Origin of the sequence: Marinimicrobium sp. LS-A18 (assembly GCF_000463525.1) — a bacterium.
GTDB lineage: Bacteria > Pseudomonadota > Gammaproteobacteria > Pseudomonadales > Cellvibrionaceae > Marinimicrobium > Marinimicrobium koreense.
Window position 1 is genome coordinate 171917 of sequence record NZ_AWEP01000005.1, and the last position, 57068, is coordinate 228984.

The window sequence follows — 57068 nt, forward strand, 5'->3', positions numbered from 1 at the left end:
CCATCCCAAGGTCCGCAGAGGCGTGTTGATCGGTGCCGGGGCCAAGATCCTCGGCAATATCGAGATCGGCGAGTGCGCCACGGTCGGTGCGGGCAGCGTGGTGCTCAAGTCCGTTCCCTGTCGCAAAATCGCCGCCGGTGTGCCGGCCCAGATCATCGGTGACAGCCGCTGCCAGCAGCCGTCACGCACTATGGACCACCGACTGGATGACTGACATGTTCAAACACTTGGCCGGCGCCTTCGCCCTGACGCTCGCCCTGACCGGTTGCGGAGAGTCTCCGGAGACAGAATCGAGCGCCAGCTCCGACAGCACGTCGGTCGCGCAGAATTCCGCTGCAACGACTGGGCTGACGGTCTACAAGAGCCCGACCTGCGGCTGCTGTGAAGACTGGATCACCCACATGGAGGGTGGGGGCTTTGAGGCGGCCATTGAGCATCCGAGCCGGATGGCGACCATCAAGGCACAATTGGGCATCGCTCCCGAGTACGCCTCCTGCCATACCGGTGTCTCTGAGGAGGGCTATATTTTCGAGGGTCACGTTCCGGCCAAGCTGGTCCGCCAGTTTCTGAACAGCCCACCGGAAAACGCGCTGGGCCTGGCCGTACCGCGCATGCCGGTAGGCAGTCCGGGCATGGAGATGGGCGAGCGTTTTGACCCGTACGATGTGTTGTTGCTGAAGACCGACGGCAGCAGCGAGATTTATGCCCGGATTGAAACGCCCGAGCAGCAATACTGAACTGCCTGCACCATTTTAATGCACTGCACTGAATAATGATGCAAGGTGGTTCGTCGCGCCCGGCCCGGTGCGGGGTGAACCATTCCAAGACACGCCGTAAACCCATCCCTGGGGGCTCGGATCGCGGGTCCCCCGCTCTACGGTCTTGGAATGGTTTACCCCACACCGGACCGGACTTTCCGAAAAACACCAAAACCAAAGCAGTAAAAGCCCCACCATGGCCAGCTTTTTGCAGCATTCCTGATCGCCCCACACGTCACTACGACCGGAGACCGGAATGCAGTACACCAAACCCATGATTGAACTGGTGTTTGAGATTCGCCGGCGCGTGCCCGCCGATCTGAAACCTTCCGTCAAACTCGCCAACCCGGAACTCCTGGACGAACTGGTCAGCCACCATCGGCACAGCAAAGATGTCATCTGTCAGACGCTTATCAAAGAACTGCTCCAACTGGCCGGAGACCCCTGGGACCACGCCCTGAACGATGCTCAACAGGACGCCGAGGAAGCCGAGGCCGCCGCCCGGCCGCGCAAGGTCACCAAAGTGTACCGAGGCCAGGTCACCCTGGAAGAAGCGCCTCCCAAAGAGAATCCCGACGCCCCACGAGAGCGCACCAAGCGGATGTATCGCGGGCAGGAGATTATCGACTGAGCCTGAATAGGGCCTTTTTGATCTATCGCAATGCTCTGACTATCACCTTTTATTACCCCCTGCTAATATGGCGCTTTGCCCCATTTGAGTGAGCGCCTCACTTGCCGTTTGACCGCCTTTCTCCATTACTTCGACGCCACTGGCTGGCCGCTACCATCACCCTGCTCTGGCTGGGTGTGACCGCCTATGGGTTTTGGTATTTCGAGTGGCAGTGGCAACGGCGCTTTGAAAATCAGCACGCCAGCTTTGATCTGATGAGCCGACCTGCACCCTCGGGCCCCCTGTCGACGGGCGCTCCGCTGGTGGTGCATTTTGTGGATGCCGGTTGCCCCTGCACCCGCTTTGCGGAACCGCACATCGAAGCTGTCGACGCGGGCCTTGATCCAGGGGTGCGCACAATGCGTATTTATGCGACAGACCCACAGGCGGGGGCGTTTGACTGGATCCCCGCCAGCCCCGCCGTTGCCATCTGGGACGGGCACGGGGAGCTGGCCTATGTTGGCCCGCACAGTGAGGGCGCGTTCTGTGGCCAGGGGGACGATCTGGTCGCGCGGGTCATGGGGCAGTTGCAGACCGGCAATAACCCACGTTGGCTGAACCGCGAATCAATCGGGTGCTTCTGCACCTGGCAACCCTGACCTTTCAGGCCCTTTTTTCGAGCGTGACCATGTCCATCACCACGAGTCCTACCAACACCACAGCCATCACCTCAGACGACCTGTTGCACGAACATTACCAGCGGGCCGACCGGATCATGTTCCGCCTGGGTGCGATGCTGTTCGTCGCCAGTCTGATCATCGCCCTGTGGTATGACACCTGGGGTGCCGCGCTGGTCATCGGAGGCAGCACCCTTGTGGCGACCTTCCTGCTGGTCCGGCTCGCCGCCGGGCAGGTGGTGACCCGGATCGCCCTGGGGGCCAGCCTGATGGTCTATTCGGCGCTGCATATTCACCAGGCCCACGGGATGATCGAGTTCCATTTCGGCATCTTTGCCTTCATGGCGGCACTGCTCTACTACCGGGACTGGGTACCGATTGTGGCGGCGGCGCTCACGATCGCCGTGCACCACCTGGGCCTGTTTGCACTCCAGGACCGGGGCGCAACCGTCTGGGTCCTGCCCGATGCCGACGGACAGTGGTGGGTCATCTGGCTGCACGCGCTCTACGTGGTGCTGGAGGCGGCGGCCCTGATCTGGCTCTCGCTGCACGCCCGCCGCGATGCGGCCCAGGGGCTGGAACTTGTTCACTCGATCCGCCGCGCCACCCACGCCGGGCATATCGATCTGAGTGAGGCAACCTCGGGGGAAGGAGAAACCCTGGAGCGTTACAACGGTTTTATCGACACCCTGCGTCAACTGGTCGAGCAGAGCCGCACGGTCAGTGAGCAGCTGTACCACCACGGGCAGCAACTGAACGAGAGCACCATGGCCATCAGCGGTGAGCTGAACCAGCAGCGCGAACAGATCAACGATGTGGCCAGCGCCACCGAGGAGCTATCCCAGACCGCCGGCGCCCTGACCGCCAGCGCCGAAAACGGCCTGGATACCACCGCCCAGGTGGCCGACGACTCGGTTCAGGCGCTGCAGGCCAGCGAGCGCAATGCCCAGGCCTTTGCCGCCCTGAGCGATGAAATCCGCGAAGCGGTAACGGTGATCAACTCGCTCAATGACGAATCCCGGGATATCGGTCGGGTCCTCGATGTGATTCGGGCGGTGGCGGAACAGACTAACCTGCTTGCGCTCAATGCGGCCATTGAGGCCGCCCGCGCCGGCGAGCATGGTCGGGGCTTTGCCGTCGTCGCCGATGAAGTACGCACCCTGGCCCGACAGACCCAGGACTCAACCCGAGAAATCGGTCAAATCATTGAACAGCTGCAGCGCCGCAGTGAGCAGGCCGTGACAGCGATTGAAAGCAGCGAGGAGCAGTTGACCCAGTGCCTCGACAACAACTCGAATGTGCTGGCGGTGATTCGCCGGACCGAGGCGGCTACCGAGTCACTGCAGACCATCAACCGGGGGATAGTGACCGCCACCCAGGATCAGAGGCGGGCCGCTGAGCAGATCAATCGGGCCATTGAAGAAATACTGTCCGCGGCGGAACGCAGCACACAGCGCAGTCAGGACGCGGCCAACGCCGGTCAGTCTCTGGAGCTGTTGTCCGAGCGGTTGCGGGACTTGCTGACCCGCTTTCGCTGAACCCAAGGTTCAGTGGGGGCAGGGCTTCAGGAGTCCAGGCCAGCCCAGTCCCGGCGACGGGAAAACTGGGGGCGCAGAAACTCCATCTGGTCACCGCGAATCCGGTCGCTGTTGATCAGCGCCAGGTACTCGGCGGTGTTGGGGCAGAATGGCAGGGCAAGCAGCTCCATACCGATTTCAGACAGCAGGTGGTTGCCTTTATGCTGGTTGCAGCGCTTGCAGGCGGTGACCACGTTATTCCAGCGGTCCCGGCCACCGCGGCTGATCGGGTGCACGTGATCCCGGGAGAGGTGGTCCGCGGTAAACCAGCGGCCACAGTAAAGGCACTGGTGGTGGTCTCGAGCAAAGAGGGCGGCATTGGTGAGCGGCGGGACGAGGCGCATGCGGGCGAGGCGGTTGCCGCCACAGGCGATAATGGCCGGCAGGTCAATCTGGGTGCGCAACCCGGTCAGGCGGGAATGGCCACCGTAGACACGCCGGACGTGCCCGCCGAGGGTCCACTGCACCAGATCACGCGCATACAGGCAGACCGCGTCTTTCCAGTGCAGCCACTCGATAGGCTGGCCGGCAATATTCAGTCGCAAAATACGCGCTTCCATCGACACCTCCAGGGGTCGCTCGGTGCGCTCTGGGCGGCCGACTGACTGCGGCAAAGAAGCCGCCAGCGTCCGGGGCGTACCGGCGATTGACGTCGTACCGATACCGTATAGCCTTACTATGACGCCATTATGTCAAAACTTCCACACTTTTTATTGACGCCGGATCAGTCTGCCCGGTTTGTGTCGCCCACAAAAAGAAACCCCCGCGATAAGGGGGTTATCGCGGGGGTTGCCAGCTACTTACAGGATGGGGCCCGTCCCGGGCCTGGTGGCGCGCGTCCTTTCAGTTCCGTTGCCCTGCGTCCAGTGCCTGTATCCGTTAAAAGAGATTATGCGCCACCTGCCGGTCGGGCAATAGTGGCGAATGTCGGAAAGGTTTGTGCGAGATATCTCACAAACCGCAGGATCAGAAAATCTCTTCGGGCTCCAGATCAAACAGATAGTCAGGCGAAATATCCATATCCCGGGTGATGTTTTCCCCCTGATCCTGCAGCAGTTCCCGCTCCTCGTCGTCCAGCTCCTGCTCCAGTCCCTGGCGGATCACCACCTCGACCCGTCGGTTTCTGGCCCGGTTTTCCCGGGTGTCATTCGGCGCCAAAGGCCGGGTGTCAGCGAAGCCGGTCACCTCGAAGCGGTCCTGATCGATATAGTCGCCGCGCATCAGTTGATGCGCCACGGATACCGCCCGAGCCGACGAAAGCTCCCAATTGGAACGGAAGCGGGCCGAATTGATGGGAATATTGTCGGTGTGCCCCTGGACCTTGATTCGCCCCGGCTGGAGCATCAGTACCGCCTGAATTTCGTCCAGAACATCAAAGTAATCTTCCGCCAACTCCGCCGACCCGGAGCGAAAAGACCCCTGTTCCCGAATCCGGATGATGATCTGACGCCCACGGGTTTCAATTTCAATCTGTCCGGCCGTGATCTGCGGCTGCAGGCGCGCCGCCAGGGCCATGGCATCCTGCTCGGTTTCCCGGATCAGTTCCTCCAGCCGTTGCTTCAACTGCTCGCGCGCCGAGTCTTCGTATTCCGGCTCACCCTGCTGGATATCAAACTCCTCGGCACAGTAGACCTCCAGGCTCATCTGAGTCGTGTCATCGGTGCTCTGGAAAATTTCATTGATCGGGGTGGGTTCAGGCTTACCCGGGCTGAATTCTCGGGCAATGACACTGGTCCCCTTGGGCACCTCGTTGACCTGCAGTTCCGTCTGAACCCCAAACGCCTGGGCCAGCGACCCGGCCAAACGCTTGAACTTCATAGCGTCCATTTCGGAAAACGAGAGCAGTAGTACAAAGAAGCACAACAGCAGCGCCATCAGGTCCGCGAAGGTGGCCATCCAGGCCGGCAGCCCCGCAGGCTGCCGTTTTTTCCGGGGCGTATCGTCATCCATCACCGTTCCCCCCTCAGGCTGCGTCCGTATCCGCGACGTCCCGCTTCCGCTCGGGCAAGTAGGTGCGCAGCATGGAATCGATCACCCGCGGGTTCTGGCCGCTCTGAATGGCCAGCAGGGCATCGATGATCAGGCTCTGCACCAGTACCTCCTCATCCGCACGTAACTTGAGCTTATCGGAAATGGGCAGAAACACGGCGTTGGCGAGCAGAGAACCATACAGGGTGGTCAGCAGGGCAATGGCCATGGCCGGACCGATGGCTTTGGGGTCTTCCATATTCGACAGCATCGCCACCAGACCAATCAGGGTACCGATCATGCCCATGGCCGGCGCCACATCCCCGAGTGCGCTGAAAATGGACGCGCCCTTCAAATGGCGATCCTCCGCCAGGTAGCGATCCTTGGACATCATCGCCTTGACCACCTCCGGGTCGTGGCCGTCCACCAGCAACTGAATGCCTTTCTGCAGAAAGTCGCTGCTGACCTCCTTACCTTCCAGGGATAACAGACCGCCTTTGCGCGCCGCGTCGGCAAGCTCGACAATCTCCTCGATCAGTTCCGCCGGGTCCGTGCTGCGATAGACAAAGCTCTTGGCGGCCACTTTGGTGGCACCGAAGAACTGCCCCAGACTGAACTTGGCCATCACGGCGAATACCGTGCCCCCGACCACAATCAGCAGGGACGGCGCATTGACGAATATCATCAGATCGCCGGACAGCACCATGGAGGCGATGATCAGACCAATTGCGCCAATGATCCCTACGAGGGTTGCTAAATCCACTGGTGGCTCCTCACACTAAGCTGAAACGGCGGCTGCGCCGTGTTGAATCTGCGGTAAAACCTGCATCTTAGCAGCAGTCGGTTTATAATTGCGCCCTTTATCACCACAGACATCCCGCCAGGAGTCTATCGGCCAATGCCGGAAAATCTTCACCTCGACCCTGGCCCAAACGACAGGTGCCCCATGCCCACGAAAAAGAAGTCCGTGGACTTTGAACAGTCACTGAGCGACCTGGAAGCGCTGGTGAACCAAATGGAGCAAGGCGAGCTCTCTCTGGAAGAATCCCTGAAAGCCTTTGAGCGCGGGATTCAGTTGACCCGGGATTGCCAGGAGCGCCTGAGCGCGGCGGAACAGCAGGTCCAGGTGCTGATGGAACAGCAGGGTCAGATCAGCGTTCAGCCGATGACGCCCGGCGGCGAGGATGACGGTGAATGAGCACCGACTTCGACGCCTTCGCCGGCCCCTGGCGTGAACGCTTCAACCGGGGTTTGACCCAGTTTCTCCCGCAACCCGATGCTCAGCGCCCGCAACTGGCCGAAGCCATGGCCTACAGCCTGGCCAATGGCGGCAAGCGGGTCCGCCCCATGTTGGTCTACAGCACGGGCGCGGCGCTGCGCTACGAACCCGACCAGGCTCTGGATACGGTCGCGGTTGCCCTGGAATGCTTACACGCGTACAGCCTCATTCATGACGATTTGCCCGCCATGGACGATGATGACCTGCGACGCGGCCAGCCCAGTTGCCACATCGCCTTCGACGAGGCGACGGCCATTCTGGCCGGTGATGCCCTGCAGACGCTCGCCTTTGAGGTGCTCGCCCGGTGCGACCGCCTGTCGGCGGAGCAGCGCGTGGCGCTGATTGCCGACCTGGCTCAGGCCGCCGGTGCACAGGGGATGGTTCTGGGCCAGGCCATCGATCTCGGCGCCGTTCACCAGAGCCCGGACATCGCCCAACTGGAGCGCATGCACCAACACAAAACCGGCGCCCTGATTCGCGCCAGTGTCGCCATGGCGGCCCGCGCCTGCGGCGCCTCGGTCGGTGAACGCGAGGCCCTGAACAACTACGCCGGCGCCATCGGCCTGGCCTTTCAGGTGCAGGACGATATTCTGGATGTCATCGCCGATACCAGCACGCTGGGCAAACCCCAGGGAGCCGACACCGCGCGGGACAAGCCCACCTATGTGTCCCTGCTTGGACTCGATGGCGCGCAATCCAAAGCCCGGGAACTGCTCACTCAGGCCCTCGACAGCCTGAGCGGGTTCGACGACAGCGCCACAGCGCTGCGCAGCCTCGCGCATTACATTATTGAGCGCGGACACTGACGCCCCGCTAGGCAGACGGGCTTCTGGCCCCTACAATGGCCCCTTTCCAATAACGACGTGACTCATGTTTGACGAAATTCCCACAGACCGCCCGGACACGCCCCTGCTCGACCAGATTGACTCGCCAGAGCAACTGCGGGCGCTGAATGAGCGGGACCTGGAGCCGCTGGCCGAAGAGCTGCGCGCCTACCTGCTCTACAGCGTGGGACAAAGCGGTGGACACTTTGGCGCCGGACTGGGGGTCGTGGAGCTGACAGTGGCCCTGCACTACGTCTATCACACCCCGGATGACCGTCTGGTATGGGATGTGGGCCACCAGACCTACCCCCACAAAATCCTCACCGGCCGGCGCGAGCGCATGAGCACCATTCGTCAGGGGGGCGGTCTGTCCGGATTTCCCAAGCGGGGCGAAAGCGAATACGACACCTTCGGGGTGGGCCATTCAAGCACGTCCCTGAGCGCCGCCCAGGGGATGGCGCTGGCCAGTGCCATGACCGGCAGCGAGCGCAAGTGTGCCGCCATTATCGGCGACGGCGCCATGACCGCCGGAATGGCGTTCGAGGCGCTCAACCACATTGCCCACACGGATACCGACCTGCTGGTCATCCTGAACGACAACAACATGTCGATCTCCCCCAATGTGGGCGGGCTGGCCACCTACCTATCCAAGGTATGGGGCAGCAAGTTTTACAACTCCCTGCGCGAGGGCAGTAAACAGGTACTCACCAAGATTCCCTCCGCCTGGGAATTCGCCCGGCGCACCGAAGAGCACTTCAAGGGCTTCATGTCCCCGGGCACCCTGTTTGAGGAAATGGGCTTCAACTACGTCGGCCCCATCGATGGCCACGACCTGGGCAGCCTGGTGCACTATCTGCGCAATCTACGCGAAGTCAAAGGCCCCAAGCTGCTGCACATCATCACCCGCAAGGGCAAAGGGTTTGGCCCGGCGGAGGACGACCCGGTGGGCTACCATGCCCTGAACAAGCTGGAGCCCAAACCGGCCCCCCGCAAACCCAGCGGCCCCAAGTACCAGAAGGTGTTTGGCGACTGGCTGTGCGATATGGCAGCGCGGGATGAGCGGTTGATTGGTATTACCCCCGCCATGTGTGAGGGCTCCGGCATGGTGGATTTCGCCCAGCGTTTCCCGGAGCGCTTCTACGATGTGGCCATTGCCGAGCAACACGCCGTCACATTGGCCGCTGGACTCGCCTGTGAGGGCCAGAAGCCGGTGGTCGCCATTTACTCCACCTTCCTCCAGCGCGCCTACGATCAACTGATCCACGATGTGGCACTACAGAACCTGGACGTCACCTTCGCCATCGACCGGGCCGGACTGGTCGGCGAAGACGGGCCCACCCACGGCGGCTCCTTTGATCTGACCTACCTGCGCTGCATTCCCAATATGGTGATCGCCGCCCCCAGCGACGAAAACGAGTGTCGCCAACTGCTGTACACCGCCTGGAAACATGAGGGACCGGCGGCGGTACGCTACCCACGAGGCACAGGTCCGGGAACGGATATTGAGCAGGCGATGAACGAACTGCCCATCGGGCAGGGACGGGAGCTGCGCCAGGGGCGCGAAGTGGTCATTCTGAACTTTGGCGCTTCACTCGCCACGGCCCTCACCGTGGCGGAGCGGATCGACGCCAGCGTCTGTGACATGCGCTTTGTCAAACCCCTGGATACCGCGCTGATCGAGCGCATGGCCGAGAGTCACGCCCTGATCGTCACGGTTGAGGAAAACGCCATCGCCGGCGGCGCCGGCAGTGCGGTGGGGGAGCACCTGGCCAGCCGGGGCATCGCGACCCCCTGGCTGCCCCTCGGGTTTCGCGACGAGTTCGCCGAACACGACAGCCAGAAAAAACAGCTGGCCAGCCAGGGCCTGGACGCGGACGGAATCGAGCAGGCCATTCTCGCCTACCGCTCAACCCGCTGACCAGCACTGGCATTAAAGTCATAAAGACCGTAAGGTAGAGAATCGTTATCTGGACAACGGTTCTCTCTTATGTACCCCCCTGCACTCAATCCCACGCCAGTGACCGAATGGCAGAACGTCACACCGGCGCAATTTCTGGCGGAGATCGCCCCCCGATTCGAACCGGCCATTCTGCGCGGTTATGCCAAACACTGGCCCGCTGTCACTTACGCCCTCAAGTCGCAACAGGCGTTGCGCGAGTATCTTGTCGGCTTCAGCCGGGGCGAGCCGATCGAGCTGTTTTTGGGCGCACCCGAGATTGGAGGGCGCTTTTCCTACGACGAGCACCTGCAGGGCTTCAATTTTGTTCGTCGTAAAGATCACTTTGAAACCGCCCTGCAGCGCCTCCAGCGCATGGAAGACGATGCCAATCCGCCGGCGTTTTATATCGGTGCCACCGCCATCCCACACACCCTGCCGGGACTGGAGCGTGACAACACCATGAACCTGGTGGACGAGCGGGTTCCCCCCAATATCTGGATTGGCAATCGCACCACCATCCCCACCCATTATGATGTTTCGGACAATCTCGCCTGCGTCGTGGCCGGGCGACGGCGCTTTACCCTGTTTCCGCCCGAACAGGTGCGCAACCTGTACGTCGGCCCCATCGACTTTACCCCCGCCGGTCAGCCTATCAGTCTGGTAGACCCCTACCAGCCGGACCTTGAGCGCTTCCCGAAGTTTGCCGAGGCCATGCCCACGGCGCGCGTCGCCGAACTTGAGCCCGGTGATGTGCTCTACATTCCGTCCCTGTGGTGGCACCAGGTGGAATCTCTGGCGAGGTTCAATGTGCTGATCAATTATTGGTGGGAGACCGGCGTACCAAACACCGGCTCACCCTTTGAGGCTCTGGTGCACGGTCTGCTGACGGTCCGTCAATTGCCGTTGGCAAAGCGCCGGGCCTGGCAGACGTTTTTCGATTACTACCTGTTCAGCGAAACCAACCCGGCGGAGCACTTATCACCGGAACAACGACGGGCGTTGGGGGAAATGACGCCGGAGCTGGCTGATTACCTGAAGGGCTTTTTGCGCAACGCCCTGGACCGGCGTTGATCCCTCACCCAAAAAAGAAAGGGGCCCTCGAAGGGCCCCTTTCTATTCAGCGTGAAACGCTCTGATCTGCGATCCGATCAGGCACCACCGGTACCCGGCTCACCCCGATCCAGTTTGACGGCACGATAGCCGCCGCGCTTGCGGTCGTAGATGAACATGCCGGCGAAGAACGCGGCCACGATCAACGCGATCGGCGCAACCCAACGGAACGCCATACGGCCACCGTAGTTGTCGGCCGGACGCAACACCGCACCCGCTTCAGCCTGCAGATCGGCAGCCGCCGGAATGCCCGAGTCCAGCAAGGCACGCAGGGCGTTGCCGGTCAGAGGGCCGTTGAGCTCACCGTCAGCGCGATAGTCGGACAGCGCGATCTGGTTGCGTTCGATCACAGTCTCAACGTCAGCAGGCAGGTAACCAAGCTCGGAGAGTGCGTCCAGATCGCCCGAGGCCTGCTCAGCGCGCTCGAGATACATCGGGAAGGTTTCTTCCACTTCTTCAAGAATGGCAACCGTGCGTTGCTCATCCAGCGCCTCAGGCATATAGCGGTCGGCAATCACGCCCATCTGACCCTGCAGCGTACCGGAGACCCCCATACCCGCACCGATCATCAGCACGATACCGACCGAGCCGGCCTTGGGGAAACGCTCGCTCATCAAGCCCACCATGGTGGGGAAGAAGAAGGCCACACCAAAGGCAAACACGGTTGCGGCGAACAGCAGCTTGACCATACCGGTTTCAAAGATCGAGAACAGGATCAGACCGGTGCCGGTCAGAATCGCAGCGCAGAACAGCATGCCTGTTGGCGCCAGGCGCTCAACCACCGGACCAGCGAACAAGCGCAGTACCGCCATCAAACCGGTCAACCAGGCAAATACCAACATGCCGTGCATGCCGGCATTTTCCAGTACATCCGGAATCCAACGCATGGGGCCCAGCTCCAGCGAGAGGGTGATCATCTTGATGACGATCAGCAGCAGCACGATGGGGTGGGTGATGGTATACAGCAGCACTTCCTTGACCGGCACACCGGCTTCGGCGGTTTCGGTCTTGGGGAACTTGAGCGGCAGCAGCATGGCGCCGTAGATGAAAATCGGGATGTACATGACGCCGATGTGAACGGTCCAGTGGCCCAGGTCGATGGCACCAAGGTCACCGATCTGCGACATGAAGAAACCCAACAGCGCACCAACCACCATACCGCCGGGGAAAAAGGCGTGGAAGTGGTTGAGCTTGACCGTTTTGCGCTCAGGGTACAGCGCCGCCGTCATCGGATTACCGGTGGCCTCAATCAGGCCGTTGCCAATCCCCATGACGATCGCGCCCAGGAACAGGACCCAATAACCGCTCGGCGAGCCGGATACGAAGTAGGCCGACAGCACCAGACTGACACCGATCAGGTGACTGAAAAACGCCCCTGTCGCCGCGACCCGCAGGCCGATTTTTTCCAGAAAGGGTGCAACGAAAATCAGGGAGAGTGCCATCCCCCACAGCACGGCGCCGCCGATCATACCGATATCGGCGTTGGTCAGAATAAACTCGGTTTTCAACTGACCGAGAATACCGCCCACCAGGGCGAAGGAAAACGCGGTAGGGAACAGGGCAATACACGCCCCGACAAATAACCGCTTACGATTGATGCCATTGGCATCGACAGTAGCTGTACTCATAACTCACATCCTCATTATTTTTATCAACGCACCCGCCAGCGGTTGCCGGCGGGTGCGTGACCGTTTCGGGCACTATCGCCCGTCTTTGGTTACTGCTTTACAGAACGTCAGGAAACCAGCGGCGTCCAGCGGCCATCGGCCTCGGACGAGTTCAGCACCGCTTCAATAAACCGCATGCCCAGCACACCGGTTTCAATACCGGGTATCCAGGATTCGATCGGGTGCTGTTCGCCCCTGCGCTTGGCCACCAGAACATCGGCCACGTCGGTGTAGAGCGTAGCAAACGCCTCCAGGTAGCCCTCCGGGTGCCCGAACGGAATGCGAATACCGCGGGTCGCAATATCACTGTCGATATTGTCGTCCCGACGGGTAATCCGCTGGTGATGTCCGGCCAGCGGCGTCAGCCAGAGCTCATTGGGTTTTTCCTGAGCCCACTCCAGCCCCGCTTTGTCACCAAAGATGCGGATCTTCAGACCATTCTCACAACCGGGCGCGATCTGACTGGTCCAGAGCATGCCTTTGGCACCGCCTTTGAAGCGCATCATAGCGTGGACGTTATCGTCCACCGCCCGACCCGGAACAAAGGCGGTGAGGTCCGCACTGACCGAATCCAGCTCAAGCTGAGAGATGAAGGTGGCCAACTGGAAGGCATGGGTGCCGATGTCGCCCAGGCAGCCCGCTTTACCGGAACGCTTGGGATCCGTGCGCCAGGCCGCCTGCTTGTTGTCTTCCTCCGGAGCCTGGGTCAACCACTCCTGGGGGTATTCCACCTGCACCAGGCGAACCTGACCCAGATCGCCCCGCTCGACCATTTCGCGGGCGTAGCGCACCAGCGGGTAGGCACTGTAGTTGTGGGTCAACGCAAAGAACGCATCGCTCTTGGCGCAGATCTGCTCCAGCTCCAGAGCTTCTTCCAGCGTGCGGGTGACCGGCTTGTCGCAGATCACGTTGATGCCGGCTTCCAGAGCGGCCTTGGCCACCGGGAAGTGCATATGGTTGGGCGTGACAATGGCCACCGCCTCAATCCCGTCCTCACGCTTGGCCTCAGCGGCGAACATCTCCTCGTAGGAGGCGTAGGAACGATCCGGGGCGATGTGCAGCTCATCGGCGGAGGCCTTGGCCACGTCCGGCTTGGAGGACAGGGCACCGGCGACCAGTTCATAGCGATCATCAATGCGCGCGGCAATACGGTGAACACCGCCAATAAAGGCGCCCTGTCCACCGCCGACCATGCCTAAGCGAACTCGTGCATCAGCCATTACTTACCTCCCAAGCCCAGAATGCGGCGGTTACTTTCTTCATCGGCGTCTCCTCCTGCAAAATCGTCAAAAGCCTTCTCCGTTACACGGATGATATGGTCATTGACGAATTTCACGCCTTCTTCCGCCCCTGCTTCAGGATGTTTCAGCGCGCACTCCCACTCAATCACGGCCCAACCGTCGAAACCGTTGGCGGTCAGAATCGAGAAGATGCGCTTGAAGTCGGTCTGTCCATCGCCCAGCGAACGGAAGCGACCGGCACGCTCGACCCAGCCCTCGTAACCGCCGTAAACGCCCTGTCGGGCGCTGGGATTGAACTCGGCGTCCTTGACGTGGAACATCTTGATGCGATCGATGTAGCGCTCGAGGAAGCCGATATAGTCGAGATTCTGCAGAACCAGGTGGCTGGGATCGTACAGAATGTTGGCGCGCGGGTGGTTGTCCACTTCCTTCAGGAAGCGCTCGAAGGTAGCGCCATCGTGCAGGTCTTCACCCGGGTGAATTTCGTAGCACAGGTCCACACCCACCTCGTCAAAGGCGTCCAGAATCGGCAGCCAGCGCTTGGCCAGCTCTTTGAAGCCGGTGTCCACCAGGCCCGCCGGGCGCTGGGGCCAGGGATACATGAAGGGCCACAGGAGGGCGCCGGAGAAGGTGCCGTGGGTTTTCAGGCCCAGGTTCTTGCTGGCCTTGGCCGCCAGCATCAGCTGGTTGACCGCCCACTTCTGACGCTCATCGGGCTTGCCGTGCAGCTCCGGCGGGGCAAAGCCATCAAACATTTCGTCGTACACCGGGTGTACGGCTACCAACTGACCCTGCAGGTGGGTCGACAGGTCGGTAAGCTCCAGGCCGTAGCGTGCCAGGGTATCTTTCACTTCCTGGCAGTAATCGAGACTCTCCGCCGCCTTTTCGAGATCGAACAGGCGCTTGTCCCAGGACGGAATCTGGATGCCTTTGAAGCCCAGGCCACCGGCCCACTTGGATACGTTTTCCAGGCTGTTGAACGGCGCTTCATCGCCGGCGAACTGGGCCAGGAATAGCGCGGGCCCTTTCATCGTCTTCATTATTGTCTCCCCCATCGGTTTGGTGGATTATCAACCGGGTACCGGCAAACCACTTCTCGCGAAGCGGGACCGAGCCAGTACCCACAATAGATTGCCGTGTCGTCATCGCTTCACGACAGCGCTGTCAGCAAATGTGGTTGGGCGATTATGGCATCACCGGCGCCATATCTCTACCACGGAACCCGAGCTGCGCCGGTAAAGATACGATAATAAACGGGTTAATGTCGATTCGACCACTAAAGAGCGGGATTTTCAACAGAGAATTGCTTTTTATATAGTAAACCCCAAAATAAAGGGTTGCGACGGGACGAGCAAAGGGGGGAGGAAGTACGGAAGTGCTATATGTGTCGGGTTACTGTGTGTCGGGTTACGCGCTGCGCGCTAACCCGACCTACGGGTGGGTCGCGTAGGGCGGATAAGCCGAAGGCGCATCCGCCGTTACCCCTCACAGGTTAGCGCAAAGCGCGTAACCCGACACAGGTTTCAGCATCAGATTTTCATATCGCCGAAGAAGTTCTTCATACCGTCAAACCAGCTGCTCTGCCGGGGCGAGTTCTTGCCGCCTTTCATGGTGGCCTGGAACTCCTTCAGCAGCTCTTTCTGCTTGCCGGTCAGATCCACCGGCGTCTCGACCACGACACGGCACATCAGGTCGCCACGGGCGCCACCGCGCACCGGGGTCACGCCCTTGCTGCGCAGCCGGAACAACTTGCCGGTCTGGGTTTCAGCGGGCACTTTGAGCTTGACCCGACCATCAAGGGTGGGCACTTCCAGCTCTCCACCGAGCGCCGCGTCGACAAAATCCACGGGGACTTCGCAGTACAGGTCGGCCCCGTCGCGCTGAAAAATCTCGTGCGGTTTGACGTGCACTTCGACGTACAGATCGCCCGCTGGACCACCTTCGGCCCCGGCCTCACCCTCACCGGACAGGCGGATGCGGTCTCCCGTATCGACACCGGCGGGCACCTTGACCGACAGTTTTTTGGTCTGCTCGACCCGGCCCTGGCCGTGACAGCTGCCGCAAGGGTCGGTGATGATGCTGCCCTTGCCACGACAGGTCGGGCAGGCCTGCTGCACCGAGAAAAAGCCCTGCTGCATACGCACCTGGCCGATGCCGCCACAGGTGGTACAGGTTTTGGGCGAAGTGCCCTTTTTGGCCCCGCTGCCCTCACAGGTATCACAGGCCACCAGGGTCGGCACCTTGATCTGGACATTGGTGCCTCTGACGGCATCTTCCAGACTCAACTCAAGGTTGTAGCGCAGGTCGGCGCCTCGACTCGGGCCTCCGCGGCCGCGACCACCCCCGCCAAAAATATCGCCGAACACATCGCCGAAAATATCACTGAAGCTGCCGAAACCACCGGCTCCGGCGCCACCGCCCATGCCGGCACTCTGATCGACACCGGCATGGCCAAATTGATCGTAGGCAGAACGCTTCTGCGCGTCGGACAGGACCTCGTAGGCCTCACTCGCCTCTTTGAACTTGTTCTCCGCCTCTTCGTCCCCCGGATTGCGGTCCGGGTGATGTTTCATCGCCACTCGACGATAGGCTTTTTTCAAATCAGCGGCGGACACGTCCCGGGAGACGCCCAGCACTTCGTAATAGTCGCGTTTTGCCATGCTACAGTCGCTTTTTGGTCAGTTACTACAGACACAACAAATGCGGGCATGCCCGCATTTGTTGCTACCGTCTTTCAAGGATTGGAGAAGCGGAATTACTTCTTCTCGTCATCCTTCACTTCTTCGAACTCGGCATCCACGGCGCCGTCGTCGTCTTTCGGAGCCTCCTGCTGGTCCGCACCGGCTTCCGCGCCGCCCTGGCCCTGCTGCTCGGCATAGAGCTTCTGTGCCAGAGAGCTGGAGGCTTCGGTCAGCTTGTTGGTCGCCGCTTCCATCGCGTCCTTGTCTTCGCCCTTGACGGCTTCTTCAGCCTCGGCGATCGCCGCTTCAATGGCCGACTTCTCTTCGTCGGTCGCCTTGTCACCGGCGTCTTTCAGCGTTTTCTGAGTGGCGTGGATCAGCCCTTCCAGCGTGTTGCGCGCGGTAACGGTCTCGGCAAACTTCTTGTCCGCTTCCGCATTGGCTTCGGCGTCCTTCACCATCTTCTCGATCTCGTCATCCGACAGACCGGAAGAGGCCTTGATCACGATGGACTGCTCTTTGCCAGTGGCCTTGTCTTTGGCGCTCACGTTCAGAATACCGTTGGCATCCAGATCGAAGGTCACTTCAATCTGCGGCATACCGCGGGTTGCCGGCGGAATGTCGGCCAGGTCGAAACGACCCAGGGACTTGTTCTGCGCCGCCTGCTTGCGTTCGCCCTGAACCACGTGAATGGTCACAGCCGTCTGGTTGTCTTCCGCGGTTGAGAAAATCTGCGATTTCTTGGTCGGAATCGTGGTGTTTTTCTCAATCAGCGGCGTGGCCACACCACCCATGGTTTCAATACCCAGGGTCAGCGGCGTCACGTCGAGCAGCAATACGTCTTTCACGTCACCGGCCAGTACCGCGCCCTGAATGGCTGCGCCGACTGCTACCGCTTCGTCCGGGTTCACGTCTTTGCGCGGATCCTTACCGAAGAAGTCAGCCACCGCTTTCTGCACCATCGGCATACGGGTCTGGCCACCGACCAGAATCACATCGCTGATGTCGCTGACGGATACGCCGGCGTCTTTGATGGCCATCTTCACCGGCTCGAGTGAGCGGGTTACCAGCTCCTCCACCAGAGATTCAAGCTTGGCCCGGGTGAGCTTCACTACCAGGTGCTTGGGACCGGTGTTGTCGGCGGTAATGTACGGCAGATTCACTTCGGTCTGCTGGCTGGAAGACAGTTCGATCTTGGCTTTCTCGGCCGCCTCTTTCAGGCGCTGCAGAGCCAGCGGATCGTTGTGCAGGTCAATTCCCTGCTCTTTCTTGAATTCATCGGCCAGGTAGTCGATCAGGCGCAGGTCAAAGTCCTCACCACCGAGGAAGGTGTCACCGTTGGTGGACAGCACTTCAAACTGGTGCTCGCCATCGACATCGGCGATTTCGATGATGGAGATATCAAAGGTACCGCCACCGAGGTCATATACCGCGATGGTGCGGTCGCCTTTCTGCTGGTCCATACCGTAGGCCAGCGCCGCCGCGGTCGGCTCGTTGATGATGCGCTTCACGTCCAGGCCAGCAATCTTGCCGGCATCTTTGGTCGCCTGACGCTGGGAGTCGTTGAAGTAGGCCGGAACGGTAATCACCGCTTCGGTGACCTTCTCGCCCAGGTAATCCTCGGCGGTTTTCTTCATCTTCTTCAGCACTTCAGCGGAAATCTGCGGCGGTGCTTTCTTTTCGTCCTTCACTTCAACCCAAGCGTCACCATTATCGGCGGCGACGATCTTGTAAGGCACCATTTTGATGTCTTTCTGAACCACATCATCCTTGAACTTGCGGCCGATCAGGCGCTTGACCGCATACAGGGTGTTGTGGGGGTTGGTCACGGCCTGGCGCTTGGCGCTCTGGCCAACGAGGATTTCGCCATCATTGGTAAAGGCCACGATGGACGGGGTTGTGCGATCACCCTCGGCGTTTTCGATTACCTTGGGCTTGCCGCCTTCCATTACGGATACACAGGAGTTGGTGGTACCCAGGTCAATACCGATGATCTTACTCATGAAAATCTCCTAAAGATGTTCTGTCGAAACGCGAAGGGTCAGCTCGCGCGCCTCGGTGTGTGTCTGCGGCTCCGACCCCGGAGTCCGCTTTCGCAATCAGTTACTTCCTATATTGGCCCTGTTCGATACTTTTCAAGGCCTTTATGCCGGCAATTTAAGGCTGCCGGCCATCCATCACGCATCCGCCGCCTTGGACACCACCACCATCGCCGGACGGACCAGGCGACCGTGCAGGGTATAACCCTTCTGGAACACGTCGATCACGGTGTTGGGCTCAACATCGGGGTTGGCCACCATGGTCATGGCCTGATGCAGCTCCGGATCAAAGGGTTCGCCCTGCGGATTGACGGGCACCACCTGGTGCTTGGCCAACACATCGATAAACGACTTGTGCGTCAGTTGAATACCTTCAACCACCGCCTTCAGCTCGGGATTGTCGGTATCCATGGTCGAGAGCGCCCGCTCCAGGTTGTCCACCACCGGCAAGAGGTCCTGCAGCAGCTTCTCCTGGCCGAACTTGTGTGCCTTCTCGACATCCTGCTCGGCCCGGCGACGGGCATTCTGGGCTTCAGCCTGGGAGCGCAGCACCTGTTCTTTGGCCGCTTCCATAGCGGCGTTCAGGGATTCCACCTTGGCCTGCAGGGCCTCGACAGACGCCTCCCCGGCCCCCTCTTCCTGAGCGGCATTTTCCTGAGCGGCACGGGTGTCGGTATCGGCCGACCCGGTTTCTGCTGCCACCTCTTCGTACTCTTGAGCGTCGCGATTTTCTTGGTTAGCCACACTGATCTCCGTTGTCATTTACCTTGGCAGCCGGGAGCTGCAGAATAAGAACGTGGAGCCTATATGGGGCTTTGGCGGAAGGATTCAAGGGGCCAAAACAGGGCCCGATCAGATTTTCCTGCTGGCCCTCTGGCCGAACCCTGTGTTTTACTGTATAAAAACACAGATTATTTTCTCTCGCTCCGTGAGGGTCACCATGCTTACGCATCTCAGCATTCGCCATTTCACCCTGGTAGACCAGCTGGATCTGGATCTCAGGCCCGGCATGACCGCCATCACCGGGGAAACCGGTGCCGGTAAATCCATCGTTCTGGACGCGCTCGGACAGACGCTGGGCGACCGAGCGGACGGACAGCGGGTCCGGGCCGGGGCCCGCAAGGCGGATATCCACGCCACCTTCGATACCCAGCGGATACCGGCCGCCCGCCAGTGGCTGGAAGCTCAGGAGCTTCTCCAGGAGGACGCCCCCAGTGAGTGCCTGCTGCGACGGGTGATTACCGCCGAGGGCCGCTCCAAGGCCTTTATCAACGGCCACCCCGTCACTCTGCAGCAACTGAGAACCCTCGGGGAGATGCTGATCGATATCCACAGCCAGCACGAGCATCAGTCCCTGCTGCGCAAAGAAACCCACCGGCACCTGCTGGATGAATACGCCGGCCAGAGCGAGCTGGCGGGAAAGGTGCGCCAGGCGTACCGACACTGGCATAGCTGCAAACGCGACTTTGAAGCCCTGCGCGATAACGCCGAAGAAGTCAGCGCCCGCTATCAGCTGTTGAGCTATCAGGTGCAGGAGCTGGAGCAACTGGACCTGAAAGAGGGTGAGCTGGACGAGCTGGAAGCGGAGCAGCGCAGCCTCGCCCACGCCGAGGATATATTGCGTGCCAGCCACGAACTGTCGGCCCTGTGCGGCGATGATGACCAGGGGTTGAGCGTCCTGATGCACCGGGCCTTGCACCTGCTGCGGGACATGCCCGAGAAGTCCGCCGCCCTGCAGGAGGCGGAACAGCTGCTCACCAGCGCCCAGATTCAGGTCGACGAGGCCCAGCGCGAGGTGGAGCATCATATCGACGGTTTCAATCTCGACCCGGAGCGGCTGCGCGAGGTCGAGGAGCGCTTGAGCGCGATTTATGACGTCGCCCGCAAGCACCGTATCGGGCCCGAACAGCTGCCCCAGCTGTTCGCTGACCTGGGCGATGAGCTGGCCCAGCTTCAGGGCGGCGACGAGCGGCTCGATGAGCTGGAGCAGCAGATGCAGGCCGCCGAAGCCGACTATCGCAAGGGCGCCAGCGCCCTGTCCAAAGCCCGGCAGAGCGCCGGCAGCAAGCTGGCCAAGGCAGTCAACCAGCAGCTGAGTGATCTGGCCATGCCGAATGCCCGCCTGGAGGTCAGCCTGGCGTCGCTGGAGGACAAGCCCGGCCCTCAGGGTCTGGAAGAGGTTGAGTTCATCATCAGCACCAACCCGGGTCAGCCGGCCCGATCGCTGAACAAAGTCGCCTCCGGCGGCGAACTGTCTCGGGTCAGCCTGGCCATTCAGGTGGTGACCGCCCGCACCTCGGCCATTCCGACACTGGTGTTCGACGAGGTGGATGTCGGTATCGGGGGCGCGACCGGGGATGTGGTGGGTCGCCTGCTACGGCAACTCGGCGAGGGCGGTCAGGTGCTCTGCGTCACCCACCTGGCGCAGGTAGCCAGCAAGAGCCACCAGCATCTCCAGGTCACCAAGACTGCGAAAAAGCAGTCGGCGGAGTCCACGCTGGTGACCCTGGAGGGAGAGCAGAAAATCGAAGAGATTGCCCGCATGCTGGGCGGCATGAAGGTGACCGAACAGTCGTTGGCTCACGCCAGGGAGATGGTGACCGAGGGAGCGGCCTGAGAGGACCGGACCACGCGGCACCACATGGGTGCCGCCACCGGCATTACGGCCACTTTATGGCCGAGGACTACTTCTTGGGCTTTACGTACAACACCAGGTTGTGATCGACCAATTCATAGCCGTGCTGCTCGGCGATCTGCCGCTGCAGGCGCTCGATTTCTTCGTTATGGAACTCAATGACCTCGCCTGAGTCCATACAGACCATGTGATCGTGATGCTCACCGCGAGCAATTTCAAACACCGAGTGGCCACCATCAAAGTTGTGGCGCTCCACCAGACCGGCACTCTCAAATTGCGTCAGTACCCGATACACGGTGGCCAAGCCCACATCGTCACCCGCCTCCATCAGTGCCTTGTAGACATCTTCGGCGCTCATATGGTGGTTTTCGGACGACTCCAGCATTTGCAGAATCTTCACCCGGGGCAGGGTGACTTTCAGCCCCGCTTTGCGCAGTTCCTGATTTTCTTCGGCCATTTAACCCCCAAACCCTTCTCAGTATTCGCGTCAATCGGGTATTATCCCCGTTCATTTTGCCAAGTGGAAGCCCTTATATGAAAATAGCCAGCAAACTCTCACTGGTCGCCGTCTTGTTCGCCAGCTTGACAGGTTGCTCCTATTTCCAATTTCCCGGCGTGCACAAAATCTATGTGCAGCAAGGACACATCATCACTCAGGAGATGATCGACCAGCTCGAAACCGGCATGACCAAGCGTCAGGTGCGCTTTGTGCTAGGCACCCCACTGCTTGAAGATGGTTTCAACCAGGATCGCTGGGATTATCACTACAGCCTGAGTCGCGGCGACGAGAACCTGCGCGAGCGCCATCTGACGGTCTACTTTGAAAATGATCAGATGACCCGCTATGAAGGCAGCGCGGTCCGCCCCGAAGAAAGCAGCGACGAGGACGAGACACCGCTGGTACCGACCAATATCGAGGGCGACCCCCTGCCGACACCGGGTGAAGACGTCAACGATGACACCGAGGCGACGCCACTACCCACCAACACCATGTGATCCTCGGCCACCCCCGCCCGTCAATACCACCGGAGCCTCACCAACGAGGTTCCGTGCGATCAGGATTCCGCCTGTTTCTTCTGCGCCCTTTTGCGACGCACCTCTTTCGGATCTGAAATCAGCGGTCGATAGATCTCAACCCGATCCCCGGGCTGCAACTCGTGCTCCCGTGGCGGCTTGAGCCCCTTGGTTCCGAGCGCCTGACCAAAGATGCCCATCTTGGCGCTGTCCAGATCAATCTCCGGAAACATTTTCACAATACCCGAGCGCTCAGCCGCCTGATACGCCGTGGTACCCGGCTCCACCAACAGCTCTATGATCTTCTGTTGGTCCGGCCGGGCATAGGCCACTTCTACGGTAATCAAATCACCATCTGCCATCTTTGCAGCCCCTTAAACACCATAGATCTGTCGGGCACGGCTGCACAGCGCATCCACCTGCTGACTTGCCGCCGACTCGAAAAACTTACCCACCGCCAGGCTCAGCAGGCGGTTCTGCATATCAAACTCCAGCTCCAGGCGTACTCGGCAGCCCTCGCCCACCGGCTCAAAGGTCCACTTACCCTCCAGGCGGGAAAAGGGCCCATCCACCAGACTCATGGTCATGCTCTCCGGCGCCTTCAGCACGTTGTGCGTGACAAAGCTCTGGCTGATGCCCGCTTTCTGCAGCTCCAGGCGCGCCTCCAGCCAATCATCCCCCCGGCGCAACACCTCGGCGCCGACGCAGTCACTCATGTACTCCGGATAGGCCTCGATATCGTTTACCAGCTCAAACATCTGCGCGGGTGAATAGTTCACCAGCGCACTGCGTTCTACTCGATGGGTCAAGAAAACATCTCCCGTTGATTCGCGGCCATCAGGCCCAGAAGCCGCCGATCAGAATCAGCAATAACGCCGGCGGACAAAGGTATTTGAGGAGCGTCAACCAGAGCTCAAACTGGCCCTCGCTCTCCTGACGCAGCTCGTGGCGCAGCAGCTCCCGACGGGCCACCCAGCCGACGAACAGCGCCATGGCCAAACCGCCCAGCGGCAACATCACTCGCTGGGTGACAAAATCCAGAAATCCAAACACGTTCATACCGAACAGACCGGTGAAGTCGGCCCAGTGATTGAACGACAGAACCGATCCAATGCCCAGAAGCCAGGCACTGCCGGCAATCAATCCGTTCGCCGTGTACCGCTTGAGCCCAAAGCGCTCCGTGATATAGGCCACACAGGGCTCGAGCAGCGAGATGGTGGAGCTCCAGGCGGCCAGGGTCACCAACACAAAGAAGGCTACCCCAAAGATAACCCCACCGGGCATATTGCCAAAGGCCACCGGCAGACTGACAAACATCAGGCCGGGACCGTCGCCGGGTGAAATGCCCGGGGTGGCAAACACGATCGGGAACATCGCCAGCCCCGCCACCAGCGCCACCAACGTATCCAGCACCGCCACCGTCAGAACCATCTTGCCGATGGAGGCCTTGCCGGGCATATAGGAGCCGTAGGCCATGATCGCCCCCATGGCCAGACTCAGGGTAAAGAACGCGTGGCCGAGGGCAATCGATGCGCCCTGCCAGGACAGGTCCGACACGTTGAAATCAAACATGAAGTGCAGCCCCTGGGCGAACTCCCCCGCCACGGCGGCGTAGCCCAGCAACAGCAACAACAACAGAAACAACAACGGCATCAGCACCCGCACCGCAGTCTCCAGACCGCGGGTCACCCCGAAGGCGACCACCAGCACGGTCAACCCGATAAACACCGTCTGCCAGAGCATCAGGCGCGCCGGGTCCGCGAGCAGAGCATCAAAAGCGGCGCTGGCCGACTCACCGTTCCAGCCACTGAAACCACCCTGCACCGCAGTACTCATGTAATCCAGAGCCCAGCCGGCCACCACACTGTAGAACGACAGAATCAGAAACGCGGTCAATACCCCGAGAGCCCCGATCAGACTCCAGTGGGGCGACACCCGGCTCTGCTGAGCCATTTTCCTGACCGAATCCACCGGATTGGCGCGACCGTGACGCCCGAGCACCACCTCGGCAATCATCACCGGCACACCGATCAGAGCGATAAACACCAGGTACATGAGCACGAAGGCCCCACCACCGTTTTCGCCGGTAATGTAGGGAAACTTCCAGATGTTGCCCAGCCCCACCGCCGAACCGGTGGCGGCCAGGACAAAGGTGCCTTTATGTCCCCAAATCGCGTGTTGTTTGATGCGTTCCATGGCTGGCTCCGGGCTATAGTCGGTTTGCGCCGCTCTGGCGCACGCGGCCGACCCGCTTTTGCGGGCACAAAGGCGGCATTGTAACGGCAATTGTCGGGAATGTGCAGGGTTCGCCCCCGCATCCGGGCAGACAGAGAGGCCTTCAAGCCTTTATAATGCCCGCCGCACATTCACGCCCCGAGCAAGGTTGATCATTTCGATGAGTAAGAAGAAGGGTAAGAAACCCAGCGGCAATACCATTGCCCTGAACAAGAAGGCCAAGTTTGATTTCGCGCTGCAGGATCGCGTGGAGGCGGGCCTGTCGCTGCAGGGTTGGGAGGTGAAGAGCCTGCGCCAGGGCAAGGTGCAGCTGACGGATACCTACGTGCTGTTCAAAAACGGCGAGGCGTGGTTGCTCGGCGCCCACATATCACCGTTGCCCACGGCGTCGACTCACTTTGTGACCGATCCGACCCGTACTCGCAAACTGCTGCTCAAGCGCAAGGAGATTGCGAAGCTGCAGGCGGCGGCGGAGCAGAAGGGCTACACGGTGGTGGCTACGGCGCTGTATTGGAAGAAGCACTTGGTGAAGTGCGAGGTGGCGTTGGGTAAAGGTAAGCAGGAGCACGATAAGCGCGAGACGGAGAAGGAGCGCGATTGGAATCGTCAGAAGCGGGCGATCATGAAGGATGTCAATCGGTAGCTCTTTTCACTATTTTTCTTCTCCAAAGAGCCTGGACTCACCAAGCAGTCTGTCCCCTCCAGACTGTCCGGGCTCGGCATCAGGTAGGCCTTTTCGGAAACGCGATGAATACATCCCTGTAGCTCCCTCGCTTCTTCCCTGAAGCGAGGGTTCCGAAAAGGCCTACCTGACACCGAGCCCTCTGAAGTAACTTGCAGCCACAGAACGTGAATACACCTCGGAGGGCACGGTACCGGGTGACCTGTTTTCAAACCCTCGCTTCAGGGAAGAAGCGAGGGAGCCCCATGGATGGGTTCATGTGTTTTGAAAACAGGTCACCCGGTAGCGGGCCCGGACGCTCTGGAGAGGACGAAGCGCGACCGGGCGACAGAGGGGTTAAGCGGAGAAAGGGTGGCGCAGGACGATGGTTTCGATGCGGTCCGGGCCGGTGGAGATGATGTCTACCGGCGTCTTCAGAATCTCTTCCAGACGGCGGATATAAGCGCGGGCGTTTTCCGGCAGCTCATCCAGAGACTTGGCACCAACGGTCGACTCCTGCCAACCCGGTAGTTCCTCATATACCGGCTCAACGGCCTCCCAACCTTCCGCATCGCACGGAATACCCACCGGGTTACCCTCGGCGTCACGGTACTCCACACAAATCTTCACTGTGTCCAGACCGTCCAACACATCCAGCTTGGTCAGACACAGGCCGGTGACGCTGTTGATCCGGTTGACGTGATGTAGCGCTACCGCATCAAACCAACCACAGCGGCGCTTGCGGCCCGTGGTCGCGCCGAACTCGTGCCCTTTTTCACCCAGGTGCTGGCCCACACCGCAGTCGAGCTCGGTGGGGAAAGGGCCGGAACCGACGCGGGTGGTGTAGGCCTTGGTGATGCCCAGCACGTAATCGAGGTACATGGGACCAAAACCGGAGCCCGTGGCGGTGCCACCGGCGGTGGTGTTGGAGGAAGTCACAAACGGATAGGTACCGTGGTCGATGTCCAGCAGAGAGCCCTGGGCCCCCTCGAACAGAATGCCTTCGCCGCGCTCGCGGGCGCTGTGCAGCGCCTCGGTCACGTCAGTGATCATCGGGCGCAGCTCTTCAGCCCAGGCGGTGCAGGTGTCCAGCACCTGTTGATAATCCACTGCATCCACGCCGTAATAACTGGTCAGCATGAAGTTGTGGTAATCCAGCACTTCTTTTAACTTGGTCGCAAAACGGTCCATATGCAACAGATCGCCCAGGCGCAGGCCCCGGCGGGCCACTTTGTCTTCGTAGGCCGGACCAATACCCCGGCCGGTGGTGCCAATCTTGGCGTTGCCACGGGCCGCCTCGCGGGCCTGGTCCAGGGCAATGTGGTAGGGCAGAATCAGCGGGCAGGCCGGCGACAGGCGCAGGCGCTTGCGCACGGGCACATTCTTGGCTTCCAGCTCGGCTATTTCCTTGAACAGGGCCTCGGGGGAGAGCACCACACCGTTGCCGATCAGGCAGGTGACACCTTCACGCAAAATGCCGGAGGGGATCAGGTGGAGAACGGTCTTTTCACCGTCGATCACCAGTGTGTGGCCGGCATTGTGGCCGCCCTGGAAGCGGGCCACCAGCGATACCTGATCGGTCAGCAGGTCGACGATCTTACCCTTGCCTTCGTCACCCCACTGGGTGCCCAAAATCACGACGTTCTTACCCATGTTTGTGCAACTCATTTTGTAACATTGAATGTGCTCCCCGGCCGATCAGGCCAGAGGAATAACCTGGTAGTGTCCGTCCTTCAGGACCAGTTGGCGGTCACAGCCCGCTTCCTCGGGCGGTGTTGGCTCGGCGCCGAAGACCACCCGCTCCCCTTTTGCCCGCAACGCCTGTACGGCCTGCCACTGCTCGGGCGTGGCCTGATCGGCGGCCCAGATTCCACCGGGAGTCTGGCGCTCGATCAACCCCAGTTTGCTGATCGCGGAAATATCCACCGCGAACCCGGTCGCGGGCCGAGCCCGGCCGAAGACTTCACCAATATGATCGTACCGGCCGCCACTGGCGATCGGGTTGCCATAACCGGGCGCAAAGGCCGCGAACACCAGACCGGTCAGGTAGTGGTAACCGCGGACTTCGCCGAGGTCGAAGTAAAGCTCCGCCGCCGGGTAGCGCTCGGCCACCACGTCGGCGACCTGTTCCAGTTGATCCACGGCCGCCAGCACAGCGGGCGGGCACTGGGCAAAACAGTCCCGAGCCCGATCCAGCACGGACCGATCGCCGGCAAGCCCCGGCAGCGCGAGGAACACCTCGGCCAGGGGCGAACCATTCAGGTTGTCCGCGACCCAAGCGCGAATTTCGGTGACGGCCTTGCGCTGCAGCAGGTCGAAAAAGATATCTTCCTGTGTCTGGCTCAGATCGGCGGCATCGGCCAGGGCCCGATAAATACCGACATGCCCCAGGTCGATGTGCTGGCGCGGAAGCCCCGCCAGGGTGAGGGATTCGAGCAGCAGCGACACCACTTCGATATCGGCCCGAGTGCCCGGCTCACCAAAGAATTCGACCCCGGCCTGAATGGGGGTACGGGTGGCGAGGGGGTTCTTGGGTTTGGCGTGAACCACATGGCCGGCGTAGCAGAGGCGATTGGCGCCGGGCAGTGTAAAACTGTGGGCATCCATACGGGCGGTCTGCGGCGTAATATCGGCGCGGATACCCAGGGTGCGGCCCGAGAGCTGATCGGTCACTTTGAAGGTGAGCAGATCCACATCTCGGCCCAGGCCGGTCAGCAGGGAGTCGGTGTACTCCAGCAACGGCGGAATCACCAGGTCGTAACCCCAGGTGCGGTAGAGGTCTACCAGGCGACGGCGCAGTTGCTCAATGGCCTCGGCCTCGGCAGGCAGAATTTCCTCAACACCGTCGGGCAACAGCCAGCGGTCAGCATAGGTCATAACAGACTCGAACAGTTGTTGGATTCAGCGTACGCAATGGTCCCGGCCGGGAGACAACGTCTAACGAAGCCACAGCAGCAGGCCGGCCCCGATAAGCATGCTTACCAGACCCATGGTGCGCAGTCGGCGATCATCTACCCTGGCCAGCGTTGCCACGGCCTGGCGCCAGCGCTGGGGGTACAGAAACGGAAGTATGCCCTCGATCACCAGCAACAGGCAGAAGGCGCGCGCGAGGTCTTCCCACATGGCGGCCACTCCCAAACCGGACACAAAAAACCGGGCGCTTCACGCGCCCGGCGGCAGGATTTTAGCACTTTTTGCGGGCAAATGGTGCCCATTGCCCGGCTATTTTTGGCCTTCGGCGTCTTTCAGGTACTGGAAGAACTCGCTCGACGGGTCCACAACCATCAGGTCATCGCTACCATCAAAGGTTTTCCGGTAGGCATTCAGGCTGCGCACGAACGCGTAGAAGTCCGGGTTCTGATTAAACGCCTGAGCGTAGATGGCGGCCGCTTGGGCATCCCCGTCGCCGCGCAACAGTTCAGCATCCCGATAGGCGTTGGCCAGCAATACCGTACGCTGACGGTCCGCATCAGCGCGAATAACCTCTGCCTGCTCACGACCGGTAGCCCGGTACTCTCGAGCCTCTTTTTCCCGGTCTGCCGCCATACGGTCAAACACCGATTCACTCACGTCGTCGGGAAGATCAATACGCTTGACCCGAATATCCAGAACCTCGACCCCGAGCGACGCCATGGCGGTCTGATTCATTTCGGTGGTCAGCTCTTCCATCAATGCGTCTCGCTCCCCTGACACTACCTCATGCAAGGTGCGAGTACCGACCTCGTTGCGAAGGCCATCAGCAACCCGGGAGGCCAGACGGGCGTCAGCAATTTCCTCTTGACCACCGGTGGCCTTGTAGTAGGTCTCAACGTCCTTGATCCGCCACTTGGCGTACGAATCTACAATAAGACGCTTATTTTCCACCGTGTAAAAGCTTTCGGGGCGCGCATCTGTCGTCAGAATCCGGCCGTCAAATTTGCGCACGCGATCGGCAAAGGGAATCTTGACATGCACACCAGGTTGCACGTTGGGGTTCACCACCGCACCAAAGCGGAGTACCACGGCCCGTTCAAATTCATTCACAATATAAACGGTGTTGGCGCCGATCAAAACCAGAACGCCCAGCAAGACCAGGGTAAAGATACCTTTGTTGGACATCAGCGAATATCCCCCCGAGAGTCGGTTCGCACAGTGTTGGATGGCCGCCGATTCAGCTCTCGAGTCACCTGTTCGGTGACTTCTCGCAGCGTATCGGCCGACATACCGCTCTGCCCGGCACTACCAGAGGCATTTCCGCTCTGGCGATTGTTCAACCGGTCAAGCGGCAGATACAGCATGTTGCTGCCGCCTTCAACATCCACCATAACCTTGCTGGCCTTGGAGAACACCTCCTCAACCGCATCAATATAGAGTCGACGGCGAGTCACTTCAGGCGCCTTGTCAAACTCGGCCATCAGCAGCTCGAAACGCCGGGACTCACCCTCAGCCTCAGCCACGACACGAGCGCGGTACGCTTCCGCCTCCTCAATCATCCGTTGTGCTTCACCTCGAGCTTGCGGGATAACCGAGTTGGCGTAGGCTTGCGCTTCATTCTTAAGGCGCTCTTCATCTTCTTTCGCCTTGATCACATCGTCAAAGGCGTCCCGCACCTCCTCTGGCGGACGCGCTTCCTGAATATTGACTTCACGCACATCAATGCCAGTCCCATAGCTATTCAGGTAGTTTTGTAGCCGTTCCTGAACGGCCTCCGCAATCTGGCTACGACCACCTGAAAGGACCTCGTTGAGCTCGCTTGAACCCACCACATGGCGCAAGGCGCTGTCGGCAGCCTGACGCAGACTGTTTTCTGGATCGCGGACATTCAGAACATACGCCTTCACATCGTTGACGTTGTACTGAACAGTGATCGGCAGCTCGACAATACTCTCGTCCTGGGTGAGCATAAGCCCGCGCGAGGGGTATTGGCGCTCCTCGGTAACGTTTTCCACAAACACTGTGGTGATCAGCGGTGCGTTCCAGCGCAGGCCAGGGTCTTTGATCTCATGGAATGCCCCAAACTGCAGAACCACAGCCCTCTCTCTGGCGTCGACGACATAGAAGCCGAGCACAAAGTAGATCGCGGCCGCAACCAGCAGCACAATACCCACCAGAGGAGCGGCACTGCCGGCATTGCCGCCGCCACTACCGGAGCCACCGCCCGAACCGCCGAACAGGCCATTCAGGCGATCGCGAAATTTCTTCCAGGCTTCATCCAAATCCGGCGGGCCGCTGTTATTGCCGCCGCCCCAGGGGTCCTTACCCCCGCCTCCCGGTTCATTCCAGGCCATATTGACTCTCCGTCGATTAACGTCTTTCCCCAGTGACAAGCACTGCGGAATGGGTATTCGGGTACCGTCAAGCAGATCGCTCCGGCAAGAGCGAGATTCTAGCAAAGTCGGGCGCCGCTCTAACAGGCAATTCGGTCGGAATCGTCTCCGTCAGCCCAGTGCAACTCGTCATAGCGCAGATTTTCGGCGCTGAGCAAACGCATCAGATCACTTTTGGGCAGCCGTACCTCCAGCAACACCGAACCGTCCTCGCCGTGCTGTTCGTCGGCCACCGCCTGCTGTTGATAGAGCTTGGCCCGCAGGCGCCCCTGCTCGGGCTTGAGCTGCAACCGTCCGGCGACCATCTCCCGCCCCAGAGCATCGGAGATGGCTTCCATCAACAGCTCGACGCCCTGCGCAGTCCGGGCAGACAGCCACACGGCGATCGGCTTGCCTTGGTCATCACGATCGATACGGGGCTCCATCCCGAGCAGATCAATCTTGTTGTAGACACGCAATTCCGGCAGTTCCGCCGCGCCGATTTCCGCCAGCACCTCCTCGACCTGCTCGATATTGTGCATCCGCTCCTCCGCCGCCGCATCGATCACGTGGAGCAGCAGGCTGGAGTTGCTGGCCTCTTCGAGGGTCGCCCGGAAGGCCTGCACCAGCTTGTGCGGCAAATGGCTGATGAAACCCACCGTATCGGCCAGAATCAGCGCACCGACATCGGGCACTTCGAGCCGACGCATGGTCGGATCCAGGGTGGCGAACAGTTGGTTCTCTGCGAACACCTTGGCATCGGTAATCTGGTTGAACAGCGTGGATTTGCCGGCGTTGGTGTAGCCCACCAGGGACACCGTGGGAATGTCGGCGCGCTGGCGGGACCGGCGCCCCTGATTACGCTGGGTGCGCACCTTCGCCAGCCGTTTCTCGATGGCGGTAATCCGCCCGCGCAGCAGTCGACGGTCGGTTTCGAGCTGGGTTTCACCCGGGCCGCGCAGGCCGATACCGCCTTTCTGGCGCTCCAGGTGGGTCCAGCCGCGCACCAGGCGCGTGGCCATATGACGCAGCTGCGCCAATTCCACCTGCAATTTGCCCTCAAAGGTGCGGGCGCGCTGGGCAAAAATATCCAGAATCAGGCCGGTACGATCCAGAACCCGGCACTCGAGTGCCTGCTCCAGGTTACGCTCCTGACTGGGAGAGAGTGTGTGGTTGAAGATGACCAGCTCCGCACCATTTTCCTTCACCACCGCCTGCAGCTCTTCGAGCTTGCCGGTGCCGACAAAGTATTTGGCATGGGGAGCCGCGCGCTGACCACCCACCAGAGCGATCGGGTCGCCACCGGCAGACAATACCAGCTCTTCAAATTCTCGGGGGTCTTCCGGCGCCTGGCCGTGGGAGAGATCCAGGTGAACCAGCACCGCCAGTTCACCGGAGTCGGGACGATCAAAAAACAAGTAGTTACCTCAGCGGCAGATTACTCGGCCGGTGCTTCCTCGCCTTCGCCTTCCGCCGGATTCAGCAGAGGAACACGCACAGCGCGAGAGGGCACAACCGTGGAAATGGCATGCTTGTAGACCATCTGGCTGACAGTGTTCTTCAGCAGCACAACAAACTGGTCGAACGATTCAACCTGACCCTGCAACTTGATGCCGTTTACCAGGTAAATGGATACCGGTACACGCTCTTTGCGCAGTACGTTCAGGTAAGGGTCTTGTAAACTATGCCCTTTTGACATGGTTATTCTCCTTATCGAGATAGAAATTTATCCGCCTAAGTCCTCCCCACTGGAGCTGGAAAGGGGGCGGCCAGAAAAACATGAAAAACTGACTAGGATTCTCACACCGCTATTATATGGTCGTAGTACCCATAGAATTCAAGGTGTTCTTAACAATTTCTTGCAAGTTGAGATCTGAACCGGACTCGTCCTGCGTGTAAATCCACGAGAGTGAAGGCCAACCCCGCAGCCACGTCACCTGGCGCTTGGCCAGTTGGCGCGTCGCCACCACCCCCCGCTCACACAGCTCACTCCGTCTCATGGTCGGCCCCGGCCCTTCCTCTGCGTCCAGGTACTCCCAGACTTGACGGTAGCCTACCGCCCGTATCGCCGGCAGGCTGGACAGGAGGTCGCCGCGGGCACGCAGGGCTTTGACCTCATCAATCAGTCCCTGTTCCAACATCTGCTCAAACCGGGTCTGTATACGCTGATGCAGCACCTTGCGATCACGGGGAGATATGGCCAACTGGGTGACGTCAAAGCGCTCGGTAAACGCCGGACCCGCCAGGGCCTGCTGCTCGAGGCGCAGCTCGGTCATGGTTTTGCCGCTGACCCGGTAGACTTCCAGGGCACGACTGAGACGCTGGGAGTGGTTGGGGTGAATCTCGGCCGCCATTTCGGGGTCCACCTCGGCCAGTTGCGCATGAATATGGGGCCAGCCGTGCTCGGCGGCCTCTCGCTCAATGGCCGCGCGCACCGACGGATCCGCCTCAGGCATGGGCGCCAGACCGTCCAGCAGGGCTTTGAAATAAAGCATGGTGCCGCCCACCAGCAGCGGAATACGGCCAGCGGCGTGAATATCGGCAATTTCCCGCTCGGCGTCGGCCCGAAAATCCGCCGCCGAGTAGGGATCGGCGGGGTCACGGATATCAATCAACCGGTGCGGCGCCCGAGCGAGCTCTTCGGCGGTGGGCTTGGCGGTGCCAATATCCATGCCCCGATAGACCAGGGTGGAGTCGACACTGATCAGCTCCACCGGCAGATGCTCGCGCAGGGCCATGGCCAGGGCGGTTTTACCGGAGGCGGTGGGGCCCATCAGGAAGATGACTTTTTGGCGGTTGGTCATGGTTTATGGCGCCGTGTTTTAGTACTTCGTAGAGAGTCCGGTCCGGATTGGGGTAGACCCTTCCCGGACACGCCGTGAACCCATGACGTGCATGGATGCACTAATGCCGCGATGGCATGGATGCCACAGAGCGGCCCCTGGGGGCTCGCATCGCGGGTCCCCCGCTCCACGGTCCGGGAAGGGTCTACCCCAATCCGGACCTCCGAGGTCGCCGCGTGCTTTGGTGGCTGCGTATTTCCAAAACGCGATGAATCCATCCCTGAAGTGAGGATTTACCCGACGCCGGGCCCTCTGAAGCAGCATCCTGGTTCGCGTAGGGCGGATAAGCGCAACGCGCGCATCCGCCGTAAATACCCTTAAAACCCACGGTTGATAATTTGGGGTTTGGTAACGGCGGATGCGGGCTGCGCCCTTATCCGCCCTACGCCACCCAAGGTGAATATGGCACCGCGGTTTGGTGCGGGGTAGACCCTGTGGAGACTCTCGGAGGCAGGGAGCCGACGAGAAGCCTACAGGGATGTATCCACGGCGGGTCTCCACAGGGTCTACCCCGCACCAAACCGCCCATCAGAAACCCTCTACTGCCCGCGCATAAAGAGCTTATCGAGTTCGTCCAGAGACTGCAGGGCCCAGGTGGGGCGGCCGTGGTTGCACTGGCCGCTGCGCTCGGTGGCCTCCATATCCCGCAACAGGGCATTCATCTCCGGGATGGTCAGGCGGCGGTTGGCGCGCACTGAGCCGTGACAGGCCATGGTCGAGAGCAGCTCGTTGATCCGCTGCTGAATCCGCTCACTGCTGCCGTACTCGATCAGATCCGAGAGCACATCCCGCACCAACTGCGCCACCGGGGCGCGATTGAGCAGTGCCGGCACCTGGCGAACCAGAAGCGTCTCCGGGCCGGCGCGCTGCAACTCAAAACCCAACTGAGTGAAGGTATCGGCGTGCTCCTCGGCACAGTCCGCCTCCCTCTGACTCACCGCAATGCTCTCCGGCACCAGCAGCGGCTGAGTCTGCAGGCCACCCTGGGCAAAGGCGGACTTCATCCGCTCGTAAGTGATGCGTTCGTGGGCCGCGTGCATATCGACGATGATCAGCCCCTGGGCGTTCTCCGCCAGAATGTAAATGCCCTTGAGCTGGGCAATGGCATAGCCCAGCGGCGGCACCTCGCCATCCTCAGACTCCGGCATCGGCGTGGGGGCCGATGAAACCGCTGGCCCACCGTACTGGCCCTGATAACCGGCACCGCCATTAAACGGCTGATGCAGGCTGCCGTACTGGCGCATCTGCTCCGCGACTGCGCCCGGGGCGGGCGCACCAGGGGGTTGATACCCGCCGGCCGGGTGACTGGCGGCGGCCAGGCCCATAGGCGCCTGGCGAAACTCGCCTGCAGCGGCTCCGCTCAGGGCTGGCTCGGGCGCATCGGTCTCCGATTCCAGACGATCCCCCGGGCGGACCTGGGCCAGGGCATGGTGCAGGCTGCTGAAAATGAAGTCGTGCACCCGGCGGTTGTCCCGGAAGCGCACTTCGTGCTTGGTCGGGTGGACGTTGACATCCACGGTGGACGGGTCCACTTCCAGGTACAGCACAAACGCCGGGTGGCGCCCGTGATAGAGCACGTCCTGGTAAGCCTGACGGACCGCGTGCCCGACCAGCTTGTCACGAATGGCCCGGCCGTTGACGTAAAAATGCTGCAGATCCGCCTGGCTACGATTGAAGCTCGGTTGCGCCACCCACCCCCACAGGCGCAGTCCGGAGCGCTCGATATCAATGTGCAGCGCCTGCTCCATAAACGCCGGGCCGCACACCTGAGCCACCCGGCGCTCGCGCTCAATTTGGGTGCTGGCTTCACGCCAGCTGTAAACCGCACGGTTATTGTTGCGCAAGGTGAAGGCGACATCGAACCGGGACAGGGCCTGGCGCTTGATGACATCGTCCAGGTGGTTGTACTCGGTCTTTTCCGTGCGCAGGAATTTGCGCCGGGCGGGGGTATTGAAAAACAGATCCCGTACTTCCACCGTGGTGCCTTTGGGGTGGGCCGCCGGCGCCAGCTCGGCCTGCATATCGCGCCCTTCGGCGGTGACCTGCCAGCCGGCGCTCTCATCGCTGGTATTGCTGGTCAGGGTCAGGCGCGCTACAGAGCTGATACTGGCCAGGGCCTCACCGCGAAACCCCAGAGTCGCCACCGCCTCGAGGTCGTCCAGCTCGCGAATTTTGCTGGTGGCGTGGCGACTCAGGGCCAGAGGCAGATCGGATTTGTCGATACCACCGCCGTTGTCGCGCACTCGCATCAACTTGACGCCACCATCCTCAACGTCCACTTCAACGCGGGTCGCGCCCGCGTCCAGACTGTTTTCCAGCAGTTCCTTGATCACCGATGACGGGCGCTCCACGACCTCGCCGGCGGCGATCTGGTTGGCGAGGCGCGGGTTGAGCAATTGAATTCTGGACATGTACTCTCAATAGGGTTAAAGACTGGCATGGGCCAGCCGCGAGCCTCAGCTCGATGGAATTTTCAGCACCTGTCCGACCTGGATCACGTGACCATTTAGGCCGTTTTCCCGCCGGATGGCATCCACACTGACGTTGTGCTGCCGGGCAATGGCGCTCAGAGTGTCCCCGCGACTGATGGTGTACTCCCGCGCATCTCCACCGCCCTGACGGCGGCTGGCAAGATAGGTGCCGGCCGGTGGCTGGCGTTCGAAGTAACGCCGTACCCCCTGCCCGATGCGGTCCGCCATCTGCTGGCGATACTGGGCCGTGGCCAGTTTGCGCGCCTCACCGGGATTGGAGATAAAACCGGTCTCCACCAGAATGGACGGCACATCGGGCGATTTGAGCACGGCGAAGCCGGCCTGCTCGACCCGGGGTTTGTGCAACCGGGAAATGCCGCTCATAGACTCAAGCACCTCCTTACCTACCATCAGACTCGAGTTGAGCGTCGCGGTCATGGACAAGTCCACCAGTACACCGGCCAGCACTTCGTCTTTGTCTTCCAGGCTGACACTGCCCACCCCGCCAATCAGGTCGGCCTCGTTTTCGCGCTCGGCCAGAAACCGGGCGGTCTCACTGGTGGCGCCGCTGCGCGACAGGGCGAACACCGAGCTGCCATTGGCCGACGGGTGGGTAAAGGCATCCGCATGAATCGATACAAACAGGTCCGCCTGCATTTTACGGGCGATATCGCGTCGCTCCCGCAAAGGCACATAATAGTCGCCGGTGCGCACCAGTTTGGCCTCATAGCCGGGACTCCCATTGAGCTCCCGGACCAACCGCTTGGCGATATCAAACACCACGTTTTTCTCGTACAGTTTGCCGGGACCGATCGCCCCCGGATCCTCGCCCCCGTGGCCGGCATCCACGGCAATCACAACGTTCCGATCGCCGCTGGTTGTGGCAGGGGTTTTATCCGCGAGCGCTTCCGCCCGACTTTTCCCCTGATCGTGCAGATCGATTACCAGCCGGTCGTTGGTGCCGGCGTGGCGCTTGAGCAGAAAGCTCTTGGGGCGCACGGACTCTTTGAGATCGAACACCACCCGCAGGGTGCCATCGCTGCGATGCGCACTGCGAACCCGCCGGATCGGGGTATCCTCCAACGCGAGATCGTCCAGGCTGGCCTTGAGCCGGGTATCGGCAACGTCCACGACCACCCGGCTCGGCGAACTCAGGGAAAACAGTTTGTGCTCCACCGGGCCGCTGAGATCGAACACCAACCGCGTGTGGTCCGGCGCGCGCCACAGACGGACACTATCCACATCCGCAGCGCTGAGCGGAAGGGACCCACTCCCCATCAGGAGCACCACCAGGGCCCACCGAGTCGCTTGTTGTTTCCAGGCTGTTTTCAAAGCGCTTTTCCCGACACGATTGTAGATTCCATAACGGACGGTCCGTCCCTCACACTATCGACTGTTGGGGTCATTGATCACCCCATTGGCGCTAGGTTCCCGCTTCGGGCATTTCGAGGCCCGAGACGTCGACCCAGTGCTTCAGCCACTGCTCACCCAGCGACGTGCCGCTGTGCAAGCACGCGCGCCGGCCGCTTCCATCGACCGTAACTGTAACCCGCAGATCCGGTTCCGGCAAAACCCCGGTGCCCCGCTCTGGCCACTCGATGACGCACACATCCCCGGCCTTAAAATAATCCCGGATCCCCATATATTCCAGCTCTTCGGGATCTCCGAGGCGATAGAGGTCGAAGTGATTCAGCGTCCGGTCGCCCAACTCATAGGGTTCCACCAGGGTATAGGTGGGACTCTTAACCGCACCTGAATGCCCCAGTCCGCGCAGGACCCCGCGGCACAGCGTGGTTTTGCCCGCGCCGAGATTGCCTTCGAGAAACACCACCAGCCCGTTCGGCCAGTCGCGCAGCGCCGCTCCCAGGGAGGCGCCCAGATCCAGCGTGTCGCTCTCATCGGCCAGATAAAACGAACGATGGATCGGTTCAGACATTGCCCGGCTCCGCCTGCAACAATTGGCATAGTGCAGGGATCAGATCCGTGGCCAGCAGGCTGCGCTCGCCCCAGTCACCCACCGCCAGGTCTGCCGATTCCGCGTGCAATCCCGCCCCCAGTGCGGCCGCCTGGTCCACACTCAACCCCTGTGCCAGCAGGCCACCCAGGATACCGCTCAGCACATCCCCCATACCGCCGGAGGCCATGCCGGGGTTACCGGCACTCACCAGGGTGAGCGGGCTCTCGGGTGTGGCCACCAGTGATCCGGCCCCCTTGAGAATGACGGCGCCGCCGAAACGCTTCTGCAAAGTGGCAACAGCGGCAAAGCGATCGTGCTGCACCTCGCTGGTGACGCTCTGCAACAGACGCGCCGCCTCGCCGGGGTGCGGGGTTAAAATCCAGTTATCCCGCGCCTCGGCCACGGCGGGCCGCTGCGCCGCCAGCAGGTTTAGGGCATCGGCATCGAGCACCATCGGCAGACCGGATTGCAGGGCCTGCTGCAACATCTGCTCTGACCAGGGCGACTGCCCCAGGCCAGGACCGACCACCAGCACGGTGGGCCGCGCCAGCCAGGGCTCCAGTTCCTGCCCCGAGGTCACCCCGCAGACCATGATTTCCGGGCGCCGGGTCAACGCTGGCGCCACATGCTCAGGGCGCGTCGCCAGACTGACCAGACCGGCACCGGTTCGAGCCGCCGCCTCGGCGGCCATGATGGCCGCGCCACCATAGCCGGTGTCACCTCCAATAATCATGACGTGGCCAAAATCTCCCTTGTGGGCATCCACAGCGCGGGCCGGCAAAGCGGCCAGCGCCTCGGCCAGCTCAAACCGGCGACACTCCCCAGGCACCTCCGCGTACACGGCCTCGGGTACCCCCAGGCCGGCAAACATCAATTCCCCGCACAGAGCGGGCCCCCGCCCCGTCAGCAGGCCTCGCTTGACGCCGATGAAGGTCACCGTCAGGGCCGCGCGCACCGCCGTTCCCATTTCCGCGCCGGTATCCGCGTTGAGCCCCGAGGGGACATCCACCGCCAGTACCGGCAGAGCGGATTGATTGATCTGCGCAATCGCCTCGGCATAGGCCGGCCGCACCTCACCGCTGATGCCCGTGCCCAGCAGCGCATCGACAATGACGCCCTCCTCCGGCCCGCGTTGCGACAGGGCATCGACGTCTACGCCTTCCTGCAGCGCATAATCCCGCGCCTCGGCCGCTTCTCCGGTGAGTTTTTGCGGATCACCCACGGCAATCACCCGAACCGGAATGCGACGCTGGGCGGCCAGGCCGGCGATGACATAGCCATCCCCGGCATTGTTTCCGCCGCCGCAGTAAACCGTGATAACGCAGGGATGAGGGAAGCGTTGCAGCAGTTGCTCAAAGGCAGCTCGCCCGGCCCGCTTCATCAACTGAATACCCGGAATACCTCCGGCAATGGCCCGTTTATCCAGCTGCCGGGTTTGTTCAGCGGTGTACAGAGTCCGGGGAAATTCTGGCGCGTCGACCGACGTCAATTTCATAGAATCCTCAATTTGGTCGCGATATCTGGCAGAATTATACGCGAACTCACCGGAATCCCGTAACGATCTATGCCGCACTCCGTGGACTTTCAACAACTCGCCGACGACATCAAACTGTGGGGGCGGGAGCTGGGCTTTCAGCAGGTGGGCATTACCGATACCGACCTGCAGGAGAGTGAGGCTCGACTGAAGCACTGGCTTGAGCGCGGCTACCACGGCACCATGGACTGGTTTACCGCCCACGGCGACAAGCGCTCCCGGCCACCGGAGCTGCACCCCGGCACCGTCCGGGTGATTTCGGTGCGGATGGATTACCTGCCGGCCGATACCGAACAGATCAAGGTCCTGAAAGATCCCACCAAAGCCTACATTTCCCGCTACGCGCTGGGCCGGGATTACCACAAACTGATTCGCAAGCGCCTGGCGACCCTGGCCAAGAAAATCGAGGCCGCCCTTCCCCCGGAACTGATAGAAGGCCAGCAGCGGCCCTTTGTGGACAGCGCTCCGGTGATGGAGAAACCCCTGGCAGACAAAGCCGGGCTGGGTTGGACGGGAAAGCACACCCTGATCCTGAACAGCGAGGCGGGCAGCTGGTTTTTCCTTGGCGAACTATTCACCTACCTGCCACTGCCGGTGGATCGATCCGAGCAACCCAACCAGTGCGGCACCTGCAGCGCCTGCCTGCAGGTGTGCCCCACCGACGCCTTCCCCGAGCCCTACACCCTGGACGCCCGTCGCTGCATTTCGTACCTCACCATTGAGCAGAAGGGACCGATTCCCGAGGAATTTCGCGAGCCCATGGGCAACCGGGTGTTCGGCTGTGATGATTGCCAGGCCGTGTGCCCCTGGAACCGCTATGCCCAGCACACCCGGGAGCGGGACTTCTCCCCCCGGCACGATCTGGACCGGCAGGACCTGTTGACGCTGTTTCAATGGACCGAAGAGGAGTTTCTGACCCGCACCGAGGGCTCGGCCATCCGCCGAACCGGCTACGAGGGCTGGCTGCGCAATCTGGCGGTGGGCCTGGGCAATGCGCCCTCCGATCCGGACATCATCGCGGCGCTAGAAGCCAAGCGGCCCCTGGCCAGCCCGATGGTCCAGGAGCATATTGACTGGGCCCTTCAGCAGCAGGCTCGACCCAACCGCCGCCGCAAGCGGAAAATTCGCCGAAAGCGCGAATCATAGGTGAAAACAGCGTTATAACAGGGATTTAGATTATAACTATTAGCGCTATTGAGCCGATCACCCTGTTAATTTGAGTGATAAACGTGAATAATACGCACCCTTTTTTGAAAACATCGACGATAAAGCGCGGCCCGACGTCCGGGCGCCAATAATGACCATCACCCACATCAACCCGAGAGACAGGTAGCAGACTCTATGAAAGAGAAATCCGATATCGGCCTGGTTGGCCTCGCCGTGATGGGCGAGAACCTGATTCTGAACATGGCCAGCAAAGGCTATACCGTGACCGCGTACAACCGCTCCACCGACAAGGTGGAAAAGTTCGTCAATGGCCGCGCCAAAGACAAAACCATTCGCGGCGCCTACTCGGTTGAAGAGCTGGTGCAGTCCCTGGCCAAGCCGCGCAAAATCATGTTGATGGTCAAGGCCGGACAGGCGGTAGACGACTTTATCGAGCAGTTGATCCCGCACCTGGACAAGGGCGACATCATCATCGACGGCGGCAACACGCACTACCCGGATACCAACCGTCGCACCGAATACCTGGAAAGCAAAGGCCTGCTGTTTATCGGCACCGGCGTTTCCGGTGGTGAAGAGGGTGCCCTGACCGGTCCATCCATCATGCCCGGCGGTTCCCCCGCCGCGTGGGAGCACGTCAAGCCCATCTTCCAGGACATCTCTGCGAAGGTGGAAGACGGCAGCCCCTGCTGTGACTGGGTCGGCGAAGCCGGCGCCGGCCACTTTGTGAAGATGGTCCACAACGGCATTGAATATGGTGACATGCAGCTGATCTGCGAAGCCTATCAGTTGATGAAAGACCTGGTGGGCATGACCCACGACGAGATGCACGAAGTGTTCGCCGAGTGGAACGAGGGTGAGCTGAACAGCTACCTGGTAGAGATTACCCGCGACATCCTCGCTTATAAAGAAGACGGCGAGCCGCTGGTTGAGAAGATTCTGGACAAGGCCGGCCAGAAAGGCACCGGCAAGTGGACCGGCATCATCGCCCTGGACATGGGTATTCCCCTGACCCTGATCGGTGAAGCGGTCTTTGCCCGCTGCCTGTCCGCCCAGAAAGACGAGCGCGTGGAAGCGTCCAAAGTGCTGAATGGCCCGAAAGTGAAGTTCGAAGGCGACAAGAAGGCCTTTGTGGACGATCTGCGTCAGGCACTGCTGGCCGCCAAGATGATTTCCTACGCCCAGGGTTATGCCCTGATGCGCGAAGCGGCGAAGGAATTCGGCTGGCACCTGAACTACGGTGGCATCGCCCTGATGTGGCGCGGTGGCTGCATCATCCGCTCCGGCTTCCTGGACAACATCAAGCACGCCTTCGACAAGAATGGCGACCTGAAGAACCTGCTGATGGATGACTACTTCAACGGTAAGATCGATGCCGCTCAGGACGGCTGGCGCCGCGTGGCCGCTACCGCGATCACCAGTGGTATTCCGGCACCGGCCATTACCGCCGCGCTGAACTACTACGACGGTTACCGCTGCGAGCGTCTGCCGGCGAACCTGCTGCAGGCCCAGCGGGATTACTTCGGTGCCCACACCTACGAGCGGGTCGACAAGCCCCGGGGTGAGCACTTCCACACCAACTGGACCGGACGTGGTGGGGATACGGCTTCTTCCACCTATAACGTTTAAGTCCAGTTTGGGTTACGGCGGATGCGGCCCTTGGCCTTATCCGCCCTACACGACCCTCGAAGCTATGCGTAGGGCGGGTAAGCGCGAAGCGCGCACCCGCCGTTACCGCACTTCATTCCACCACTCAACTCAACCCTCACTCCATCCGAAAAAACGTCTCCCGGTAATGCTTTAACTCCTCAATCGAGTCCTTGATATCATCCAGGGCCAGATGTGCCCCACTCTTCTTGACCCCCTCGGCCACCTCCGGCCGCCAGCGCCGGGCCAGCTCCTTCACCGTTGACACATCCAGATTCCGGTAGTGGAAATAACGCTCCAGCTTGGGCATACCGCGCACCAGAAAGCGCCGGTCCTGGCAGATGGAATTACCGCACATGGGCGACTTGCCCGCCGGCACCCATTGCTCCAGAAAGGCGATGGTCTGGGCCTGGGCCTCTTCCAGAGAAATGTTGCTGTCTTTCACCCGCTGGGTCAGGCCGGACTGGCCGTGCTGTTTGGTGTTCCAATCATCCATGGCCGCCAGTGCCGAATCCGGCTGGTGAATGGCGTACACCGGCCCTTCGACCAGCACATTCAGATGGGCATCGGTCACAATGGTCGCAATTTCGATGATCACATCCGAATCCGGGTCCAGCCCGGTCATCTCCAGATCGATCCAGATCAGGTTGTTTTCATTGGGTGTGGCAGCATTTGACATACAATCGGTTCCTAGAGCGTATTTGACGCGAGACTTTATCCAGACAGATAGGGCACAATGCCCGTAATCGTCACCAAGATTAACCCGCAGGCCCGCCGGGAACAACCGGCCGCCTCATTACCGCGCGGAGAACACACGCCCTGCATGAGTAAACGCAAACTGACCCGTCGCCAGAGCTGGCGCATCCAGAAGATCCAGGAAGAGCGCCAGGCCCGAGCCCAACGCAAACAGTCGGGCCCCGTGGAGGATCTGGATGAAAACGCCCTGGGGGCGGAACAGGAGGGGTTGGTGGTGACTCACTTCGGTACTCTGGTGCTGGTGGAGGCCAACGGCGAGCGCAAACGCTGCCACTTTCGCAGCAACCTGGGCTCTCTGGTGACGGGCGACCAGGTCGTCTGGCGCGACGGTTCACCCTACGGTGTGGTGGAAGCGGTCATGCCGCGACGCTCCGAGCTGTGCCGCCCGGATCCCTACGGTGACCTGAAAACCGTCGCCGCCAATATCGACCGGGCGCTGATCGTGATTGCGCCCTACCCCGAGCCCCACTTCAGTCTGGTGGATCGCTACCTGGTGGCCGCCGAAGCCAGCGATATCACCCCGGCGCTGGTGATCAACAAGTGCGATGCGATTGATGCCCGTATTGCCGACAAGATCAAACGGATGGAATCCCTCTATCGCAGCCTCGGCTATTGGGTCGTGCGCGTCTCGGCCGAGACCGGCGAGGGTATGGACGCCCTGGCCGATTACCTCAAGGACTTCACCAGCGTCTTTGTCGGCCAGTCCGGGGTTGGCAAGTCTTCACTGACCAACTACCTGCTGCCGGACGCCGACCTGCGCGTGGGCGAGCTCTCCGAGCGCCAGACCGGCAGTCACACCACCACCAATGCCGAGCTGTTTCATTTCCCCGGCGGCGGGCAACTGATCGACTCACCCGGGGTGCGGGAGTTTGGCCTCTGGCATATGAGTCGCGATCAGGTACTGGAAAACTTCATCGAGTTTCGTCCTCATCTGGGGCACTGTAAATTCCGCGACTGCGCCCATCAGGGCGAGCCCGGCTGCGCCCTGAAGAAAGCCCTTGAATCCGGCGAGATCAGCCCTCAACGAATGAGTAGTTGTGAACAGATTCTCGACAGTTTGAACTCACCACGCGGCTGAATGCGACAAAGTCCGCATTTTACTATTGAGTCCCGCGTATTCGGCGCTATGCTAACGAAAGACCATGCAGTAACCCGAAGTAGTAACCAAAGGAATTTCACTATGGCCGACCTGCCACTGATCATCGAACCCGCTGACCTCGCTCAGCTGCTGAAACAACCGCCGGAAAACCTGCGCATTGTGGATCTGTGCAGCGAGCCGAGCTATCAGAACGGTCACGTCGAAGGGGCCCTGCACATTCCACCGCAAATGCTGTTGAGCAATATCCCGCCCGCGCCGGGACGCATCGCCAGCGTGGAGCAGCTCAACCGGCTGTTTTCCTACCTGGGGCTGACTCCGGATACGCACTTTGTCGTCTACGACGATGAGGGCGGCGGCTGGGCCGGACGCTTTATCTGGACCCTGGACGCCATCGGGCACAAGCACTACTCCTATCTCAATGGGGGCCTGCAGGCCTGGAAGAGCGATGAGCTGCCCCTGAGCCGGGAGATTCCGCAGCCACCCTTTACCGAAGCCCACGTCAGCCTCGACCCGAGCGTTGTGGTGGAAATTCCGGATATTCTCGAGGCGTTGGAAGATCCGAACTTTGTCGTCTGGGATGCCCGGGGGCCGTCGGAATACCGGGGCGAAAAAGTGCTCGCCCAGAAAGGCGGACACATCCCCGGCGCCGTTAATGTGGAGTGGACACAGTTGATGGATCATCGCAACGGCTTGCGCATCCGCCCCGACGCCGAAGCCTTTCTCGCCGAACAGGGGCTGACCAAGGACAAACGCATTGTCACCCACTGCCAGAGCCATCATCGCTCGGGCTTTACCTATCTGGTCGGCAAGTCGCTCGGCTTCGACATCAAGGGCTATCACGGCTCCTGGTCCGAGTGGGGCAACCATCCCGACACCCCTGTGGAAATCTGATTGAATGTCACGACTGCTCATTGTTGTTGAGTCCGCCCAGGACTGGGCACCCTACTTCCCCAGTGAGCAGGTAATCACCTTTGATGATTACCTGCAGCTGCCGCCGGCGAAAACCAATCGCACCCGGGTCATCAACCTGTGTCGCAAATTCAGCTACCTGAGCAAAGGTTACTACTGCTCGCTGCTGGCGGAAGCCCGGGGGCACTCGGTGATTCCGTCGGTGAAAACCCTGAACGATCTACGCAATCACAGCAGTTTTTCGGTGATTGCCGAGCAGCTCCACAGTCAGGCCGACAAGTTTCTCACCAAGCTGGCCAATCGCGAGACGAGCACCTTCGAGTTCTGGGTGTTCTTCGGAGAAAGCAGCGTGCCGGAACTGAAAAAGCTGGCCCGAGAGTTGTTCGAGCAACAGCCCTGTCCGATTCTGAAAGTCGAGCTGAACTGGCGCGGTGGCTGGCGCATCAACAGCCTCAAGGTGGCGCCGGTGCATACCCTGACCGAGCCGGAGCAGGAAGCCTTTGCCAACGCCCTGGACCGTTTCAGTGCGCAGCTGTGGCGCAAACCCAAGGCCCAGAAGGTCAGCCGTTACGAGATGGCCATTCTGGTCAACCCGGATGAAAAGCTGCCGCCCAGCGACGACAAGGCGCTGAAGAAATTTGTGAAAGCGGGTAACCGGCTGGGAATCAACGTCGATTTCATCGGCCGAAAGGACATCCGCAAGCTGCCCGAGTACGACATGCTGTTTATTCGGGAAACCACCAACATCGACCACCACACCTTTCAGTTCGCCTGCCGGGCGGAGGCCGAGGGGCTGGCGGTGATTGACGATCCACAGTCCATCATCCGCTGTACCAACAAGGTGTACCTGGCCGATCTTTTCAACGCCCGCAAGGTGGATACCCCCACCACCCGGCTGATTTCCACCCGCTCCAAAGCCGCACTCGATAAAGTTGCCGGCGAGCTGGGCTTCCCCATGATCGTCAAGATCCCGGACGGGTCATTCTCCCGGGGCATGGTCAAGGTGGAAGACCGGGAAGGTCTGGACCGGGCGGTTACCGAACTGTTGAAACAGTCCGCCCTCCTGCTCGCCCAGGAGTTCATGTACACCGATTACGACTGGCGCGTCGGGGTGCTGAACGGCAAGCCGCTGTACGCCTGTAAATACTACATGGCCGGCGGTCACTGGCAGATTTACGATCACAACAACACCGTCGATCCCTCCGGGGGCTATCAGACCATGCCCACCTATGAGGTGCCGCGCAAAGTCATCGACACCGCGATCAAGGCGGCGGGGCTGATCGGCAAGGGACTTTACGGCGTGGACCTGAAGCAGAGCGGCAAGCGGGTGGTGGTGATTGAGGTGAACGACAACCCGAGTATTGATGCCGGGGTGGAAGATGAGTTTATCGGTGATGAGCTCTACAACCTGATCATGCAGGAATTCATCAATCGGGTGCAGACCATCCGCCGCTTGCGCGAGGCGCTATAAGCGCCCCTGATCAACGTTAAGGCAGGATGAGGTTCAGGGTCTCGTCGGCGATCAGCTGACCGTCAATGGCCAGGGTAATGCGCCAGGGACCCTGCTTGTTCTCCACCGGCTTCCAGATGGTATCGCCGATAAAGAAATCCCAGTCGTTCTGTTTGATATACACCTCACCGTCGAAGGGTGGCAGGGGGTTGCCGTCTTCATCGGGAATATTCGGGTGGTAGATGCAATACTGCAGCTTGCGGTTTTTGGCCTTTTTGATATTGACGATGTAGCCGAATTCAATATCCAGCTCGCAGGGGATGTCCCGCGTCATTTTGATCAGCTGCGGCAGCTCCTTGGAGTTGGGATCCAGCGGGGTATAGACGCCCCAACTGCGCAGTTTGACTTCCGGTTTCTTCTTGGCCATGGCACCCGAGTGATGGTTGGTTCAAAACCCGAATTGTACCATGGGTGGTGCTGGTGCGTTTTTGCTCGACCTCGGGCGTGGCATCAGGTCCGGGCCGGGAAGGGGTAAGCCCTTTCAAGACAACAACCTTGGGCAAAGGTATCCTAGAGCGGAGTTGGGCAACGGCGGATGCGCTGCGCTTATCCGCCCTACGAATAGCACGGAGGTTGCGTAGGGCGGATAAGGCCGAAGGCCGCATCCGCCGTTACCCAGCCGCAGCACTCCGATACGAAGCCCCACAACAACTCAACCCAGAACCAACAACCGATCCCCCGCATTGACTGATTGACCTTCGGCTCGGGAAAGGGAATCCACAACCCCCGCCTCCGGCGCCACCACCTCAATTTCCATTTTCATGGACTCGAGAATGCACACCACATCTCCGGCCTTCACCTTGTCGCCGGGTTTGACCATGAACTGCCAGATATTCCCGGCCACATGACTTTCCACCGCCGTGGCGCCCTCGGGCAACGCGTCCACCTGTTCTTCGGCCGCCTCCTGACCGCTGGTGTCGAAATTCATCTGACCATTGTCGATCCAGCGCTGGAGCTCCTCGTTGAACGCACGGTTGCGCTTCTCGACGAAGGCATCAATCTCCGACTGGTGCTGCTCGATGAAGGCCTCATAGTCGCTCAGTTTGAAGGTGGTCTCTTCAATACGCAGCGGGTACTGGCCTTTCGGGAAGTCCCGGCGGATCTGTTGCAGCTCTTCGTGGCTGACTTCATAGAAACGGATCTGGTCGAAGAAGCGCAGCAGCCAGGGGTTGGTGAACTCGCGGGTTTTCCGGTAGCGGTTCCACATCTGTAGCGTGCGGCCGACGAACTGATAACCGCCCGGCCCTTCCATGCCGTAAACACACAAGTAGGAACCACCGATGCCCACCGAGTTTTCCGCGGTCCAGGTGCGTGCCGGGTTGTACTTGGTGGTCACCAGGCGGTGGCGTGGGTCCAGGGGTGTGGCCACGGGCGCGCCCAGGTAGACATCACCCAGGCCCATAACCACATAGCTGGCTTCGAACAGAATCTTCTTCACTTCATCGATGGAGTCCAGACCGTTGATGCGCCGGATAAATTCAATATTGTCCGGGCACCAGGGGGCATCCTTGCGCACCGACTGCATGTACTTTTCCGCTGCCTGACGACAGGCCGGGTCATCCCAGCTCAGGGGCAGATGAACAATGCGCGAGGGCACTTCCAGCTCGTCGATGTTCTGTAACTTGTGTTCGGCTTTTTCCAGCAGATCGAGCAGCCGGTCTGTCGACAACTGCTGGCTTTCATAGTGGATCTGCAAAGAGCGGATGCCCGGCGTCATTTCCAGAATGCCGTCAACGCCCTGCTCCTGCAGAAAGAGCATCAATGCGTGCGCCCGGAAGCGCAGACGGATATCCAGCTGCAGAGGCCCGTATTCCACCAGCAGATATTTGTCGCCGGAGGGTCGATAGACCACCGGCACGCCGGTCTCGTCACCGGAGAGGGTTTTGAGCACCGGAGTGCGGGCAATCAGCTCGTCGATGGCCAAAGGCTGCGCTGGTTCACTCTCCATCGCGTTCAGTTGCTCGAGCTGAGTCTGTTGCTCCCGCTCCAGGCGATTGGCATCGGCCAGGCTCACCGGGACGAACTGCAATTTGTCCCCCGCTTTCAACTGACCCAATTTCCACAGGTCGGCCGCGATTACGGTCACCGGACAGACAAAGCCACCCAGGGACGGACCATCGGGGCCCAAAATCACCGGCATGTCCCCGGTGAAATCCACGGTGCCGATGGCGTAGGCGTTGTCGTGAATATTGGACGGATGCAGCCCGGCTTCCCCGCCGTCGGAGCGCGCCCACTCCGGTTTGGGACCGATCAGGCGGATGCCGGTGCGACTGGAGTTGTAATGCACTTCCCAGCGATGCTGGAAAAAGCTGCGCATATCCTGCTCGGTAAAAAAGTCCGGGGCTCCGTGAGGCCCGTAGATGACCCGCAACTGCCAGTTGCCGTCGATATCGGGACGCAGTGCCTCCGGTGCTTTGGAGCGCTGTTCCGACTGTGGCTGTTCCACCAGATGCAACACATCACCAGTGCGCAGCGCCCGTCCGGCAAAGCCGCCAAACTGCCCGAGGGTGAATGTGGACTTCGATCCCAGGTAATCCGCACACTGAATACCACCGGCCACCATCAGATAGGCGCGCGCGCCGCTGGCGACAACTTTTCCGATGGTCAGGACCTGCCCCGGCTCAGCTCGCACCACCTGGAAAAACGGAACCGGTTGATCGTCCAGGGTCGCGTGCAAGGCCGCACCTGCGAGAACAAAATCCGTGGCGGTATTGAACTTCAGAGTCGGGCCGTTGAGGGTAATCTCCAGGCCGGCGGTGCCTTCGGGGTTACCCAGCAAACGGTTACCCAGGCGCAGTGAATAATTGTCGAAAGGACCCGAGGGCGGCACCCCGATATCCCAGTAGCCGACCCGTCCCGGAAAATCCTGCACGGTGGTCATGGTGCCCGGTGCCAGCACGTCCACCGTGTGCGGCTGATACGCCAGATCATTCAGAAACCGGGTGTGCACTTCGCCGGCGTGGAACTCGGGCGTCGCCAAAATGGTGCGAACGTAATCGGCATTGGTTTCGATGCCTTCCAACGTGGTGTCGGCGAGCGCCGCGTCCAAAGCGTCAATGGCCCGGGCGCGATCGTCCTGCCAGACAATTACCTTGGCCAGCATGGGGTCAAAATAAGGCGAAACGGTCAAGCCCGCTTCCACCCAGGTATCGATCCGCAGTGCCTGGCCATCCGCCGGAGGAAAGTCCACGGCGCTCAGCAAGCCCGCGCTGGGCTGGAAATTTTTATTGGCGTCTTCGGCGTAGAGGCGTGCCTGAAGTGCATGCCCACGAGGTTTCAGTGCGGCTCCCAGTGGCTTGATATCCCCCAACTCTCCGGCGGCCTGGCGCAGCATCCAGGCCACCAGGTCCACACCATAGACCTGTTCGGTCACGCCGTGCTCCACCTGCAGGCGGGTGTTCACTTCCAGAAAGTAGAAGGTGTTTTCACCGGCGTCGTAAATGAACTCCACGGTGCCCGCGTTGCGGTAGTGCACGGCTTCGGCCAGACGCACGGCGGTGTCGTGCAGTTGTTTACGCACGGTGTCGGGAATGTTCGGCGCGGGGCATTCTTCGACCACTTTCTGGTTGCGTCGCTGGGAGGAACAATCCCGCTCACCCAAGGCGACGGCGTTACCTTGACCATCGCCAAATACCTGCACTTCGATATGGCGGGCGGTTTCAATGTATTTTTCGACAAACAGGCCGTCGTTGGAGAAGTTGTTGGCGCTCAGGCGTTTGACGCTGTCAAAGGCTTTGCGCAATTCGGCTTCGCTGTAGCAGGTCTGCATGCCGATGCCGCCACCGCCGGCGGTGCTTTTCAGTATGACCGGGTAGCCGATGTGCGCCGCCGAGGTGACGGCTTCTTCCAGGTCTTTAAGCAGGCCGGTGCCCGGCAGCAGGGGCACGTTATTTTCTTCGGCCAGGGCGCGGGCGGTGTGTTTAAGGCCGAAGGCGTTTATCTGTTCGGGGGTGGGTCCGACGAAGGCGACACCGCGCTGTTCGCAGGCGCGGACGAAGTCGGGGTTTTCGCTCAGGAAGCCGTAGCCGGGGTGTACGGCCTGGGCGCCACTCTGCTCGATGATGGCGAACAGTTTTTCCTGGTTGAGGTAGGTCTCGGTGGCGGCGCCTTCGCCTAACGAGTAGGCGTCGTCTGCCAGGGTGACGTGGAGTGAGTCGGCGTCGGCTTCGGAGTAGACGGCGACGGAGCTGATGCCGAGTTCTTTGAGGGTGCGGATGATGCGCACGGCGATGGCGCCGCGATTGGCGATCAGGACTTTGTTGAACATCGCATTGTCTCTCGATGTCGGTGCGGGTCGTCCCGCTTGATTCGTTGCCCTACCGGGTCGTCCCGGAAAGACTTCGTATGGGAGTATTTTTGACGTCCGGCCCGAGGCGGGAATGGCCTTTCAAGACACGCCGTAAACCCATCCCTGGGGGCTCGGATCGCGGGTCCCCCGCTCTACGGTCTTGAAAGGCCATTCCCGCCTCGAGCCTCTGTGCTACCGGCAAACTTATGATGATGTCTGCGTAGGGCGGATAAGCGCAGCGCATCCGCCGTAAATACACGTGAAGCTCAATCCCAAACCAAAATTTCAATCGGCGTCGGATCATACCCATTACACGGGTTATTCAACTGCGGACAATTGGAAATCAACACAATGGTGTCCATCTGGGCCTTCAGCTCCACGTATTTTCCGGGCGCCGAGATGCCATCTTCGAACGTCAATCCACCGTCCGGGGTGATGGGCACATTCATGAAGAAGTTGATGTTGTGGGTGATGTCCCGTTTGCTCAGGCCCAGTTCTTCGTGTTCGGCGATGGCGAGCATCCAGCTGTCGCGGCAGGCGTGCATGTGGCGTTTGTCGAGGTCGTAGCGCACGGTGTTGCTTTCGGTGGCGCAGGCGCCGCCGAGGGTGTCGTGGCGGCCGCAGGTGTCGGCGACGATGTCGAGCATGACGCGGTTGTAGTTGGAACGCAGGCGGGTGCCGGCGCTCAGGTAGGCGTTGCCCTGTTCGCGGATGGTGTCCATGGCGCTGTAGCGCTCGGTGGGATCATCGGCGCTGTAGAACAGGGTGTCGGCGGCCTGGTTTCCTTCGAGGTCGAGGATGCGCAGGGTCTGGCCGGCCTTGATCACTTTCAGGTAGTAGTCGCCCGCGCCGACGGTGTCGCGGACGCTGGCGTCTTCGGGTTTGAGTGTGCTTTCTTTGATCATGGGTGTTCTCCTCTGCCCTGACTCATGCGCCCAGGTAATAGAGACGGTTGTTTTCAAAGCCGCGGCGGTTTTCCGGGCGGAAGTTTTTGCAGTAGTCGTCATCGGTCACCGGGTCGGCCTGCAGCAGGCGGATGCCCACGGGCTTGCGTGGGTATTCAAGCTCGCGGTTCATTGGGTGCGGGCAGGAGTGAAGCACCACCAATGTGTCCATTTCAAAGCGCAGCAGGACGCGGCTGCCCGCGCTCGAGTGGTTCTCAGCCAATGCCAGGTTGCCTTCGGCATCCGGGGCGACTTTGCTGAACCAGTTTAGGTTGGCGGCCAGGTCTTTCGGGCCCAGTCCGTACTTTTCCAGCTCCACCAAAAAGCTGCTGGTGCCGTCCTGGTGCCACTGGTTCTGGTCGTTCTGGTAGTCGCGTTTGCCCCACTGCTCGGCCACTTGCTGCGCGTTACTGGTGCCGCAGACGGTTTCATGCCAGCCCAGGCTGTCTTCCACGATGGAGGCGAAAATCCGGCCCATGTCTGAATAAAGGCAGTGGCCGCGGGTGAGTTTGAAAGTGTGTTGACACTTGAGGGTATCCGGCGCGTTATAGCGTTCGAGCAGATTTTCCGGGTTGTAAAACAACATACCGACGTTGGCGCCGCCCTCGAGGTCGGTCAGTTCCAGCGCGGTGCCGCGCCGCAAGCGCAGGGACCAGTGGCTGGCCGGTGGCAGGGTGTACTCGTACAGAGCTTCATTGGCCATGGTGAAGCGTCTCCTTTTTCTGTTCGGTTTGATTCAGGTTGTCGTCAATGGTTTTCAGCAATGCTTCGTCCGTCTCACCCACCGGCAGGTCATAGGTTATCCGCGCGCCGTAAGCTTCGGGTTCGTGCGGATCAATCCGGTCTTTGTCGAACACCCAGAGCCGGGTGCCGAGATAGAAGCCTTCCTGAATGTCGTGAGTGATCATGAATACGGTCAGGTTCAGTTCGCGCCAGAGTTTGATCACCAGTTCATGCATGTCCTTCCGGATGCCGGGGTCCAGTGCGCCGAACGGTTCATCCAATAGCAGGATGCGTGGCTGTTTGATCAGCGACTGGGCGATGGCGAGTCGCTGTTGCATACCGCCGGACAATTCATGGGGGTATTTGTGCAGGGCGTGACTCAGCCCCACCGCCTCCAGCATGTCCTCCGCGGTCTGCCGGGCCTGCCTGCTGGCCCGACCAAACAGACGCGCCATCAGCGGGCTGCGCTCAAACTCCATGGAGAGCATCACGTTTTCCAGCGCCGTCATATGCGGGAATACCGAATAGCGCTGAAACACGATACCGCGATCGTCACCGGGCTCCGCCACCAGCGGTTTGCCATCGAGTTCGATCCCTCCCTGAGAGGGAGACTCGGTGCCCAGCAACAATTTCAGAAAGGTGGTCTTGCCACAGCCCGATGCGCCGACAATGGTAATGAACTCACCGCGCTCCACGGTTTTGTTCAGATTTTCCAGCACCACGGTGTCACCATAGCGCTTCCACAGCTTGTCAATTTTGATGTAACTCATAACACCTCAGTGGCCGCTGCCAGTTTGTGCGTGGAACCAGGGGAAGCAACGGCGCGAAAGCAACCGCAACAACAGGTCGATAACAAAGGCAAGAATTGTGATCCAGACCACATAGGGCAGGATGACATCCATGGACAGGTAACGACGTACCAGGAAAATGCGGTAACCAAGTCCATCGGTGGAGGCAATCGCTTCGGCGGCAATCAGAAACAACCAGGCCGATCCCAGAGACAGGCGCACGCTGGCGAGCAGGCGGGGCAGTATCTGAGGCAGAATCACCCGCTGGATGATCTGCCAACTGCTGGCGCCCAGGGTTTGCGCTTTGATGATCTGCTCGGCGGGAATTTCCTGCACTCGCTGCTGCATATCGCGACACAAAAACGGCGCCGTGCCAATGATGATCAACATGACTTTGGACAACTCACCCAGGCCAAACACGATAAAAAGAATGGGCAATATGGCCATGGGTGGTACCAGAGAAATGGCCGTCATCAAAGGCGACAGGTTGGAGCGCACATAGGGAATGGCACCGCTGAGCACCCCGAACACCAGTGCGAATACGGCGCTGATGGTCACGCCAATGGCCAGGCGTTGGAGACTGCTTTGGGTGTCTTGCCAGAACAGGTACTCGCCCGTTCGGGCGCTGGGTTCGAACGCCAGTCGTTCGATCGCCGCACCAAAGCTGTCAAAAGAGGGTAACAACTTGTCGTTGGGATTTTCCGCCAGACGCGCGTTGGACGCCCCCACATAGAGGGCCAACAACAGCAGAAATGGCAGCAGCCCCAGCAGCCAGCGGGCAACGCGATTGGGTTGTTGGTTGATCAGTCGCTTCATGCTTACCTCAGCGTGGATGAATTGGGTCCGGACCGGTATTCAATTACCGGTTGCCAGCAGCGGGAAGGGTTCGGGCGAGGCGACAAAAAAAGGTGACAAGGAAAAACCCGGGGGTTTTTACCTTGCCACAACAGTGGGTCGGAGAGGGAGAGTAATACGGTGTGGTGCCTGACATGATGAACCTCCAGCGGTTACACGGTTTCATGAACGAGGATTCAATGGCGACAGCGCCATCGCGAACCTCCCGGGCTTTTGTCCCGCCGTGTAACCTTGCACTGAAAATTCCCGTGTAAGGTCGGCTGCTCTCGGACCAGACACGCGAACCTGAACCTGTTCAAGTCATCACGCCGGAACCCTAGCGGCCTATTCAGCACTGCATCATCCGCCGCAGCGCCTTGGTCAAATTGTCTTTACTGAGTTGCTTCAACGGGGTGGTCCCATCGAACCCTCTGTGTACTAAAGAGTGAGCAATATGAATGCCAACCTTAAAAGGCGCCAAAATAGCGCTTTTGCGCCGTTTCCGCAGGACAGGAACACGCTCTTCCGCACCAATACGGTGCAATTCTGCGCAAGGAGGCACCAGAACAAGGCTTGACTGAGTGACACCTGAAGGACAAGGAGGATGGTATGGAGAGGGGGGGGGGAAGAGCGCGCCTCGAGCCACCATAGTGACTCGAGGCGCTTACTGCTACAGTGACTACTTACTCAACGGCATCTTCGGCCTCATCTGCAGCATCGTCCATTGCATCACCGGCATCATCCACCGCGTCATCGATCTTCTCGCCTGCCTCTTCTGCAGGCCCTTGATCACAGCCGGTCAGGAAAGCACCGCCGGAGAGAACCAGAAACATTGCCAGGGCCAGTGAGCGGACGCGCTTGGTCAGAAGGTTTTCTTCATTCATGGTGTTGACTCCTTCATTCGATAAAAAAGGGCTTATTGCTGCCCCATGGGTGCCGTATGTTTGATGTTTTGGCGCGAAATACAGCAATAACAAGCCATTTTCTGCCAAAACCCTACGGTACTGTTTATCTTAGGCCAAGATTGCGGAATTCAACAGTCGCCGCCGGAACAAGGCGCCAAATGAGACTTCATTCACAACTTTCGCCCTCGAATGCAACTTTCCTCCTTCCTTACATCCAATCCTGTGAAGGCCGCTTTTTTTGCCTATACTCACAAAACCTGCATCGTCAAAGGAGATTGCTTATGTTCAGCTGGGCATTTTTATTTCTGATTATTGCCATTGTTGCCGGGGTACTGGGATTGAGCGGCATTGCTGGCGCCGCAACCAACATCGCTTGGATTCTTTTTGTGGTCGGCGTGGTGCTGGCGATCGTGTTCGCCGTTGTCGGACGAAAACCGCCACTATAGTCGTCAGTGATGCCGGGACATTGAAGAGTGAGCGCGCCGTTGCGATCACTGCGCGCTCACTTTTTTCAGTACCGTCACGCTAATGCTCAGCACCGTTACGCTAATGCATAGTAACCAAAAATCACCGAAGCGATGACAATTCCCACGATCACCGGGGACTGATACCAGGGGAGCGTGATGGGCCGCTTACCGCTTTTGTCCTTACGGCGTTTGCGTACCGCGTCGAGCTGCTCCCGGGTCGCAAACAGCTTCTCCGGAAAAACAAAGCAGAGGGTGCCGTATACAGCCAAAGGCACACTCAACAGATAATCGCCCAACACCAGAAACAGAATTGCCAGCCCCAGGCAAATGGCACCCACGGTGCGAGACTCTCGATGCTTCATATCAACGTGCTCCTCAATCAGATTATTGTTGGTCTGTCATCAAGGGCCCCATCCCTGGAGTTCTGAAACAACTATTGCTTTTTATCCCCTCGCCACTGCATCCGGTACAGGTCGTGCCGACGATCTTTCAGATTCTGCACGGTGCCGCTGTTGCGGGCCATGATCAATGACTCGGGACGCAAGTCGGCAAACGCCACGGTTTCGACATTGGGCGTTGTATCTGCCGCAATGCCATCCCGCGCGAAGGGGAAGTCACAGGGCGTCAGAATGCAGCTTTGCGCGTATTGAATGTCCATATTGGAGACGTTGGGCAGGTTACCCACGTTACCGGACATGACCACGTACATCTGGTTTTCCACCGCACGGGCCTGACAACAGTAGCGCACGCGCAGATAGCTTTGCCGCTCATCGGTGCAGAACGGTACAAACAGAATCTGAACCCCCTGATCCGCCAGGTGACGCGCCAACTCCGGGAACTCCGAGTCGTAGCAGATCAATACACCAATCGGGCCGCAGTCGGTATCGATGGCGGTCAGACTGCTACCACCTTCAATGTCCCACCAATAGCGCTCGTTCGGCGTGGGGTGAATTTTGGGCTGCTCGAAAATCCGACCGTCGCGCAGAAAAATATAGGAAATATTTTCAATCCGGCCGTTCTCCACCCGAGTGGGGTGCGAGCCGGCGATGATATTGACGTTGTAGCTGAGTGCCATATCCCGGAACGCATCTTTAAGACGGGGCGTGTACTTGGTCAGCGCCTCAATCGACTCGAAAGGCGAGAGTTCCTGGTCCTCAATCGACAACAGCTGCAGCGTCAACAGCTCCGGAAAGACCACAAAGTCGCTTTTGTAATCCGCCACGACGTCGACAAAGTATTCGATGTACTTCAGAAACTCAGCGAACGACGTGACCCGCCGCTGCATATATTGCACGGTGGCGATGCGCACGACGTCGGGCATCCGCACGCCGTATTTTTTCACCGGCTTTTCATCTTCCTGAGGCACTTTCGGGTTGTACCAGACCAGGTGGGCGGCGTAGTTCAGTGACTCAGTATCATCGTCGAGGTAATTGGGAATGACCCCGATCACCTCAAAGCCATTGCGCAGTTGGAACGACAGGACCGGGTCCTTGATCTGCTTGTGCACCACCTGATCGATATAGTTTTCTACCGAACCGACTTTTTTCAGGCGTTTGTGCAGGTTGGGCATTCGCCCGGCGAACACCACGCCTTTCAGACCCAGGGACTGACACAGCTTTTTACGCTCGTTGTACAGACGCTGGCCGATGCGATAGCCGCGATAGGCGTTATCGATACAGACTTCCATACCGTACAACCAGTCGCCATGGATGTCGTGACGGGACGCAAAACCGTTGCCGGTAATTTCATTCCAGGTGTGCGTCTTCAGTGCCACATCACCGGAGATGCGGAAAGTCGCACAGTAACCCACCAGGGCATCCCCCACCATGACCACGATCTGCCCCTGGCGGAAGTTATTGATCTGCCCGACGATCGCCGCGCGCGGGTAGGTTTCCATTTTGAGCGGACCATATACCCGGTCAGCAAGCGCCACAATGGCGGGCACATCCGCCAGGGTGGCATTGCGCACGGTCAGGTGAGCACCGGGCTGCTGCAGTTTGTTTTCCTCTTTCTTCGCCATACTGTTAAC

53 protein-coding genes and 1 riboswitch (1 of these 54 cut by a window edge) are annotated in these 57068 nt (G+C 60.2%); of the genes, 18 read left to right on the top strand and 35 right to left on the bottom strand.

Going from position 1 to position 57068, the window contains the following annotated elements:
- From cysE to N645_RS18160, 5 genes are all read left to right on the top strand, one after another.
- On the top strand, window positions 1-214 hold the 3' end of the coding sequence (gene cysE, locus N645_RS0108645) for a serine O-acetyltransferase (protein ID WP_024461110.1). The gene continues 587 nt to the left of window position 1, outside the view; the window shows 214 of its 801 coding nt (coding positions 588-801); the start codon falls outside the window, past its left edge; the stop codon is at window positions 212-214.
- A 1-nt stretch (window position 215) separates the two neighbouring features.
- Window positions 216-737: a DUF411 domain-containing protein gene (locus N645_RS0108650; RefSeq protein WP_024461111.1), complete on the top strand. Its 522-nt coding sequence runs from the start codon at window positions 216-218 to the stop codon at window positions 735-737.
- Between the two features lie 277 nt (window positions 738-1014).
- The gene (locus N645_RS0108655) at window positions 1015-1389 is read left to right on the top strand and encodes a hypothetical protein (protein WP_024461112.1); all 375 of its coding nucleotides are present in this window, start codon (window positions 1015-1017) and stop codon (window positions 1387-1389) included.
- 101 nt (window positions 1390-1490) lie between these two features.
- Window positions 1491-2027: a DUF6436 domain-containing protein gene (locus N645_RS0108660; protein WP_024461113.1), complete on the top strand. Its 537-nt coding sequence runs from the start codon at window positions 1491-1493 to the stop codon at window positions 2025-2027.
- A gap of 29 nt (window positions 2028-2056) precedes the next feature.
- Entirely contained in the window at window positions 2057-3583 is a 1527-nt protein-coding gene (locus tag N645_RS18160) for a methyl-accepting chemotaxis protein (RefSeq protein WP_193744959.1), read from the top strand.
- A gap of 26 nt (window positions 3584-3609) precedes the next feature.
- Here the strand turns inward: N645_RS18160 and N645_RS0108670 are convergent, their stop codons facing one another.
- From N645_RS0108670 to pomA, 3 genes are all read right to left on the bottom strand, one after another.
- Window positions 3610-4182 carry an HNH endonuclease gene (locus N645_RS0108670; RefSeq protein WP_024461115.1) on the bottom strand — a complete coding sequence of 191 codons (573 nt, stop codon included), beginning with the start codon at window positions 4180-4182 and terminating at the stop codon, window positions 3610-3612.
- A gap of 406 nt (window positions 4183-4588) precedes the next feature.
- Window positions 4589-5572 (bottom strand): MotB family protein, encoded by a 984-nt coding sequence (locus N645_RS0108675; protein ID WP_024461116.1) that lies wholly within the window; start codon window positions 5570-5572, stop codon window positions 4589-4591.
- 13 nt (window positions 5573-5585) lie between these two features.
- A complete protein-coding gene (pomA, locus tag N645_RS0108680; RefSeq protein ID WP_024461117.1) occupies window positions 5586-6353 on the bottom strand; it encodes a flagellar motor protein PomA in 768 nt (255 codons plus the stop codon).
- 183 nt (window positions 6354-6536) lie between these two features.
- Between pomA and N645_RS0108685 the strand changes: the two genes are divergently transcribed.
- The 4 genes from N645_RS0108685 (at window position 6537) to N645_RS0108700 (ending at window position 10703) form a co-directional block, all read left to right on the top strand.
- The gene (locus N645_RS0108685; RefSeq protein ID WP_024461118.1) at window positions 6537-6788 is read left to right on the top strand and encodes an exodeoxyribonuclease VII small subunit; all 252 of its coding nucleotides are present in this window, start codon (window positions 6537-6539) and stop codon (window positions 6786-6788) included.
- Complete coding sequence (gene ispA / locus N645_RS0108690) at window positions 6785-7675, top strand: (2E,6E)-farnesyl diphosphate synthase (protein ID WP_024461119.1); 891 nt, start codon at window positions 6785-6787, stop codon at window positions 7673-7675. Before N645_RS0108685 ends, ispA begins: the two co-directional genes overlap by 4 nt.
- Before the next feature lie 64 nt (window positions 7676-7739).
- Window positions 7740-9611 carry a 1-deoxy-D-xylulose-5-phosphate synthase gene (gene dxs / locus N645_RS16825; RefSeq protein WP_036160721.1) on the top strand — a complete coding sequence of 624 codons (1872 nt, stop codon included), beginning with the start codon at window positions 7740-7742 and terminating at the stop codon, window positions 9609-9611.
- 69 nt (window positions 9612-9680) lie between these two features.
- On the top strand, window positions 9681-10703 hold the full coding sequence (locus tag N645_RS0108700; protein ID WP_024461120.1) for a cupin-like domain-containing protein: 1023 nt from the start codon (window positions 9681-9683) through the stop codon (window positions 10701-10703).
- A gap of 77 nt (window positions 10704-10780) precedes the next feature.
- On the opposite strand, the gene N645_RS16830 is transcribed toward N645_RS0108700, so the two are convergent.
- The 6 genes from N645_RS16830 to grpE all read right to left on the bottom strand — a co-directional run bounded on the left by N645_RS16830 (window position 10781) and on the right by grpE (window position 19132).
- A complete protein-coding gene (locus tag N645_RS16830) occupies window positions 10781-12370 on the bottom strand; it encodes a sugar MFS transporter (protein ID WP_024461121.1) in 1590 nt (529 codons plus the stop codon).
- A 107-nt stretch (window positions 12371-12477) separates the two neighbouring features.
- Window positions 12478-13629 carry a Gfo/Idh/MocA family protein gene (locus tag N645_RS0108710; RefSeq protein WP_024461122.1) on the bottom strand — a complete coding sequence of 384 codons (1152 nt, stop codon included), beginning with the start codon at window positions 13627-13629 and terminating at the stop codon, window positions 12478-12480.
- On the bottom strand, window positions 13629-14690 hold the full coding sequence (locus N645_RS0108715; protein WP_024461123.1) for a sugar phosphate isomerase/epimerase: 1062 nt from the start codon (window positions 14688-14690) through the stop codon (window positions 13629-13631). The genes N645_RS0108710 and N645_RS0108715 overlap by 1 nt, the downstream gene beginning before the upstream one ends.
- A gap of 489 nt (window positions 14691-15179) precedes the next feature.
- A complete protein-coding gene (gene dnaJ / locus N645_RS0108720; RefSeq protein WP_024461124.1) occupies window positions 15180-16310 on the bottom strand; it encodes a molecular chaperone DnaJ in 1131 nt (376 codons plus the stop codon).
- 95 nt (window positions 16311-16405) lie between these two features.
- Window positions 16406-18334 carry a molecular chaperone DnaK gene (gene dnaK, locus N645_RS0108725; RefSeq protein WP_024461125.1) on the bottom strand — a complete coding sequence of 643 codons (1929 nt, stop codon included), beginning with the start codon at window positions 18332-18334 and terminating at the stop codon, window positions 16406-16408.
- Between the two features lie 174 nt (window positions 18335-18508).
- A complete protein-coding gene (gene grpE, locus N645_RS0108730) occupies window positions 18509-19132 on the bottom strand; it encodes a nucleotide exchange factor GrpE (protein WP_036160724.1) in 624 nt (207 codons plus the stop codon).
- Window positions 19133-19310: 178 nt separating this feature from the next.
- Here grpE and recN point away from each other — a divergent pair, with 178 nt between their 5' ends.
- On the top strand, window positions 19311-20987 hold the full coding sequence (gene recN, locus N645_RS0108735; protein WP_024461127.1) for a DNA repair protein RecN: 1677 nt from the start codon (window positions 19311-19313) through the stop codon (window positions 20985-20987).
- A 67-nt stretch (window positions 20988-21054) separates the two neighbouring features.
- On the opposite strand, the gene fur is transcribed toward recN, so the two are convergent.
- Window positions 21055-21462 carry a ferric iron uptake transcriptional regulator gene (gene fur, locus N645_RS0108740; RefSeq protein WP_024461128.1) on the bottom strand — a complete coding sequence of 136 codons (408 nt, stop codon included), beginning with the start codon at window positions 21460-21462 and terminating at the stop codon, window positions 21055-21057.
- Between the two features lie 77 nt (window positions 21463-21539).
- Between fur and N645_RS16835 the strand changes: the two genes are divergently transcribed.
- A complete protein-coding gene (locus tag N645_RS16835; protein ID WP_024461129.1) occupies window positions 21540-22001 on the top strand; it encodes an outer membrane protein assembly factor BamE in 462 nt (153 codons plus the stop codon).
- Between the two features lie 59 nt (window positions 22002-22060).
- Here the strand turns inward: N645_RS16835 and N645_RS0108750 are convergent, their stop codons facing one another.
- The 3 genes from N645_RS0108750 to N645_RS0108760 are packed head-to-tail and all read right to left on the bottom strand — an operon-like array spanning window position 22061 to window position 24215.
- Window positions 22061-22381, bottom strand: a complete 321-nt coding sequence (locus N645_RS0108750; RefSeq protein ID WP_024461130.1) for an RnfH family protein — start codon at window positions 22379-22381, stop codon at window positions 22061-22063.
- Window positions 22382-22393: 12 nt separating this feature from the next.
- Window positions 22394-22828, bottom strand: coding sequence for a type II toxin-antitoxin system RatA family toxin (locus tag N645_RS0108755; protein ID WP_024461131.1), 435 nt, complete (start codon window positions 22826-22828; stop codon window positions 22394-22396).
- A gap of 28 nt (window positions 22829-22856) precedes the next feature.
- Window positions 22857-24215: a sodium-dependent transporter gene (locus tag N645_RS0108760; protein WP_024461132.1), complete on the bottom strand. Its 1359-nt coding sequence runs from the start codon at window positions 24213-24215 to the stop codon at window positions 22857-22859.
- Between the two features lie 199 nt (window positions 24216-24414).
- Here N645_RS0108760 and smpB point away from each other — a divergent pair, with 199 nt between their 5' ends.
- A complete protein-coding gene (gene smpB, locus N645_RS0108765; protein WP_024461133.1) occupies window positions 24415-24897 on the top strand; it encodes an SsrA-binding protein SmpB in 483 nt (160 codons plus the stop codon).
- 375 nt (window positions 24898-25272) lie between these two features.
- On the opposite strand, the gene N645_RS0108770 is transcribed toward smpB, so the two are convergent.
- From N645_RS0108770 to N645_RS0108825, 12 genes are all read right to left on the bottom strand, one after another.
- Window positions 25273-26568: an adenylosuccinate synthase gene (locus N645_RS0108770; RefSeq protein WP_024461134.1), complete on the bottom strand. Its 1296-nt coding sequence runs from the start codon at window positions 26566-26568 to the stop codon at window positions 25273-25275.
- 45 nt (window positions 26569-26613) lie between these two features.
- Window positions 26614-27792, bottom strand: a complete 1179-nt coding sequence (locus N645_RS0108775) for an ATP phosphoribosyltransferase regulatory subunit (protein WP_024461135.1) — start codon at window positions 27790-27792, stop codon at window positions 26614-26616.
- A gap of 60 nt (window positions 27793-27852) precedes the next feature.
- Window positions 27853-28038: a DUF2065 domain-containing protein gene (locus N645_RS0108780; RefSeq protein WP_024461136.1), complete on the bottom strand. Its 186-nt coding sequence runs from the start codon at window positions 28036-28038 to the stop codon at window positions 27853-27855.
- Between the two features lie 99 nt (window positions 28039-28137).
- Complete coding sequence (hflC, locus tag N645_RS0108785; RefSeq protein WP_024461137.1) at window positions 28138-29013, bottom strand: protease modulator HflC; 876 nt, start codon at window positions 29011-29013, stop codon at window positions 28138-28140.
- The gene (hflK, locus tag N645_RS0108790; protein WP_024461138.1) at window positions 29013-30182 is read right to left on the bottom strand and encodes an FtsH protease activity modulator HflK; all 1170 of its coding nucleotides are present in this window, start codon (window positions 30180-30182) and stop codon (window positions 29013-29015) included. The genes hflC and hflK overlap by 1 nt, the downstream gene beginning before the upstream one ends.
- Before the next feature lie 119 nt (window positions 30183-30301).
- Window positions 30302-31618, bottom strand: a complete 1317-nt coding sequence (gene hflX, locus N645_RS0108795; RefSeq protein ID WP_024461139.1) for a ribosome rescue GTPase HflX — start codon at window positions 31616-31618, stop codon at window positions 30302-30304.
- A gap of 20 nt (window positions 31619-31638) precedes the next feature.
- Window positions 31639-31899 (bottom strand): RNA chaperone Hfq, encoded by a 261-nt coding sequence (gene hfq, locus N645_RS0108800; protein WP_024461140.1) that lies wholly within the window; start codon window positions 31897-31899, stop codon window positions 31639-31641.
- 112 nt (window positions 31900-32011) lie between these two features.
- A complete protein-coding gene (gene miaA / locus N645_RS0108805; RefSeq protein WP_024461141.1) occupies window positions 32012-33004 on the bottom strand; it encodes a tRNA (adenosine(37)-N6)-dimethylallyltransferase MiaA in 993 nt (330 codons plus the stop codon).
- Window positions 33005-33582: 578 nt separating this feature from the next.
- Window positions 33583-35454, bottom strand: a complete 1872-nt coding sequence (gene mutL / locus N645_RS0108810; protein ID WP_024461142.1) for a DNA mismatch repair endonuclease MutL — start codon at window positions 35452-35454, stop codon at window positions 33583-33585.
- A gap of 45 nt (window positions 35455-35499) precedes the next feature.
- Window positions 35500-36792, bottom strand: a complete 1293-nt coding sequence (locus N645_RS0108815; protein ID WP_051174444.1) for an N-acetylmuramoyl-L-alanine amidase — start codon at window positions 36790-36792, stop codon at window positions 35500-35502.
- A gap of 145 nt (window positions 36793-36937) precedes the next feature.
- Window positions 36938-37450 (bottom strand): tRNA (adenosine(37)-N6)-threonylcarbamoyltransferase complex ATPase subunit type 1 TsaE, encoded by a 513-nt coding sequence (gene tsaE / locus N645_RS0108820; protein ID WP_024461144.1) that lies wholly within the window; start codon window positions 37448-37450, stop codon window positions 36938-36940.
- Window positions 37443-38966 carry a bifunctional ADP-dependent NAD(P)H-hydrate dehydratase/NAD(P)H-hydrate epimerase gene (locus N645_RS0108825; RefSeq protein ID WP_024461145.1) on the bottom strand — a complete coding sequence of 508 codons (1524 nt, stop codon included), beginning with the start codon at window positions 38964-38966 and terminating at the stop codon, window positions 37443-37445. The genes tsaE and N645_RS0108825 overlap by 8 nt, the downstream gene beginning before the upstream one ends.
- Window positions 38967-39035: 69 nt before the next feature.
- Here N645_RS0108825 and queG point away from each other — a divergent pair, with 69 nt between their 5' ends.
- Window positions 39036-40151 (top strand): tRNA epoxyqueuosine(34) reductase QueG, encoded by a 1116-nt coding sequence (queG, locus tag N645_RS0108830; RefSeq protein ID WP_024461146.1) that lies wholly within the window; start codon window positions 39036-39038, stop codon window positions 40149-40151.
- 195 nt (window positions 40152-40346) lie between these two features.
- The gene (gene gnd / locus N645_RS0108835; RefSeq protein ID WP_024461147.1) at window positions 40347-41798 is read left to right on the top strand and encodes a decarboxylating NADP(+)-dependent phosphogluconate dehydrogenase; all 1452 of its coding nucleotides are present in this window, start codon (window positions 40347-40349) and stop codon (window positions 41796-41798) included.
- Window positions 41799-41934: 136 nt separating this feature from the next.
- Here the strand turns inward: gnd and orn are convergent, their stop codons facing one another.
- A complete protein-coding gene (gene orn, locus N645_RS0108840; protein WP_024461148.1) occupies window positions 41935-42495 on the bottom strand; it encodes an oligoribonuclease in 561 nt (186 codons plus the stop codon).
- Between the two features lie 144 nt (window positions 42496-42639).
- On the opposite strand from orn, the gene rsgA reads away from it, so the two are divergent.
- The 3 genes from rsgA to N645_RS0108855 all read left to right on the top strand — a co-directional run bounded on the left by rsgA (window position 42640) and on the right by N645_RS0108855 (window position 46051).
- Window positions 42640-43650 carry a small ribosomal subunit biogenesis GTPase RsgA gene (gene rsgA / locus N645_RS0108845; RefSeq protein WP_024461149.1) on the top strand — a complete coding sequence of 337 codons (1011 nt, stop codon included), beginning with the start codon at window positions 42640-42642 and terminating at the stop codon, window positions 43648-43650.
- Window positions 43651-43752: 102 nt separating this feature from the next.
- Entirely contained in the window at window positions 43753-44562 is an 810-nt protein-coding gene (locus N645_RS0108850; protein WP_024461150.1) for a sulfurtransferase, read from the top strand.
- A 4-nt stretch (window positions 44563-44566) separates the two neighbouring features.
- On the top strand, window positions 44567-46051 hold the full coding sequence (locus N645_RS0108855; RefSeq protein ID WP_024461151.1) for a RimK family protein: 1485 nt from the start codon (window positions 44567-44569) through the stop codon (window positions 46049-46051).
- Between the two features lie 16 nt (window positions 46052-46067).
- Here the strand turns inward: N645_RS0108855 and N645_RS0108860 are convergent, their stop codons facing one another.
- The 7 genes from N645_RS0108860 to N645_RS0108890 form a co-directional block, all read right to left on the bottom strand.
- Window positions 46068-46457, bottom strand: coding sequence for a DUF3859 domain-containing protein (locus N645_RS0108860; protein WP_024461152.1), 390 nt, complete (start codon window positions 46455-46457; stop codon window positions 46068-46070).
- A 285-nt stretch (window positions 46458-46742) separates the two neighbouring features.
- Window positions 46743-50357 carry an urea carboxylase gene (gene uca / locus N645_RS0108865; RefSeq protein ID WP_024461153.1) on the bottom strand — a complete coding sequence of 1205 codons (3615 nt, stop codon included), beginning with the start codon at window positions 50355-50357 and terminating at the stop codon, window positions 46743-46745.
- A 287-nt stretch (window positions 50358-50644) separates the two neighbouring features.
- The gene (locus tag N645_RS0108870; RefSeq protein WP_024461154.1) at window positions 50645-51283 is read right to left on the bottom strand and encodes an urea amidolyase associated protein UAAP2; all 639 of its coding nucleotides are present in this window, start codon (window positions 51281-51283) and stop codon (window positions 50645-50647) included.
- 22 nt (window positions 51284-51305) lie between these two features.
- Window positions 51306-52025 carry an urea amidolyase associated protein UAAP1 gene (locus N645_RS0108875; RefSeq protein WP_024461155.1) on the bottom strand — a complete coding sequence of 240 codons (720 nt, stop codon included), beginning with the start codon at window positions 52023-52025 and terminating at the stop codon, window positions 51306-51308.
- Complete coding sequence (locus tag N645_RS0108880; RefSeq protein WP_024461156.1) at window positions 52015-52815, bottom strand: ABC transporter ATP-binding protein; 801 nt, start codon at window positions 52813-52815, stop codon at window positions 52015-52017. The genes N645_RS0108875 and N645_RS0108880 overlap by 11 nt, the downstream gene beginning before the upstream one ends.
- A gap of 6 nt (window positions 52816-52821) precedes the next feature.
- Window positions 52822-53649 carry an ABC transporter permease gene (locus N645_RS0108885; protein WP_024461157.1) on the bottom strand — a complete coding sequence of 276 codons (828 nt, stop codon included), beginning with the start codon at window positions 53647-53649 and terminating at the stop codon, window positions 52822-52824.
- A 239-nt stretch (window positions 53650-53888) separates the two neighbouring features.
- Window positions 53889-54019, bottom strand: a riboswitch (guanidine-I (ykkC/yxkD leader).
- Between the two features lie 331 nt (window positions 54020-54350).
- Window positions 54351-54551 (bottom strand): hypothetical protein, encoded by a 201-nt coding sequence (locus tag N645_RS0108890; protein WP_024461158.1) that lies wholly within the window; start codon window positions 54549-54551, stop codon window positions 54351-54353.
- Window positions 54552-54853: 302 nt separating this feature from the next.
- Between N645_RS0108890 and N645_RS17725 the strand changes: the two genes are divergently transcribed.
- Window positions 54854-55018, top strand: a complete 165-nt coding sequence (locus N645_RS17725; protein ID WP_024461159.1) for a DUF1328 domain-containing protein — start codon at window positions 54854-54856, stop codon at window positions 55016-55018.
- A gap of 95 nt (window positions 55019-55113) precedes the next feature.
- On the opposite strand, the gene N645_RS0108900 is transcribed toward N645_RS17725, so the two are convergent.
- Window positions 55114-55401, bottom strand: coding sequence for a hypothetical protein (locus N645_RS0108900; RefSeq protein WP_024461160.1), 288 nt, complete (start codon window positions 55399-55401; stop codon window positions 55114-55116).
- A 71-nt stretch (window positions 55402-55472) separates the two neighbouring features.
- On the bottom strand, window positions 55473-57059 hold the full coding sequence (locus tag N645_RS0108905) for a carbon-nitrogen hydrolase family protein (protein WP_024461161.1): 1587 nt from the start codon (window positions 57057-57059) through the stop codon (window positions 55473-55475).
- Between the last annotated feature and the right edge of the window lie 9 nt (window positions 57060-57068).

What these genes read in the sequence shown, in the direction of transcription:
- N645_RS0108780 (WP_024461136.1), bottom strand. Translation starts at nt 28,038, where the DNA reads ATGTGGGAAGACCTCGCGCGCGCCTTCTGCCTGTTGCTGGTGATCGAG.
- N645_RS0108815 (WP_051174444.1), bottom strand. Translation starts at nt 36,792, where the DNA reads ATGGGGAGTGGGTCCCTTCCGCTCAGCGCTGCGGATGTGGATAGTGTC.
- N645_RS16830 (WP_024461121.1), bottom strand. Translation starts at nt 12,370, where the DNA reads ATGAGTACAGCTACTGTCGATGCCAATGGCATCAATCGTAAGCGGTTA.
- dnaJ (WP_024461124.1), bottom strand. Translation starts at nt 16,310, where the DNA reads ATGGCAAAACGCGACTATTACGAAGTGCTGGGCGTCTCCCGGGACGTG.
- ispA (WP_024461119.1), top strand. Translation starts at nt 6,785, where the DNA reads ATGAGCACCGACTTCGACGCCTTCGCCGGCCCCTGGCGTGAACGCTTC.
- N645_RS18160 (WP_193744959.1), top strand. Translation starts at nt 2,057, where the DNA reads ATGTCCATCACCACGAGTCCTACCAACACCACAGCCATCACCTCAGAC.
- N645_RS0108855 (WP_024461151.1), top strand. Translation starts at nt 44,567, where the DNA reads ATGTCACGACTGCTCATTGTTGTTGAGTCCGCCCAGGACTGGGCACCC.
- N645_RS0108860 (WP_024461152.1), bottom strand. Translation starts at nt 46,457, where the DNA reads ATGGCCAAGAAGAAACCGGAAGTCAAACTGCGCAGTTGGGGCGTCTAT.
- N645_RS0108900 (WP_024461160.1), bottom strand. Translation starts at nt 55,401, where the DNA reads ATGAAGCATCGAGAGTCTCGCACCGTGGGTGCCATTTGCCTGGGGCTG.
- N645_RS0108775 (WP_024461135.1), bottom strand. Translation starts at nt 27,792, where the DNA reads ATGACCTATGCTGACCGCTGGCTGTTGCCCGACGGTGTTGAGGAAATT.
- N645_RS0108770 (WP_024461134.1), bottom strand. Translation starts at nt 26,568, where the DNA reads ATGGGTAAGAACGTCGTGATTTTGGGCACCCAGTGGGGTGACGAAGGC.
- mutL (WP_024461142.1), bottom strand. Translation starts at nt 35,454, where the DNA reads ATGTCCAGAATTCAATTGCTCAACCCGCGCCTCGCCAACCAGATCGCC.
- grpE (WP_036160724.1), bottom strand. Translation starts at nt 19,132, where the DNA reads ATGACAACGGAGATCAGTGTGGCTAACCAAGAAAATCGCGACGCTCAA.
- dnaK (WP_024461125.1), bottom strand. Translation starts at nt 18,334, where the DNA reads ATGAGTAAGATCATCGGTATTGACCTGGGTACCACCAACTCCTGTGTA.
- hfq (WP_024461140.1), bottom strand. Translation starts at nt 31,899, where the DNA reads ATGTCAAAAGGGCATAGTTTACAAGACCCTTACCTGAACGTACTGCGC.
- N645_RS0108750 (WP_024461130.1), bottom strand. Translation starts at nt 22,381, where the DNA reads ATGGCAGATGGTGATTTGATTACCGTAGAAGTGGCCTATGCCCGGCCG.
- hflK (WP_024461138.1), bottom strand. Translation starts at nt 30,182, where the DNA reads ATGGCCTGGAATGAACCGGGAGGCGGGGGTAAGGACCCCTGGGGCGGC.
- N645_RS0108890 (WP_024461158.1), bottom strand. Translation starts at nt 54,551, where the DNA reads ATGAATGAAGAAAACCTTCTGACCAAGCGCGTCCGCTCACTGGCCCTG.
- N645_RS0108760 (WP_024461132.1), bottom strand. Translation starts at nt 24,215, where the DNA reads ATGGAACGCATCAAACAACACGCGATTTGGGGACATAAAGGCACCTTT.
- N645_RS0108850 (WP_024461150.1), top strand. Translation starts at nt 43,753, where the DNA reads ATGGCCGACCTGCCACTGATCATCGAACCCGCTGACCTCGCTCAGCTG.
- N645_RS0108875 (WP_024461155.1), bottom strand. Translation starts at nt 52,025, where the DNA reads ATGGCCAATGAAGCTCTGTACGAGTACACCCTGCCACCGGCCAGCCAC.
- N645_RS0108650 (WP_024461111.1), top strand. Translation starts at nt 216, where the DNA reads ATGTTCAAACACTTGGCCGGCGCCTTCGCCCTGACGCTCGCCCTGACC.
- N645_RS0108675 (WP_024461116.1), bottom strand. Translation starts at nt 5,572, where the DNA reads ATGGATGACGATACGCCCCGGAAAAAACGGCAGCCTGCGGGGCTGCCG.
- N645_RS0108905 (WP_024461161.1), bottom strand. Translation starts at nt 57,059, where the DNA reads ATGGCGAAGAAAGAGGAAAACAAACTGCAGCAGCCCGGTGCTCACCTG.
- tsaE (WP_024461144.1), bottom strand. Translation starts at nt 37,450, where the DNA reads ATGTCTGAACCGATCCATCGTTCGTTTTATCTGGCCGATGAGAGCGAC.
- N645_RS0108870 (WP_024461154.1), bottom strand. Translation starts at nt 51,283, where the DNA reads ATGATCAAAGAAAGCACACTCAAACCCGAAGACGCCAGCGTCCGCGAC.
- N645_RS0108825 (WP_024461145.1), bottom strand. Translation starts at nt 38,966, where the DNA reads ATGAAATTGACGTCGGTCGACGCGCCAGAATTTCCCCGGACTCTGTAC.
- miaA (WP_024461141.1), bottom strand. Translation starts at nt 33,004, where the DNA reads ATGACCAACCGCCAAAAAGTCATCTTCCTGATGGGCCCCACCGCCTCC.
- fur (WP_024461128.1), bottom strand. Translation starts at nt 21,462, where the DNA reads ATGGCCGAAGAAAATCAGGAACTGCGCAAAGCGGGGCTGAAAGTCACC.
- N645_RS0108715 (WP_024461123.1), bottom strand. Translation starts at nt 14,690, where the DNA reads ATGAAGACGATGAAAGGGCCCGCGCTATTCCTGGCCCAGTTCGCCGGC.
- smpB (WP_024461133.1), top strand. Translation starts at nt 24,415, where the DNA reads ATGAGTAAGAAGAAGGGTAAGAAACCCAGCGGCAATACCATTGCCCTG.
- uca (WP_024461153.1), bottom strand. Translation starts at nt 50,357, where the DNA reads ATGTTCAACAAAGTCCTGATCGCCAATCGCGGCGCCATCGCCGTGCGC.
- N645_RS0108885 (WP_024461157.1), bottom strand. Translation starts at nt 53,649, where the DNA reads ATGAAGCGACTGATCAACCAACAACCCAATCGCGTTGCCCGCTGGCTG.
- dxs (WP_036160721.1), top strand. Translation starts at nt 7,740, where the DNA reads ATGTTTGACGAAATTCCCACAGACCGCCCGGACACGCCCCTGCTCGAC.
- N645_RS0108670 (WP_024461115.1), bottom strand. Translation starts at nt 4,182, where the DNA reads ATGGAAGCGCGTATTTTGCGACTGAATATTGCCGGCCAGCCTATCGAG.
- queG (WP_024461146.1), top strand. Translation starts at nt 39,036, where the DNA reads ATGCCGCACTCCGTGGACTTTCAACAACTCGCCGACGACATCAAACTG.
- orn (WP_024461148.1), bottom strand. Translation starts at nt 42,495, where the DNA reads ATGTCAAATGCTGCCACACCCAATGAAAACAACCTGATCTGGATCGAT.
- N645_RS17725 (WP_024461159.1), top strand. Translation starts at nt 54,854, where the DNA reads ATGTTCAGCTGGGCATTTTTATTTCTGATTATTGCCATTGTTGCCGGG.
- rsgA (WP_024461149.1), top strand. Translation starts at nt 42,640, where the DNA reads ATGAGTAAACGCAAACTGACCCGTCGCCAGAGCTGGCGCATCCAGAAG.
- N645_RS0108710 (WP_024461122.1), bottom strand. Translation starts at nt 13,629, where the DNA reads ATGGCTGATGCACGAGTTCGCTTAGGCATGGTCGGCGGTGGACAGGGC.
- gnd (WP_024461147.1), top strand. Translation starts at nt 40,347, where the DNA reads ATGAAAGAGAAATCCGATATCGGCCTGGTTGGCCTCGCCGTGATGGGC.
- recN (WP_024461127.1), top strand. Translation starts at nt 19,311, where the DNA reads ATGCTTACGCATCTCAGCATTCGCCATTTCACCCTGGTAGACCAGCTG.
- N645_RS16835 (WP_024461129.1), top strand. Translation starts at nt 21,540, where the DNA reads ATGAAAATAGCCAGCAAACTCTCACTGGTCGCCGTCTTGTTCGCCAGC.
- N645_RS0108700 (WP_024461120.1), top strand. Translation starts at nt 9,681, where the DNA reads ATGTACCCCCCTGCACTCAATCCCACGCCAGTGACCGAATGGCAGAAC.
- N645_RS0108880 (WP_024461156.1), bottom strand. Translation starts at nt 52,815, where the DNA reads ATGAGTTACATCAAAATTGACAAGCTGTGGAAGCGCTATGGTGACACC.
- N645_RS0108685 (WP_024461118.1), top strand. Translation starts at nt 6,537, where the DNA reads ATGCCCACGAAAAAGAAGTCCGTGGACTTTGAACAGTCACTGAGCGAC.
- hflC (WP_024461137.1), bottom strand. Translation starts at nt 29,013, where the DNA reads ATGTCCAACAAAGGTATCTTTACCCTGGTCTTGCTGGGCGTTCTGGTT.
- N645_RS0108655 (WP_024461112.1), top strand. Translation starts at nt 1,015, where the DNA reads ATGCAGTACACCAAACCCATGATTGAACTGGTGTTTGAGATTCGCCGG.